General features: G+C 69.5%; 49 protein-coding genes and 2 pseudogenes (1 of these 51 cut by a window edge). 31 read left to right on the top strand and 20 right to left on the bottom strand.

All coding sequences use genetic code 11. The annotated features are described in order from the left end of the window. Together HMPREF0591_RS17205 and HMPREF0591_RS17200 are read right to left on the bottom strand one after the other, a co-directional pair. Positions 1-872, bottom strand: the 5' portion of a protein-coding gene (locus HMPREF0591_RS17205; protein ID WP_007169898.1) for an acyl-CoA dehydrogenase family protein. Its footprint begins 247 nt before the window's first position; 872 of the gene's 1,119 nt are visible here — the first part of the coding sequence; it begins with the start codon at positions 870-872; its stop codon lies beyond the left edge, outside the window. Between the two features lie 3 nt (positions 873-875). Continuing rightward, complete coding sequence (locus HMPREF0591_RS17200) at positions 876-2,054, bottom strand: acyl-CoA dehydrogenase family protein (RefSeq protein WP_007169897.1); 1,179 nt, start codon at positions 2,052-2,054, stop codon at positions 876-878. Between the two features lie 252 nt (positions 2,055-2,306). Here HMPREF0591_RS17200 and HMPREF0591_RS33140 point away from each other — a divergent pair, with 252 nt between their 5' ends. Further along, positions 2,307-2,471: a hypothetical protein gene (locus tag HMPREF0591_RS33140; RefSeq protein WP_007169895.1), complete on the top strand. Its 165-nt coding sequence runs from the start codon at positions 2,307-2,309 to the stop codon at positions 2,469-2,471. Positions 2,472-2,483: 12 nt separating this feature from the next. Here the strand turns inward: HMPREF0591_RS33140 and HMPREF0591_RS17195 are convergent, their stop codons facing one another. Both HMPREF0591_RS17195 and HMPREF0591_RS17190 read right to left on the bottom strand, forming a co-directional pair. Beyond that, a complete protein-coding gene (locus tag HMPREF0591_RS17195) occupies positions 2,484-5,168 on the bottom strand; it encodes an FHA domain-containing protein (protein ID WP_083212381.1) in 2,685 nt (894 codons plus the stop codon). A gap of 265 nt (positions 5,169-5,433) precedes the next feature. After that, positions 5,434-6,480 carry an alpha/beta hydrolase gene (locus HMPREF0591_RS17190; RefSeq protein WP_007169892.1) on the bottom strand — a complete coding sequence of 349 codons (1,047 nt, stop codon included), beginning with the start codon at positions 6,478-6,480 and terminating at the stop codon, positions 5,434-5,436. A 184-nt stretch (positions 6,481-6,664) separates the two neighbouring features. Between HMPREF0591_RS17190 and HMPREF0591_RS17185 the strand changes: the two genes are divergently transcribed. After that, positions 6,665-7,510 (top strand): SDR family NAD(P)-dependent oxidoreductase, encoded by an 846-nt coding sequence (locus tag HMPREF0591_RS17185; protein WP_007169891.1) that lies wholly within the window; start codon positions 6,665-6,667, stop codon positions 7,508-7,510. 16 nt (positions 7,511-7,526) lie between these two features. Here HMPREF0591_RS17185 and HMPREF0591_RS17180 read toward each other — a convergent pair whose 3' ends face one another. The 3 genes from HMPREF0591_RS17180 to HMPREF0591_RS17170 form a co-directional block, all read right to left on the bottom strand. Further along, positions 7,527-8,030, bottom strand: coding sequence for an isoprenylcysteine carboxyl methyltransferase family protein (locus tag HMPREF0591_RS17180; protein WP_040623007.1), 504 nt, complete (start codon positions 8,028-8,030; stop codon positions 7,527-7,529). 11 nt (positions 8,031-8,041) lie between these two features. After that, positions 8,042-9,148: a type III polyketide synthase gene (locus HMPREF0591_RS17175; protein WP_083212380.1), complete on the bottom strand. Its 1,107-nt coding sequence runs from the start codon at positions 9,146-9,148 to the stop codon at positions 8,042-8,044. 133 nt (positions 9,149-9,281) lie between these two features. Next, positions 9,282-11,516 (bottom strand): molybdopterin-dependent oxidoreductase, encoded by a 2,235-nt coding sequence (locus HMPREF0591_RS17170; protein WP_040623005.1) that lies wholly within the window; start codon positions 11,514-11,516, stop codon positions 9,282-9,284. Positions 11,517-11,717: 201 nt separating this feature from the next. Between HMPREF0591_RS17170 and HMPREF0591_RS32385 the strand changes: the two genes are divergently transcribed. From HMPREF0591_RS32385 to HMPREF0591_RS17155, 4 genes are all read left to right on the top strand, one after another. After that, complete coding sequence (locus HMPREF0591_RS32385) at positions 11,718-11,891, top strand: hypothetical protein (RefSeq protein ID WP_157137515.1); 174 nt, start codon at positions 11,718-11,720, stop codon at positions 11,889-11,891. Positions 11,892-11,936: 45 nt separating this feature from the next. Next, complete coding sequence (locus tag HMPREF0591_RS17165) at positions 11,937-12,380, top strand: nuclear transport factor 2 family protein (RefSeq protein ID WP_007169886.1); 444 nt, start codon at positions 11,937-11,939, stop codon at positions 12,378-12,380. Positions 12,381-12,579: 199 nt separating this feature from the next. Continuing rightward, on the top strand, positions 12,580-13,974 hold the full coding sequence (locus tag HMPREF0591_RS17160; RefSeq protein ID WP_040623004.1) for a WS/DGAT/MGAT family O-acyltransferase: 1,395 nt from the start codon (positions 12,580-12,582) through the stop codon (positions 13,972-13,974). Between the two features lie 29 nt (positions 13,975-14,003). Beyond that, entirely contained in the window at positions 14,004-14,876 is an 873-nt protein-coding gene (locus HMPREF0591_RS17155; protein ID WP_208857775.1) for an alpha/beta fold hydrolase, read from the top strand. A 90-nt stretch (positions 14,877-14,966) separates the two neighbouring features. Here HMPREF0591_RS17155 and HMPREF0591_RS17150 read toward each other — a convergent pair whose 3' ends face one another. Then, positions 14,967-15,452, bottom strand: a complete 486-nt coding sequence (locus HMPREF0591_RS17150) for a nuclear transport factor 2 family protein (RefSeq protein WP_007169883.1) — start codon at positions 15,450-15,452, stop codon at positions 14,967-14,969. Positions 15,453-15,723: 271 nt separating this feature from the next. Here HMPREF0591_RS17150 and HMPREF0591_RS17145 point away from each other — a divergent pair, with 271 nt between their 5' ends. Further along, positions 15,724-20,217, top strand: a complete 4,494-nt coding sequence (locus HMPREF0591_RS17145) for a cation-translocating P-type ATPase (protein ID WP_083802020.1) — start codon at positions 15,724-15,726, stop codon at positions 20,215-20,217. A 54-nt stretch (positions 20,218-20,271) separates the two neighbouring features. Here HMPREF0591_RS17145 and HMPREF0591_RS17140 read toward each other — a convergent pair whose 3' ends face one another. Beyond that, positions 20,272-21,072, bottom strand: coding sequence for a mycofactocin-coupled SDR family oxidoreductase (locus HMPREF0591_RS17140; RefSeq protein WP_007169881.1), 801 nt, complete (start codon positions 21,070-21,072; stop codon positions 20,272-20,274). Further along, positions 21,069-22,685, bottom strand: a complete 1,617-nt coding sequence (locus HMPREF0591_RS17135) for a flavin-containing monooxygenase (RefSeq protein WP_050790079.1) — start codon at positions 22,683-22,685, stop codon at positions 21,069-21,071. Before HMPREF0591_RS17135 ends, HMPREF0591_RS17140 begins: the two co-directional genes overlap by 4 nt. 254 nt (positions 22,686-22,939) lie before the next feature. Here HMPREF0591_RS17135 and HMPREF0591_RS17130 point away from each other — a divergent pair, with 254 nt between their 5' ends. The 6 genes from HMPREF0591_RS17130 to HMPREF0591_RS33960 all read left to right on the top strand — a co-directional run bounded on the left by HMPREF0591_RS17130 (position 22,940) and on the right by HMPREF0591_RS33960 (position 28,447). Beyond that, on the top strand, positions 22,940-24,124 hold the full coding sequence (locus HMPREF0591_RS17130) for an acyl-CoA dehydrogenase family protein (protein ID WP_007169878.1): 1,185 nt from the start codon (positions 22,940-22,942) through the stop codon (positions 24,122-24,124). 9 nt (positions 24,125-24,133) lie between these two features. Then, positions 24,134-25,042 (top strand): biphenyl-2,3-diol 1,2-dioxygenase, encoded by a 909-nt coding sequence (bphC, locus tag HMPREF0591_RS17125; RefSeq protein ID WP_007169877.1) that lies wholly within the window; start codon positions 24,134-24,136, stop codon positions 25,040-25,042. Continuing rightward, positions 25,039-26,505 carry an FAD-dependent oxidoreductase gene (locus HMPREF0591_RS17120; protein WP_007169876.1) on the top strand — a complete coding sequence of 489 codons (1,467 nt, stop codon included), beginning with the start codon at positions 25,039-25,041 and terminating at the stop codon, positions 26,503-26,505. The genes bphC and HMPREF0591_RS17120 overlap by 4 nt, the downstream gene beginning before the upstream one ends. A gap of 155 nt (positions 26,506-26,660) precedes the next feature. Then, the gene (locus HMPREF0591_RS17115) at positions 26,661-27,470 is read left to right on the top strand and encodes an IclR family transcriptional regulator (RefSeq protein WP_085981677.1); all 810 of its coding nucleotides are present in this window, start codon (positions 26,661-26,663) and stop codon (positions 27,468-27,470) included. A 10-nt stretch (positions 27,471-27,480) separates the two neighbouring features. After that, the gene (locus HMPREF0591_RS33965) at positions 27,481-27,828 is read left to right on the top strand and encodes a hypothetical protein (RefSeq protein ID WP_007169874.1); all 348 of its coding nucleotides are present in this window, start codon (positions 27,481-27,483) and stop codon (positions 27,826-27,828) included. Next, on the top strand, positions 27,821-28,447 hold the full coding sequence (locus HMPREF0591_RS33960) for a Dabb family protein (RefSeq protein ID WP_007169873.1): 627 nt from the start codon (positions 27,821-27,823) through the stop codon (positions 28,445-28,447). The genes HMPREF0591_RS33965 and HMPREF0591_RS33960 overlap by 8 nt, the downstream gene beginning before the upstream one ends. Positions 28,448-28,463: 16 nt before the next feature. On the opposite strand, the gene HMPREF0591_RS17100 is transcribed toward HMPREF0591_RS33960, so the two are convergent. Then, positions 28,464-29,351: an SDR family NAD(P)-dependent oxidoreductase gene (locus tag HMPREF0591_RS17100; RefSeq protein WP_007169872.1), complete on the bottom strand. Its 888-nt coding sequence runs from the start codon at positions 29,349-29,351 to the stop codon at positions 28,464-28,466. Further along, positions 29,348-31,279 carry a flavin-containing monooxygenase gene (locus HMPREF0591_RS17095; protein WP_007169871.1) on the bottom strand — a complete coding sequence of 644 codons (1,932 nt, stop codon included), beginning with the start codon at positions 31,277-31,279 and terminating at the stop codon, positions 29,348-29,350. Before HMPREF0591_RS17095 ends, HMPREF0591_RS17100 begins: the two co-directional genes overlap by 4 nt. A gap of 102 nt (positions 31,280-31,381) precedes the next feature. Between HMPREF0591_RS17095 and HMPREF0591_RS17090 the strand changes: the two genes are divergently transcribed. The 7 genes from HMPREF0591_RS17090 to HMPREF0591_RS17060 all read left to right on the top strand — a co-directional run bounded on the left by HMPREF0591_RS17090 (position 31,382) and on the right by HMPREF0591_RS17060 (position 38,679). After that, complete coding sequence (locus HMPREF0591_RS17090; RefSeq protein WP_007169870.1) at positions 31,382-32,968, top strand: acyl-CoA synthetase; 1,587 nt, start codon at positions 31,382-31,384, stop codon at positions 32,966-32,968. 26 nt (positions 32,969-32,994) lie between these two features. After that, positions 32,995-34,134: an acyl-CoA dehydrogenase family protein gene (locus HMPREF0591_RS17085; protein ID WP_040623280.1), complete on the top strand. Its 1,140-nt coding sequence runs from the start codon at positions 32,995-32,997 to the stop codon at positions 34,132-34,134. Next, positions 34,131-35,156 carry an acyl-CoA dehydrogenase family protein gene (locus tag HMPREF0591_RS17080; protein ID WP_007169868.1) on the top strand — a complete coding sequence of 342 codons (1,026 nt, stop codon included), beginning with the start codon at positions 34,131-34,133 and terminating at the stop codon, positions 35,154-35,156. The genes HMPREF0591_RS17085 and HMPREF0591_RS17080 overlap by 4 nt, the downstream gene beginning before the upstream one ends. 69 nt (positions 35,157-35,225) lie before the next feature. Next, the gene (locus HMPREF0591_RS17075; RefSeq protein WP_007169867.1) at positions 35,226-35,705 is read left to right on the top strand and encodes a nuclear transport factor 2 family protein; all 480 of its coding nucleotides are present in this window, start codon (positions 35,226-35,228) and stop codon (positions 35,703-35,705) included. After that, positions 35,702-36,571: an SDR family NAD(P)-dependent oxidoreductase gene (locus tag HMPREF0591_RS17070; protein ID WP_007169866.1), complete on the top strand. Its 870-nt coding sequence runs from the start codon at positions 35,702-35,704 to the stop codon at positions 36,569-36,571. Before HMPREF0591_RS17075 ends, HMPREF0591_RS17070 begins: the two co-directional genes overlap by 4 nt. Before the next feature lies 1 nt (position 36,572). Next, complete coding sequence (locus tag HMPREF0591_RS17065; RefSeq protein ID WP_040623276.1) at positions 36,573-37,529, top strand: alpha/beta hydrolase; 957 nt, start codon at positions 36,573-36,575, stop codon at positions 37,527-37,529. Positions 37,530-37,602: 73 nt separating this feature from the next. Continuing rightward, positions 37,603-38,679 carry a hypothetical protein gene (locus HMPREF0591_RS17060; RefSeq protein ID WP_007169864.1) on the top strand — a complete coding sequence of 359 codons (1,077 nt, stop codon included), beginning with the start codon at positions 37,603-37,605 and terminating at the stop codon, positions 38,677-38,679. A gap of 59 nt (positions 38,680-38,738) precedes the next feature. On the opposite strand, the gene HMPREF0591_RS17055 is transcribed toward HMPREF0591_RS17060, so the two are convergent. Continuing rightward, positions 38,739-39,029, bottom strand: coding sequence for a hypothetical protein (locus tag HMPREF0591_RS17055; RefSeq protein WP_007169863.1), 291 nt, complete (start codon positions 39,027-39,029; stop codon positions 38,739-38,741). Then, positions 39,029-40,165, bottom strand: coding sequence for a 3-ketosteroid-9-alpha-monooxygenase, oxygenase component (locus HMPREF0591_RS17050; RefSeq protein WP_040623000.1), 1,137 nt, complete (start codon positions 40,163-40,165; stop codon positions 39,029-39,031). Before HMPREF0591_RS17050 ends, HMPREF0591_RS17055 begins: the two co-directional genes overlap by 1 nt. Positions 40,166-40,267: 102 nt before the next feature. Here HMPREF0591_RS17050 and HMPREF0591_RS17045 point away from each other — a divergent pair, with 102 nt between their 5' ends. Beyond that, the gene (locus HMPREF0591_RS17045; protein WP_007169861.1) at positions 40,268-41,980 is read left to right on the top strand and encodes a 3-ketosteroid-delta-1-dehydrogenase; all 1,713 of its coding nucleotides are present in this window, start codon (positions 40,268-40,270) and stop codon (positions 41,978-41,980) included. Between the two features lie 76 nt (positions 41,981-42,056). Here the strand turns inward: HMPREF0591_RS17045 and HMPREF0591_RS17040 are convergent, their stop codons facing one another. Beyond that, a complete protein-coding gene (locus HMPREF0591_RS17040) occupies positions 42,057-42,746 on the bottom strand; it encodes a PadR family transcriptional regulator (RefSeq protein WP_007169860.1) in 690 nt (229 codons plus the stop codon). 108 nt (positions 42,747-42,854) lie between these two features. On the opposite strand from HMPREF0591_RS17040, the gene HMPREF0591_RS17035 reads away from it, so the two are divergent. Next, positions 42,855-43,775 (top strand): TIGR03619 family F420-dependent LLM class oxidoreductase, encoded by a 921-nt coding sequence (locus HMPREF0591_RS17035; protein WP_007169859.1) that lies wholly within the window; start codon positions 42,855-42,857, stop codon positions 43,773-43,775. 90 nt (positions 43,776-43,865) lie between these two features. Then, complete coding sequence (locus tag HMPREF0591_RS17030) at positions 43,866-44,990, top strand: FAD-dependent oxidoreductase (RefSeq protein WP_007169858.1); 1,125 nt, start codon at positions 43,866-43,868, stop codon at positions 44,988-44,990. A gap of 2 nt (positions 44,991-44,992) precedes the next feature. Here the strand turns inward: HMPREF0591_RS17030 and HMPREF0591_RS17025 are convergent, their stop codons facing one another. Continuing rightward, positions 44,993-46,438, bottom strand: a complete 1,446-nt coding sequence (locus HMPREF0591_RS17025) for a multicopper oxidase family protein (RefSeq protein ID WP_425270218.1) — start codon at positions 46,436-46,438, stop codon at positions 44,993-44,995. A gap of 148 nt (positions 46,439-46,586) precedes the next feature. Here HMPREF0591_RS17025 and HMPREF0591_RS17020 point away from each other — a divergent pair, with 148 nt between their 5' ends. The 5 genes and pseudogenes from HMPREF0591_RS17020 to HMPREF0591_RS16995 all read left to right on the top strand — a co-directional run bounded on the left by HMPREF0591_RS17020 (position 46,587) and on the right by HMPREF0591_RS16995 (position 50,073). Beyond that, positions 46,587-46,910 carry an ArsR/SmtB family transcription factor gene (locus HMPREF0591_RS17020; protein WP_007169856.1) on the top strand — a complete coding sequence of 108 codons (324 nt, stop codon included), beginning with the start codon at positions 46,587-46,589 and terminating at the stop codon, positions 46,908-46,910. Continuing rightward, a pseudogene (gene arsB / locus HMPREF0591_RS17015) lies at positions 46,907-48,398 on the top strand (ACR3 family arsenite efflux transporter). Before HMPREF0591_RS17020 ends, arsB begins: the two are co-directional and overlap by 4 nt. A gap of 26 nt (positions 48,399-48,424) precedes the next feature. Next, on the top strand, positions 48,425-48,841 hold the full coding sequence (locus HMPREF0591_RS17005; protein ID WP_007169853.1) for an ArsI/CadI family heavy metal resistance metalloenzyme: 417 nt from the start codon (positions 48,425-48,427) through the stop codon (positions 48,839-48,841). Between the two features lie 48 nt (positions 48,842-48,889). Then, positions 48,890-49,387, top strand: a complete 498-nt coding sequence (locus HMPREF0591_RS17000) for a flavin reductase family protein (RefSeq protein WP_007169852.1) — start codon at positions 48,890-48,892, stop codon at positions 49,385-49,387. Positions 49,388-49,389: 2 nt separating this feature from the next. Further along, entirely contained in the window at positions 49,390-50,073 is a 684-nt protein-coding gene (locus HMPREF0591_RS16995) for a pyrimidine reductase family protein (RefSeq protein WP_007169851.1), read from the top strand. Between the two features lie 18 nt (positions 50,074-50,091). Here the strand turns inward: HMPREF0591_RS16995 and HMPREF0591_RS16990 are convergent, their stop codons facing one another. From HMPREF0591_RS16990 to csoR, 4 genes are all read right to left on the bottom strand, one after another. After that, a complete protein-coding gene (locus HMPREF0591_RS16990) occupies positions 50,092-50,676 on the bottom strand; it encodes a hypothetical protein (protein WP_007169850.1) in 585 nt (194 codons plus the stop codon). A 61-nt stretch (positions 50,677-50,737) separates the two neighbouring features. Continuing rightward, the gene (locus tag HMPREF0591_RS16985) at positions 50,738-53,053 is read right to left on the bottom strand and encodes a copper-translocating P-type ATPase (RefSeq protein WP_085981675.1); all 2,316 of its coding nucleotides are present in this window, start codon (positions 53,051-53,053) and stop codon (positions 50,738-50,740) included. Between the two features lie 62 nt (positions 53,054-53,115). Beyond that, complete coding sequence (locus tag HMPREF0591_RS16980; protein ID WP_040622997.1) at positions 53,116-53,394, bottom strand: DUF1490 family protein; 279 nt, start codon at positions 53,392-53,394, stop codon at positions 53,116-53,118. A gap of 70 nt (positions 53,395-53,464) precedes the next feature. Continuing rightward, positions 53,465-53,827 (bottom strand): copper-sensing transcriptional repressor CsoR, encoded by a 363-nt coding sequence (gene csoR, locus HMPREF0591_RS16975; protein WP_007169847.1) that lies wholly within the window; start codon positions 53,825-53,827, stop codon positions 53,465-53,467. A 105-nt stretch (positions 53,828-53,932) separates the two neighbouring features. Between csoR and HMPREF0591_RS16970 the strand changes: the two genes are divergently transcribed. The 3 genes and pseudogenes from HMPREF0591_RS16970 to HMPREF0591_RS16960 all read left to right on the top strand — a co-directional run. After that, on the top strand, positions 53,933-54,682 hold the full coding sequence (locus HMPREF0591_RS16970) for a DUF2182 domain-containing protein (protein WP_007169846.1): 750 nt from the start codon (positions 53,933-53,935) through the stop codon (positions 54,680-54,682). Between the two features lie 178 nt (positions 54,683-54,860). Next, positions 54,861-55,202 carry a hypothetical protein gene (locus HMPREF0591_RS16965; protein WP_007169845.1) on the top strand — a complete coding sequence of 114 codons (342 nt, stop codon included), beginning with the start codon at positions 54,861-54,863 and terminating at the stop codon, positions 55,200-55,202. A gap of 101 nt (positions 55,203-55,303) precedes the next feature. Then, positions 55,304-56,256: pseudogene (locus tag HMPREF0591_RS16960) on the top strand (serine/threonine-protein kinase); the annotation flags it as partial.

Genomic DNA, 56,256 nt, shown 5'->3' with positions numbered 1-56,256 from the left:
GCCGCATGCGCGGCCAGCCGCGCCGCCGCCAGGGCGATGTGCATGTCGGCGACCAGGTGCTGGGCCGCCTGGAAGGACGCGATGGGCCGGCCGAATTGGTGGCGCAGCGTGGTGTAGTCGACGGTGCGGTCGATGACCGCCTGCCCGACCCCGACCAGGTCGAGGGACCCCAGGGCCGTCGCCGCGTTGGCCAGGCGGCGGAGCGCGGTCCCGGTGGCTTCGCCGAGCAGCGCCCGGTCGTCGACCACGACGTCGTCGAAGCGCACCGTGAACGCCCGCTGCCCGCCGGCCATGGCGAGCGGCTGCACGATCACGCCGCTGGCTTGGGTGTCGACGGCGAAGGCCAGCGTATGGCGTTGGGCCGCAGCAGAAACCACGATGATGTCGGCGACGTCGGCGTCGGCGACGTAGTCCGCGGTGCCGTTCAGCCGCCATCGCCCCGACGCGGTGTCGGCGCGCAGCGGGGCGGACACGGCGGCGGCGTCACGCGCGTTCCAGAGCGCGGTGGTGCCGCGGACCGCGCCGCAGGCCAGTGACGGCAGCCAGGCGGCCTTGGCGGCCGGGGAGCCGAGTTGGTCGACCGCGAGCCCCGCCTGGATGCTGCTGTGCACGGTCGTCGGGCACAGCGCGCGGCCCGCCTCGGTGTAGAAGACGGCGAGGTCGTCCAGCGAGCCGCCCGAGCCGCCGTGTTCCCCGGCGAGGGCCAGCCCGAACACGCCGGCGTCGGTCAGCGCCTTCCACAGCGCCGGTGTGCGGCGGTCCGCGTCGGGTTCGGTCAGCGTGCGCACCAACTCCACGGGGCTCTCGGCGGCCAGCAGGGCGCGCAGCGAGGAGGCGAACGCGCGCTGCTCGACGGTGGGTATCGCCCTCATGCGTCAGCGCCCGTAGCTGGGCATCTTGTGCCCGCGCTGGGCGATGATGTCGCGGAGCACCTCGTTGGTGCCGCCGCCGAAGCGCATCAGGGGCGCGGCGCGATAGAGCCGCTCGAACGTGCCGGCCAGCGGCGCCGCCGGGCTGCGGTGCGCCAACAGACCGTCCGGGCCGAGCAGGTCCAGCGCCAGCACGGCGATGCGTTGGCGCAGCTCGCTGGTGAACACCTTCTCGACGCTGACCTCCACCGACGGGATGACGCCGCTGTCGAGGATCGACGCGGCCTCGTAGCCCATGAGCGTGGCCACCGCGACGTCGGCCTCGGCCTGCGCGAGCCGGCGCCGCAGCGACGGGCTGTCGGCGGGCACCGTGCCGTCCCGGCGCGGGGTCAGCGCCAGCGCGCGCAGCTCCTCCACGGCGCGACGCAGGTCGCCCGCGTTGGTCAGCGCGCCGCGTTCGAGATCGAGCGCGCCGGTGATGTACGTCCAGCCGCGATTGACCTCGCCCACCAGGTTGGTGACCGGCACCCGCACGTCGCGGAAGTGCACCTCGTTGGTGCGATAACCCGACCACGCGTACATCGGGCGGATCTGTACACCCGGGCTGTCGATTGCGACGATGATGACCGAGATGCCCCGGTGCCGCACGGCGTCGGGATCGGTTCGCACGCAGAGCCATTCGTGGGTGGCGCGCTGCGCCCCGCTGTTCCAGATTTTCGTGCCGTTGATCACCCATTCGTCACCGTCGCGGACCGCGCTGGTGCGCAGGCTGGCCAGGTCGGTGCCGGCCTCGGGCTCGGAATACCCGACGGCGCAGATCATTTCGCCGCGGGCGATCAGCGGCAGCCAGTCGGATTTGTTCCGCTCCGTGCCGTGCCGCATGATCATCGGCGCGACGGAGGTGACCGTGAGGTCGGGCCCGGGAACGCCCCAGTACTCGAATTCGCTCATCAGCAGGTGCTGGTGGACGGCGCCGAGCCCCAGACCGCCGTACTCGCGCGGCCAGTTCAGGCCGAACCAGCCCTTCTCCCCGATCCTGCGACGGAACCTCGCCACCTCGCCGCCGGGCAACTCCAGGTCGTGCTCGGCGAGCTCGGCCCGCAGCTGCGGGGTGACGTTGTGGCGGAGGAAGTCGCGGACCTCGGCGAGCCAGGCACGCTGCCCGGCGTCGAGTTCGAAGTCCATTCCGGGCGCCTATGCCTTCCTGCGAGCCTTTCCACCGGGCAGCGTCAGCGTAACGCCGCGACGAGAATGCGCCCGGGATTTCGCCGTGCCGTCAGGCGGCGCGGCCGGGGCCCCGTCTGTAAATGCCCTGTCAAACTCCCGTTAATTCGCATCGCCGCTCTCGCAGTTATGTGGCCGTGCTGCGAAAATTTGTAGATCGGCTGGTCGACGTGGACCAGGACCTTTGCCCGGCCGCACCCCAAGGGGGATGTCATGCCCACAGTCGAGACGCGCCTCCGCGACGACTTGCGCAACTATGCCGTCGAATTGCGGCAGCTGGCCTACACCCTTCCGCTCGGCGTGGGCGAGCACAGCCTGCTTCAGCTGTCGGACCGCATGCGCGCCGCGGCCGACCAGGTGATCCGCAGAGGAGCCTGACCGCGAGCCGGCTCAGCCGCCCCTGAGCCGGATCTTCCAGCGCACGAAGCCCAGGTAGAAGAGGCTGATCAGCACCAGCATGGCGATGTCGAACCACCACGCGCCCGGGGTGTGACGCCAGTGCGAGTCCTTCGGGCTGAGCGGGCCGGGCACCAGCTTGGTTAAATCGGCGGTGGAGGCCGACGCCGCGAACCCCCAGCGCGCCGGGGTCGCCCAGGACATCTGGTCCAGCCCGATCCGCCCGGTCACCGGGATCATGCCGCCGGAGAACACCAGCTGTGACATCACCGCCACCACGAGCAACGGCATGATCTGTTCGTTCGACTTGGCGATGGCCGACAACGCCAGCCCGAGCATCGCCGAGGCCACACACGTCAACGCGACGTCGGCGAACAGTTCGAGGCCCGGCCGGCCGAGCGCCACCGCGCCCTGGGTGGGGCCGCCCTTGCCGACGAGCACGATCACAGTCACGATCGCCGACTGGATGACCGCGAACACCGTGTAGACGCACACCTTGGCCAGCAGGTAGGCGCTCGTGGACAGGCCGACCGCCTGCTCGCGGAGGAAGATCGGGCGCTCACCGATCAAGTCGCGGATGGTCAGCGCTGTGCCCATGAACACCGCGCCGACGTTGAGCAGCACCAGGATCTGCCCGGGCTCGTTCGGCGCCGCGCCGTAGGGGTTGGGGATGCCGAACCCGACGTTGCCGGGCACCGACATGGACAGCGAACCCATGATGAAGGGCAGCACCGCGAGGAAGACGAAGTAGCCGCGGTCGGAGAAGATCAACCGGACCTGCCGCCGCGCGATCGTCGAGAACTGCCGGAACAGGCTCGTGTGCGACGGGTCGCCGAGGTCGGCGGGCTGCTGCGCGGGCGGCGGTGGGGGCTGGGGGCCCGTACGGGCCAGGTAGCGGGCCTTGGCGCCGTCCGGGTCGCCCGCGACCGTGCTGAAGATGTCCGCCCAGTTCGTCGTGCCCATGGCCGGCCCGATCTGGCCGGGCGGCCCGCAGAAGGCGGTCTTGCCGCCCGGGGCCAGCAGCAGCACCTGGTCGCAGACGTCGAGGTAGGTCAGCGAGTGGGTGACGACGAGCACCACGCGACCCGCGTCGGCGAGCTGGCGCAGCATGGTCATCACCTGGCGGTCCAGCGCCGGGTCCAGGCCGGAGGTCGGCTCGTCCAGGATCAGCAGCGACGGGCCGGTGAGCAGCTCCAGGGCGACCGAGGCGCGCTTGCGCTGGCCACCGGAGAGCTTGTCGACCCGGGTATGCAGGTGCTGGGTCATCTCGAGTTCCTCGAGCACGCGGGCGACCACCTGTGCCCGGTCGTCCTTGGTGGTGTCCGGCGGCAGCCGCAGCTCGGCGGCGTACATCAACGCCTGCTGCACCGTCAGCTGCCCGTGCACGACGTCGTCCTGGGGCACCATGCCGATCCTGCTGCGCAGCGACGCGTACTCGGCGTGCACGTTATGGCCCTCGAACGCCACCGTTCCCCTGGTCGGGTGCGTGTACCCCGCGACCAGCCTGGCGAACGTCGACTTGCCCGCGCCCGAGGGTCCGATGACGGCCGTCAGCGTCCCGGGCTGGGCGCCCAACGAGATGTCGTCCAGCAGCGTCTTGTCGTTCTCGATCGTCCACGACACGCTGCGCACGTCCAGGCCACCGGTGGGGGTAGCGGTCGCGCTCTCGTCGCGGCGGGCCAGCGTACCGCCGGCGAAGACCAGGTCGATGTTGCCGATCGTGACGACGTCGCCGTCGTGCAGCACGGCGGAGTCGACCCGTTGGCCGTTGACGAAGGTGCCGTTGATGCTGCGGTTGTCGTGGATCTCGGTGCCCTGCGGCGTCGGGATCAGGGTGGCGTGGTGGCGCGAGGCCAGTACCTCGGGGATGACGATGTCGTTGTCGTTGGCCCGGCCGATCTTGATCGCGCCCGGCGCCGATTCCACCGCCCGGCCCGGCCGCAGGATCTTCATCATCGACGTCGCGATGTTCGACGCGTCACCGCCGACGCGCCCGGTCTCCGGCGCCGCCGGGCCCGCGGGCGGCGCCTGGATCGGCTGGGAGCGGTAGATCTGCGGCGCGTGTTGCGGCGCGCTGTGCGGCGCCGACGGCTGGCCCCCGGTCGGGTATCGCGGTGGGGGCCCCGAGGGGTGGCTCGGCATCGATCCGCTGGGCGGATGAATCGGCGTCGATCCGCTGGGCGGATACACGGACTGCGGCCCGCTGGGCTGGTGCGTGGACTGGCGGAACGAGGCCGACGCCGGCTGCTGCTGCGGGCCGGGCCAGTGCGCGCCCGGCGGCTGGGCATGGGGTCCGCGGGGGCTCGCCGCGGTGGCCGGGTTCACGATCGGTATCGACGTCGTCAGCGGCGGCCGCCCGGCCGTGCCCTGGTGGCGGCCGACCTCGAAGGTCAGCGCCGGGCCGTCCGGGTTGCCGATGTTGACGCGCGTGCCGTCCTGGATGTCGACCGTGGGCACGCGCTGGTGGTTGACGAACAGGCCGTTGAGGCTGCCGTTGTCGATGGCGATCCATCGGCCCTGGTCGAACCGGACGATCAGGTGCGTGCGCGAGATGAGGGGATGGGCCACGCGCACGTCGGCCCGCAGGTCACGCCCGATCGCTACGTCGTTGCCCGCGGCGAACGTGCGCTCGGATCCCTCGTACCGCACGGTCAACACGGGTGGGGCTGGTCGGCTCATCACGACCAACTGTATCGGCAGCCGCGCCAATCGGGACGGCGAATGTGGACCGGTCCCCCGCCGCACGCCGTCGAGCGGCTGCGTGCCACCGCCGGCCCCGCCCGGCGACGACCCGTGGCAGCGCGGTGCGGCTCGAGGCTTCCGCACCCGACTGGCGGGAGCAACGCGAGACGGCGCTGGTGCACGCCGAGCCACCGAACCGCGGGCGGTAGCCGCGGCGGCCGATGACTCGAGTCACCTGCCGCACAGCCAATTCGGGAGTTGGTCAGCCCGCCGCGGTCGCGGGGAGGCCACGGCGCCACGGCTCGCGGGCCGCGGTGACGTCTTTGATGAAGTTGCCGATGTAGCGGATGGCCCGCCTGCCTTCGGGCAAGATGTCGGCCGCCAGCGGGAAGTCGTGAATCTGTCCGTCCCACAGGTGCAGGTCGCACGGGATCCCACTGGATTCCAGGCGCTTTGCCATCAGTTCGGCATCGGGAAGGAGCAACTCGTCGGAGCTGGCATGGATGGTGACCGGCGGCAGGGAGGAGAGGTCGGCGTCCACGGGCGACGCCACGGTGGAATCGCCGCGCCCCTCCAAAAGTTCCGCCTGGCTGAGGTATTGGGCGAACATCGACAGCGCGCCGCGCGTGAACATCGAGCACTTGCGTGCGTTGCGGTGCTTCAGCTTGCGGACCGGGTCGGCATCGGTGAAGGGTGAGATGGTGGCGATCCCGGCGGGCCTCATCGTCTCGCTCTCGATGGCCAGCAGCGCGGTCATGAACGCGAGGTATCCACCGGCCGAGTCACCGGCTATGACCACCCGTTCGCCGTCGAAACCCCGGTCCTGCAACCAGCGAAGCCCGCTCATCCCGTCGTCGACCGCGTCGGTGATGCGATGCGAGGGCAGCTTGCGGTATCCGACGGTCAGCACGGCGGCGTCGGCCGCCTTCGAGAGACGCGTGACCACCGAGCGGTGCGTGTTGAGGCCACAGGTGAGGAAGGCGCCGCCGTGCAGGTACAGGATCGCCCGGTCGGTCGAGGCGCCGGGGGCGCAAATCCACTCGGCCGCACAATTTTCCAGCCGCACCGGTTCGATGTTCGCCGAGATGCCGATTCGCGGCATAAATCCCGCGAGACCGTCGACGTATTCGAACGGCCAGTGCAGGTTTGGAGTGAACGCCCACGCGCGCACCGTGTTCTTCACGATCAGCCGGCTGGCCAACGACACCGCGAACGATTGCGGGCTGTGGCGGTGGTGGACTCGCCGTTTCATTGCGCCGCTGGGCAATACACTCGGCAAGTCACGACGTGGAGCGATGGTGCTAACCATTGCAAATCCCTCCTAAGTGCGGACGGTATACCCGCCCGTGGCCACGAAAAACTGTCGGTGAAGGCCCCGCGAATGTTGGGTACATCACGGTTTACCGCGGGTGTGCGCTGGGTATAGGGACGGTTTCGGTCGCATCGCCCGCCCGGGGAGCGCCGCAGTTGGCCGGTGGCCCAAGATATGAGCGATGAACGACGAAACGGGCGTTGACGCGCTGTTGCGCGACCGGGTGGCCGTGGTGACCGGTGGCGGGGGCGGCATCGGAGCGGCCACCGCCCGGCTGTTCGCCCGGCACGGCGCGCACGTGGTCATCGTCGACATCGATGGCGGGCTCGCCGCGCGGACGGTCGACGACATCGCGGCCTCCGATGCCTCGGCCGTGGCGGTGGTCACCGACGTCCGGGACGCGGCCGCGGTCGACGAGCTGGCGCGGTCGGTGCTGGACCGTTATGGCCGGGTGGACGTGCTGGTCAACAACGTGGGCCACTGGCTGCGGCATCCCGGCAACTTCGTCGACACCGACCCGCGATTCTGGGACGAGCTGTACCGGATCAACCTGCAGCACGTCTTCCTGGTCACCCGCGCATTCCTGCCGGCGATGGTCGCCCGGCGGGCCGGCGCGGTGGTCAACGTGTCGTCGATCGAGGGCCTGCGCGGCTACCCGGAAGATCCGGTCTATGCCGCGTTCAAGGCCGCCGTCATCCAGTTCACCCGCAGCCTGGCGGTGCAGGTGGGCTCGCACGGGGTGCGGGTCAACGCCATCGCCCCCGACGTCACGGAATCCCTGCAGGTGCCCTACTCGCAGTGGCTGTCGGCCGACGAGCGGGCGCAGTGGCCCCACTGGGTACCGGTCGGCCGGATGGGCGTTCCCGAGGATCAAGCCCGCGTCATCTTGTTCCTGGCGTCGGAATTGTCTGGGTTCGTCACGGGCCACACCGTTCCGACCGACGGCGGTACCGGCGCGGCGGGCGGTTGGTTCCGCTCGTCACGCCGGCCCGACCGCGAATGGACGAATCGTCCCATCGCACCCTGACGTGCCCGGGCGGCGCTCAGGCCAGGCCCAGCGCGGCGTTCTCCGCCCGGATCCGGACGTTGAGCACCAGCGCGTTCGCCACGCTGAACACGATCGCCGTCAGCCAGGCCGAATGCACCAGTGGCAGCGCGGCCACCTCCGCCGCGACCGCGGCGTAATTGGGGTGGCGCACCCATCGGTACAGCCCGTCGCGCACCAACGGGGCACCCGGGATCACGATGAGCCTCGGGTTCCAGCGCTTGCCGAGCACGCTCACGCAGCGCCAGCGCACCGCCGTGCTGAGCGCCACCACCGCGAGCATCGGCCAGCCCAGCCACGGGACGAACGGCCGCGCGAAGGCCCGGGTTTCCACGACGCACGACACCAGCAACAGCGCGTGCATGCAGACCATCGCCGGGTAGTGATCGCGGCCGAACTCCTTGCCCCCCTGCGCCAGCGACCATTTGGTGTTCCGACGGGAGACGGCCAGCTCGACCAAGCGTTCGGCGGCGATCGCCAGAATGAACAGGTAGTAGTACATGGCCTCGCCCCTCACCACTGCAGCAACAGGAGTTCGAAGCTGAAGCCCGGGCCCATCGCCAGCATCACGCCGTAGGCGCCCCGGGGCGGCGGCTCCGCGACGGTGCGACGCAGCACGTCGAGCACCGACGCCGACGAGATGTTGCCGTTGTCGCGCATCGAGTTTCGGCTGTGCGCCAGCGCCTCGGGCGGCAAGTCCAGGGCGTCCTCGATCGAGTCGAGGACCTTCGGGCCGCCGGGATGGCACACCCACGCCGAGATGTCGGCCAGGGACAGGCCATGGTCGGCCAGGAAAGCGTCGACCTCGTCGCGCAGGTGGACTTCGGCCATCTTCGGCACGTCGCGCGACATCACTAGTTGGAATCCGCTGGATCCGACGTTCCACCCCATCACGTCGACGGTCTCGGGGATCACGCGGCTGCGGGTGGCGAGGACTCGCGGCGCATGATTGGTCTTCGGGTTCATGGGAGTTCGGTCGGCACCCGTGGCAACCACGGCGGCGGCGCCGTCGCCGAACAAGGACACCCCGATGAGCGCGGGGATCGACGTGTCGTCACGCTGCAGCGTGAGGGAACACAGCTCGACCGACAGGAGCACGGCGACATCCCCCGGGTAGCCGTGCAGGTAGTCGTGCACGCGCGCCATGCCGGCGGCCCCGGCCACGCAGCCGAGCCCGAACAGCGGGACGCGTTTGATGTTGGGCCGCAGCCCGATTCGGCTCATCAGGCGCGCGTCGATGGTGGGCACCGCGATGCCGGTGCTGGAGACCATCACGATCGTGTCCACCTCGTGCGGTGCGATGCCGGCCTCGTCCAGCGCCGAACGCATCGCCCGCTCGCCGAGGTCGACGGCGACCTGGAGGTAGGCGTCGTTCGCCTCCGTGAAGCCGCTCAACCGCGGGTAGCGGGACAACGGCAGGGCGAGGCTGCGGTGGTCGACCCCCGTCGTCTGGGCGAAGCGCAGGAAGCGCGGGTCGGTGAATTCGGTGAGCTCGCGGGCGACCTCGTCCTGGTTGTAGCGGTGCGGTGTGAATGCCACCGCCGCCCCGGCGATGTGCGGTGCGCCGCGTCCGCTACGGGCGGCCCGGCGCGTGGTGGTGAGATGCGTTGTTGCAGTCATGCCTATGCCGACGACGGGCTTGCCCCGAGGGTTCATCGGGATGGCGCCCGGGTGGGATGAACCACAGGCCGGCACGTGCCGTTAACGTTCGGGAGGGGCGCTAAGAAAAGGGCGGGAAAAGGGTTAGGCGGCTTCAAAGTTTCTGTGCGGGCCGGAACCGCGCTCGGTCGTCGATGATGGTGACCGGTATGCCGTTGAGCGCGCCGTTGCCCGACGGTTCGTCGATAAACGTCGGCGGGGAAAGGACATTCGTGTTGACCCCCGGCGAGCCGTTGGCGACCGCCATGCGGGTGCCCGGCTTGTCGTGGCCCCAGCCGTGCGGCATCGACACCACGCCCGGCCTGATCGCGTCCGTGACCTCGACCGGCACCCTGATCTCGCCCGCGGCCGATTTCACGGTGACGACGTCGCCGTCGGCGACTCCGCAGTGCGCGGCGTCGTCGGGGTGAATCAGCAACGTGCAGCAGTCTTTTCCCTTCATCAGCGCCGGCACGTTGTGCAACCAGGTGTTGTTCGATCGCAGGTGCCGGCGGCTCACCAGCACCAGCGGCTCGGCCGGGCGCTCCAGCCGCGCGGCCAGCCGGGGCAGATCGTCGAGCAGGTATTGCGGCGCGAGCCGGATCTTCTTGTCGGGCGTGCCCAAGATGTGGGGCAGCTGCGGCACCATCGGCCCGAAGTCGATGCCGTTCGGGTTGGCCTTGAGCAGGTCCAGCGTCAGCCCGCCGGGGTTCTTGCCGTACTGGTCCCCGAAGGGACCGGTCCGCAGTGTGAGGTCGAGCATGCGTTCGGGACCGCCCTGCGTGTAGAGCTTGCGGATCTCCGCCCCGTCGAGGCCCCGGGTGAACGACAGGTAATCGAAGAAGCCGTCGTCGATCGCGGCCACGTCGACGTCTTCGGCCGGTGTGCCGGTGCACAGGCCCGTCAGCCGGATGAGGATCTCCCACTCGTGCGGGCGGTCCCCCGGGTCGAACACCGGCGCGGAGTAATTCGCGATGCTCCGGATCGCGAAGAGCAGGATCAGGTCGTCGTGGTGCGGCTGCTCGAGCGGGGACAGCCCCGGCAGGATGACGTCGGCGTGCCGCGTCGTCTCGTTGATCCAAAGGTCAACGGAGATCATCGCTTCCAGCATCGGCAGCACCTCGTCGAGCTTGTCGCCGCCGGGGGTGGACAGAACGGGGTTGCCGGCGACGGTGATCAGCGCCTTGAGCTGCCCCTCGCCCGGGGTGGCGATCTCTTCGGCCATGCAGGACACCGGTGCCTGACCGAGCACCTCCTTCGCCCCGCGCACCCGGGTGTGCCAGCGGCCGAATTCCGGTAGGCCGCCTTCCAGCCCGGGCAAGGGCTGGGTGGTGATCGACCAGGCCGCCGGCCGGGGAAACATCGCTCCCCCGGGCACGTCGAAGTGACCGGTCAGGATGTTGACGACATCCACCAGCCAGCTGGCCAGGCTGCCAAATTCCTGGTTGCACAGGCCGATTCGCCCGTACACCACCGATCTCTCGGTCCCGGCGAGCTCGCGGGCCAGTAGCCGGATGCGGGCCTCGGGTATGCCGGTGACGGCGCCGACCCGTTTCGGTGGCCAGTCGGCGGCCACCCGGCGCATCGTCTCGACACCGTCGAGGTGCGGGCCGGGAGCGACCAGGTCTTCGTCGAACAGCGTGTGCGCGACGGCCAGCAGCAGTGCGGCGTCGGTGCCGGGCACGATGGGAAGCCATTCGTCGGCGCGCGCCGCCGTCGGCGTGCGCACCGGGTCGATCACGATCACCTTGCCACGCTTGCGGATACCGTCGATCAGCCCCATCACGTCGGGCGCGGCCAACAACGACCCCTGCGACGCGGCGGGGTTGGCGCCCATGATCACCATCAGGTCGGTGCGTTCGATGTCGGGCACGGGAAAGTTCCACCAGAGGCCGTACATCAGGTGCGACGACAGGTTCTTCGGCCATTGGTCGACCGTCCCCGGGGAATAGGTGACCGGCATCCCGGACATGCCCATCAGCACACCCGCGTACCGGGCGAGGGAGAACGAATGCGCCAGCGGGTTGCCGGTGTAGGCGGTGACCGCGCCGATGCCGTACTTCTCGATCACCGGGGTGAGCAGTTCGGTGCAGCGACGGAACGCCGCGTCCCAGCTGACCTCCCGCCACTGCCCGTCCACCTTGATCATCGGCCGGCGGATGCGGTCCGGGTCGTCGTGCAGGGCCGCAAGTGAGACACCCTTCGGGCAGATGTGTCCGCGGCTCCACACGTCGTCGCGGTTCCCCCGGATGCCGGTGACCCTGCCGCCGTCGACGTGAATCTCCAAGCCGCACATGGCTTCACACAGGGGACAGGTGCGCAGGTGCCTGCCATCTTCGCCCGTCGTCACCCACCCACTGTATTCCGCTACCGACCGTCGCGGAAGTGCCAAGCGCCGTGCGCGCGGTATTTCCTTGAGAGACATTTGAATCTGGCCGCCCAGCTGTACAAGGCCGCGTCGCCGAAATTAGCGTCGACCCCGGAGGACACGTTCACGGAAGGGAGCCGGCTCGTTGAGCATCCAAGCGGGCCCGCCGCATCGGGGTGCGCCGTGAGCGACCACCAGGGCATCGAATACCTGCGCGCCGAAGTCATCGACCGGCTGGACGCCCAGCCCTTCGAGGACTGGTCCCCCGCCCTGCTGCGGGCCCTGATCGCGGTCTTCGATCTCAACGGGGTGACACCGGCCGTCCCACGCGTGTTCCGGCCCCACATCGTGCGGTAGCCGCGGCGCATTCGGGTATTAGGCTGCGCCCGAGGAGTCACGACGGTGCAGACATGGGAATTGGTGGCGCGTGAGCGGATTCGCGACACCCTGGCGCGGTACAACTGGGCGGGCGACGCCGGCGACGTGGCCGGGCTCGCCGAGACGTTCTGCGTGGACGGCGTCCTGGAGATCCGCGGCCTCGAACCGCTGCGCGGGCGATCGGCGATCGCTTCGTTTCTCGGCGGTGTCGGCGTCGCCCGGCCCGCCGGCGTCAAGCCGATCGTCCGGCACAACCTGACCAATGTGCTGTTCACCGGGATGACGCGCGAGGCGGCCCACGTCTCGTCCTACTTCACCGTCGTCACCCACGTCGGGCTCGACCATTTCGGCCGCTACCGGGACACTTTGGTGCCCGCCGGCGACACCTGGCTGATCAACCACCGGAAGGTGTCGACCGACTGGGCGACCCCCGACTCGGCCATGGCTCGGCAGCGTGCGGGCGGGTGAGCGGCGCGCGGAGATGAACGCCGGTGGCGATTTCGTTAGATGTCTAGCGCGGATGTTTGCCTGAGACCGCCCAGCGGCTACAGATAGAAATCACACCTACAGATTGCGGTCGACCCCCGATTGCGGTCGCGGTGGGGCCGGGGGGTGACCATAGGTCATGTGACCAGCGGTCATGGCCGCGTTGATGAGACGAGCGAAAATGCAACGACTCAGTGGATTAGACGCGTTCTTTTTGTACATGGAATCGCCGACACAGCCCTTGAATGTTTGCTGTGTGCTGGAGCTGGACCCCGGTGAGATGCCGGGCGGCTACACCTTCCACGCATTCCGGACGGCGCTGTCGGCGCGGGTGGACGCGGTGCCGGAATTCCGCCTCAAGCTGGCCGACAACCAGCTGAACTTCGACCATCCCGTCTGGGTCGACGACGACCGTTTCGACCTGGCGCGTCACCTTCACCGGGTGGCGCTGCCGGCGCCCGGGGGATCCAGGGAGTTAGCGGAGATCTGCGGGCACGTCGCCGGGCTGGCACTGGATCGCGACCGCCCGCTGTGGGAGATGTGGGTGATCGAGGGTCTGCACGGCGGGGATGCGGTGTCCGTCGTCCTGAAGGCCCACCACGCGGTGGTCGACGGGGTGGGCGGCGCAAACCTGCTCGCCCAGCTGTGCAGCACCGCGCCGAACGCCCCGGCGCCCGAGCCGGCCACTCGCATCGGCGGGGCGAATCCCCTGCAGATCGCGGCGTCCGGGCTCCTCGGTGCCGGGTTACGGCCATGGCGGCTGGCCAAAGTGCTGCCGGCGACCGCCCTGACGCTGGCACAGACGATCCTGCGCGCCCGCGGCGGTGGAAACACCATGGCCGCCCCGTTCGCGGCGCCGCCGACGGCGTTCAACGGCCATTTCACCCGGCGCCGCAGTGTCGCCCTGACGACCCTTGACCTCGAGGACGTCAAGAAGGTCAAACGCCGGTTCGGGGTCACGATCAACGACGTGGTGACCGCCCTGTGCGCGGGCGCGCTGCGCCAGTACCTGTTGGACCGTGATGCGCTGCCGGACAGCCCGATGGTGGCCAGCGTGCCGGTATCGGTGCGGGGCAAAAGCGACCGGCCGGGCCGCAACCAGACGACGTGGATGCTGTGCCGGCTCGAAACCCATATCGACGATCCCGCCGAACGACTGGGCAGCATCGCGGAACGCAACGCGGCGGCCAAGGACCACGCTGCCGCGATGGGTCCCAGCTTGCTGCAGGACTGGACTCAAGTGGCGGGGCAGACGATGTTCGGCGCCGCGATGAAACTGCTGCCCCGGATTCCGCTGCCCGAAATTCTCCCGCACAACCTGGTGCTGTCCAACGTGCCCGGCCCCCAGGAACAGCTGTACTTCATGGGTTGCCGGGTCGACGCCATGTATCCGCTCGGCCCGCTGATCGCCGGCGCGGGGCTCAACATCACCGTCATGTCCCTCAACGGCCGGCTCGGCATCGGCCTGGTCTCCTGCCCCGACCTGGTGACCGACCCCTGGGACCTCGCCGACACGTTCCCCGCCGCGCTCAAAGAACTGCTGAATTGCAGCGAGCCCGGGCACGACCACACCTGACCCGGGCCGCGCCGCGGCGGCATGGCAAGGTGACACCCGTGGCAGACACCGTTACGCAGCAGGACCTGCGTGAAATCAGCACTCCGAAGGGCGCTTTGCGCTACTACGACTGCGGCCCGGACTCCGCCCCGGCGGTGGTGTTCCTGCACGGTTCCGGGCCCGGCGTCACCGGGTGGCGCAACTTCCGTGGCCTCCTGCCCGCCTTCGCCGAGCGATTCCGCTGCCTGGTCCTGGAATTCCCCGGGTTCGGCGTCAGCGACGACTTCGGCGGCCACCCGATGGTCACCGCGTTCGGCACCGTGTCCCCCTTCCTGGACGCGCTGGAGGTCCAGCGGGTGCACATCGTGGGGAACTCGATGGGCGGCGGCGTCGGCATCAACTTCGCCACCCACAACCCCGACCGCGTCGACCGGCTGGTGACCATCGGCGGCATCGGGACCAACATCTTCAGCCCGAGCCCCAGCGAGGGGATCCGGCTGCTGCAGGAGTTCGTGGAGGACCCCACCCGGCAGCGGCTGGTGGATTGGCTCAAGTCGATGGTCTACGACCAGGCGCTGATCACCGAGGAGCTGGTCGAGGAACGCTGGGAGCTGGCCACCGATCCGGACACGCTGGCCGCCGCGCGCCGCATGTACGGGAAGGCGGCCTTCGCCGCGATGAACTCCGCGATGGCCGCCTCCGACCGCCCGCTGCCGTGGGCGGCCATGCACAAACTGACCGCGCCCACCCTGCTGACGTGGGGACGCGACGACCGGGTCAGCCCGCCGGACATGGCGCTGATCCCGATGCGCACCATTCCCAACGCCGAGCTGCACATCTTCCCCAACTCGGGGCACTGGGCGATGATCGAGGCGAAGGACGCGTTCGAGAGCACCGTGCTGGGGTTCCTGTCGCGGGGTTAGCGGCGATCGACGTCGGCTCGCCGAGCGTGAAGCCACGGCGAAATCCGAGCGAAAATCTCGCCCTCACTTCACGTTCGGCGTGAGCGAACGTCAGGCCGATCCCGCCAAGCCGCTGAGCAGCAGGGCGTGCGCGTCGGGGTTGCCGTTCAGGACCCGGCTGGTGCGGGTGGCGATCCGCCAACCGGCGTCGGTGCGCCGCAGCACGAAATGGTGTGCGGTGGCCCGCCATACGCGATAGCCCTCGTTGTCGGAGCCGTCGCGGACCAGGACCAGGGATTCGCACACCGCGACTGCCGAGTCGCCGTCCACCGTGACGACGCACGGCCCCAGGAAGTGGGAGCAGCCCTTGGCGACCAACTTCTGGTGGGCGTCCGAGGCGATCATGGCGTGGACGTCGGCGCGGCTCTCCATGCGCCAGCCGTCAACGTCGTAGACGCCGTCGCTCGCCCACAGCCGCGCGGCGGCATCGGGGTCGCCCGCGTCGACCGCCGGGCCGTAGGACGCGATCAGCCGCGCGATGTCGCGTTCGTCTTCGAGGCGGCGCAGCCGCCTGAACAGGTCGTCGATCTCGGTCATGGTTCCTCATCATCGTCGGGATTGGTGGAGCGGACCACTACGGGGTCCGACCACCACCGCCCATTGGGTTTGCTCAACATATGGATCAGGCCACCCGAACAATGCGATCGAAGCCTTCCAACAGCAGCGATCACTTTTTACACGTTCTTTACCTGCGTCGGCCTCAAGTTGCTGGGTCGTTGACAGCGGGTTAGGTTGGTCGGGTTTGTGGATCGCGGCCAGCGTCGGCCGACGGCCTCCCTCGCGGATAACCGCGGAGCGGCCATTCGTCATGTGCGGGAAAGGGGTTGGGGTGCGACAACTTTCGCCGCTGCGGGTGATGTCGACGGGACTCGGAGCCGCCGCGGGACTCGGCGATGCGGCCGGCAAACTGGCCGCCGCCGGCCTCGATGTCGTCACCCTGCCCGCCCGGATGGGCGCAAAGGTGCTCTCGGGCGAGGTTTCCCGCTCGACGCTGACCCGCCGTTGCGGGCGACGGGACGGGCGCCTCTGGATCGAGGTCCGCGGCCTCGACGGCACCGGTGGGGCGGCACGCGGCCGCGCCCTCGTCGCTGCGCTGCGGGCGCAACCCGGCGTCACGAACGCCGTCCTGAACCGCCCACTGTCGCGGGTGGTTGTCGAGATCGACGACGACGCGACGTCGCTGAACGAACTGTGCTCGGTGCTCGATGACGCGGAAAAGGATTTCGCTGCAGTCGATTCCACCCGTGGCGACAGTTTGCCCGGCGACGGGCTGCTGTTGGCCGCCCGCGGCGCGATGGTGGCGGTCAACGCCGCCGGGTTCGCGGTCGCGGTCGCGGGCCGGGCGGTGCGGTTGCCGGCGGCCCCCATCGCCGTCGAGGCGGTGTCCGCGATCGCCAATCACCAACCGTGGCTGCGCCGTGCGCTCGGCGGAGGGATCGGCCCCGGCGCGACGGACACCGCGCTGTCGCTGTTCGGCACCGCCGCCCACGTTGTCACGCTGTCACCGGCGAAGCTGGCGGTCGACCTGTCGATGCAGGCCTTCAAGGCCGCCGAATGCCGGGCCGCCGCGCGGGCATGGGCCCGTTACGAACCGGAATTGGCCCGGCACGCCGACGAGTCGGAGGTGCACCGCGTACCGCGCCCCGTTCCCGCGCCGGCCGGCCCGGTCGAACGTCACGGGAAGCGCGTGGCGTTGGCGCAGCTCATCGGAGTCGGCTTGACGGGGGCCCTTACCCGCAACGTCACGATGGCCTCCAACGCGGCGCTGGCGACCGCACCGAAGGCGATGCGCACCTCGCACGAGGCGTTCGCGGCCACGCTCGGACGGGGCCTGGCGGATCGGCACGCGGTCCTGCCACTGCGACCGGAGGGCTTGCGCCGACTGGACACGGTCGATGCGCTGCTGATCGATCCGCGCGTGCTGTGCGGCGAGCGGATGCGGGTGGTGCGCGTGCGCGGCGCCCGGGACGGCGAGTTGCTCAGTGCCTGGACGAGCGCCCAGGAGCTGCTCGACGACGGCGCGGCCCCAGGCTGGCACCGGATTCACGCGGCGTCAATCGACGAGCCGGTCGAGGCGCTCATCGCCCCGGCCTCCCACCCGCTCGCGTCGGCTCTGATCACCCGGGCGCGCGACTCGGGTGCGCGCCTGGTGTCGGTCGACACCGACCTGCTCGGCGACTTGCGTCCCGCGTTCGACGACGTCCTTCCGGTCGGCAACGGCGGCATCGACCACGCACTCGTCGATGCGCTGTCGCGGCTGCAACACGACGGGCATACCGTCGCGGTGCTGTCCTCGTCTGGCGCGCAAGCGCTTTCGGGCGCCGACGTGGCATTGGGCATCAGGCCGAGCGTCGGGGCACCGCCGTGGAATGCGGACCTGATGCTCGACGACCTGGCCGGAGCCTGGCGGGTGTTGCATGCGTTGCCCGCGGCCCGGGCGGCGAGCCGGCAGGGCATCGCGATCTCGGTGGGCGCTTCGGCGCTGGGCGCGCTGTTCATGGTGCCGGGGGTGCGCCGGTTGCGCGGGCCCGGGCCGGTGACCGTCGGCGCCGTCGCGGGGATCCTCTCGGGATACCTGTTGGCCCGCGGCGCGATTCGCACTCCGACACCCCGGCCCGCGCCCGCCTACGAGTGGCACGCGATGTCGGCCGAGCAGGTCCGCGAGGTGCTGGCCACGCTGCGTGACCCCGACGAGCGTTCCGCCGCAACGGAACCCGCAGAAGGTGGCGCAGGGTTCCCCGCCGCGGCGTGGGAATTCGCCAGGGCCGCGGCCGCCGAGCTGACCGGTGACCCGTTGACCCCGATACTCGGGTTGTGTTCGGCGGCGACCGCGCTGCTGGGATCACCGGCCGACGCGGTCATGGTCGGCGCCGTGTTGACCGGGAACGCCTTGCTGTCGACCGCCCAACAGCTTCGGGCCGAGAGCCGCCTGAACCGCCTGCTCGCCCAGCAGGCCCCCCCGGCCCGCGTGGTCACCAAGGGGACCGACGCCGCGCGCGGCTACCGCCAGGTCGTCGTCGAGCAACTGCGGCCCGGTGACGTGATCGAGGTGCGCAGCGACGAGGTGGTGCCCGCCGACGCCCGGGTGATCGCGGCGCACGACCTCGAGGTCGACGAATCGTCGCTGACCGGTGAATCCCTGTCCGTCCAGAAGCACGTCGAGGCCACGCCCGGGGCCGAACTGGCCGACCGCCGCTGCATGATCTACGCCGGCACCACCGTGGTGGCCGGCACCGCGGTGGCGCTGGTGACCGCCGTCGGCGCCGACACCCAGAACCGCCGCGCGGCCGAACTGGCCTCCGGCGAACTGCCCACCGTCGGCCTGCACCATCAGCTCAGCCAGCTGATGAGCCGCGCGTTCCCGTTCAGCGCGGGCGGCGGCATCCTGGTCGGCGCGCTCGGCCTGTTCCGCGCCGGCGGTCTGCGCCAGGCGCTGGGCAGCGCGATCGCGGTCGCCGTGGCGGCCGTCCCGGAGGGCATGCCGCTGATGGCCACCCTCGCCCAATCGGCGTCGGCGCAGCGACTGGGTGAATGCGGCGCGCTGGTCCGGGTGCCGCGCGCGGCCGAGGCGCTCGGTCGCGTCGAGGTGGTCTGCTTCGACAAGACCGGGACGCTGAGCGAGAACCGCCTTCGCGTCGCCGAGGTGCTCCCCCTGGTGGGCCATTCCCGCGAGGAGGTTTTGCGGTGCGCCGCCCAGGCCGCACCGGCCGACGACGGCAACCCGCATGTGCACGCCACCGACGAGGCCATCATCAAGGCGGCGGACGCGGTGGCGGATTCCGGTTCGCGACCCGAACCCGACGCGCATCTGCCGTTCCGGTCGGGCCGGGCCTTCTCGGCCTCGGTGACAGGTACGCAGTTGACCGTCAAGGGCGCACCCGAAGTGGTCTTGGCGGCCTGCGGCGACGTCGGCACAGACGTGGACGACGCGGTCTCCGCGCTGACGACCGCGGGACTGCGAACGATCGCCGTGGCCCGGCGCCGCCTGACCGCGGCACAGGCGCGGTCGGTGCGGAAAGACCCCGACCGGATCACCGCACTGTGCGGCGCGGGGCTGACGCTCACCGGTTTCCTGGGCCTCTCGGACACGCCCCGCCCCCAGGCGCGACAGTTGCTGGCCGACCTGGCCGACCGGGGTGTGGCGATCCGGCTGATCACCGGCGACCATCCCGTCACCGCCACCGCGATCGCCCGCGAGCTGGGGGTCGCGGTGAGCGCTCACGAGGTGATCACCGGGTCCGAATGGAACGCGCTGTCACGCGATGATCAGCGGCGCGCGGTCTCCGAGCGGGTGATCTTCGCCCGGATGTCACCGGAGAACAAGGTGCAGGTCGTCCAGACGCTCGAGCGCGCCGGGAGGGTGTGCGCCATGGTCGGCGACGGCGCCAACGACGCCGCCGCGATCCGGGCGGCGAGCGTCGGCGTCGGTGTGGTCGCGCGCGGCAGCGACTCCGCGCACACGACTGCCGACCTGGTGCTGACCGACGGCCGCATCGAGACGCTGGTGGCCGCGATCGACGAGGGCCGCCGCCTGTGGCGCGGCGTCCAGGCGGCCGTGGCCGGCCTGCTCGGCGGCAACGCCGGCGAGGTGATCTTCTCGGTCATCGGCACGGCGATCTCCGGGACCTCGCCGCTGAACACGCGGCAATTGCTGCTGATAAACACGCTCACCGACGCGCTACCCGCGACCGCGGTCGCCGTCAGCACCCCGGCGGGGCCGGTTCAACGCGTCCGGAGCGGCATCGACGAACGCGCGCTCATGCGCACCGTGGTGGCGCGCGGAGCGCTCACCGCCACCGCCGCCACGACTGCCTGGGTGATGGCGTCGGTCACCGGGCTACCGCAGCGGGCCTCCACCGTCGCGCTGATCTCGCTGGTCGCCGTCGAGCTCGGCCAGACCGTGGTCGACTCGCACGCGCCCCTGGTGCTGCTCACCGCCGCGGGCTCGTTCGCCGCATTCACCGCGATGATCAGCACCCCCGGGATCAGCCAACTCCTGGGCTGCACACCGGTCGGCCCGCTGGGCTGGGCGCAGGGGCTGGGCACCGCGACGGCCGCGGTCCTCGCCGTCGCCGCCACGAATCGGTTGCGGTCGGGCCGCCGGGACGAGGAGTCGTCACGCACCGATGACCCGGAACCCGAGGAGGCCGCGGAGACTGCCCCGCCACGACCGCAACACAGCGGATCCCGGGCGCCGCATACCGCGGTGCTGCTGGCTCCCGCGAAGGCCGCGCGTGCGCTGAAATTGGTGGATCGACAACAGCATCGGATCTCGGCGGAGGCCGTGACCGATCGCCCGTGAGCCCTCAGTGACGGTCACCGCGCGGAGCGATGAACACGCCTTCCGGTCGCCCGCTCATGTCGCCTTCTGGGTAAGGCCGGCATCGACGACGAGCTGGGTGCCCGTGATGTAGCGGGCCTCCTCGGAGGCCAGGAACACCACCGCGTTGGCAACGTCGACGGGCTCCACCCAAGGCACCGGCAGCAGGTTGCGCGCCCGCAGCACTTCCGCGGCGTCCGCGGCGGTCGGGTTCTCGAGGTCCGGCCGTAGACGTCGAAACGTCCTCTCGTTGAGCACCATCGGGGTCGCGACCGCCCCGGGATGGACGGTGTTGACCCGGATGCCGGAAGGCCCGAGCTCGTTCGCGAGGGTGCGCGCCAGCCCCACGACCGCATGCTTGCTCGCGGTGTAATGCGCGGAATTGGGGGTCCCGCGAAGACCATTGGTCGAACTGATGATCACGATGGCGCCCCCCTCACCCAGGTGCGGTACCCCGGCCTTGACCGTGTGCCACACGCCGGTCAGGTTGATGTCGAGCGTGCGATGCCAGTCCCGGGGGTCGAGTTCCCATGTCCGTCCGCCCGCAATGTGGATTCCTGCGTTCGCGACGACGACGTCGAGGCGCCCCAGCGCAGTGACGCCGTCAGCCACGGCACCCGTCACCGCCTGCAAGTCACTCACGTCGGCAACGCCCGTCACGCAGCGTCGGCCGCGGCTTTCGACATCCCTTGCGGTGTCGGGCAACTCGTCACTCGCCGTTGCGGCATCGAGCGCGACCACGTCTGCGCCTTCGTCGGCGAAGCGCTGACAATGCACCCGGCCCGTGCCCCTGGCGGCGCCGGTGACCAGCACTACCCTGCCCAGCAATCTCTTCATCGCGGCATCCCGACCAGATCGAAGCCCGGGTAGCCGGCCCCGGCCACCTCGTCGCAGATGTCGTTGTACGTCGCGAAGCCGCCGACGAACAGCATGAATCCCCTTGGTTTTCCCGGCACGTTGGCGCCCATGTACCAGGACTCCGCCTTGGTGAACAACGTGGCCTCGGCACGTCGGGCGCATTCGGCTCCCCAGCCGTCGACGGCGTCGCGGGTCGCTTCGATCGCGGACAACCCGCGGTCATCGAGGTGAGCGATGGCCGCGGCGATCCAATTCACCTGCGCCTCGGCATGCAGCACCATGTTCGCCAGCACCGCGGGCGCCCCGGGACCGGAGATCAGGAACAGGTTGGGAAATCCGTCGACGCTCAGCCCTAGGTAGGTGCGCGGCCCCTGTGCCCAGTCGTCTTGCAACCGACGGGCGCCGCGCCCGATGACGTCGATCTTGGCCAACGCGCCGGTGAGGGCGTCGAAACCGGTTGCCAGCACGATCATGTCGACGTCGTAGTGCGCACCGGCGGTTCTGATCCCACCGCTGTCCACGGAGTCGATCGGTGTGTCGCGCACGCTGATCAGCGACACGTTCGACCGGTTGAAGGTGCTGAAGTAGTTGCTGTCGGTGCAGATCCGTTTCGTGCCGATCGGGTGATCCTTGGGAATGAGCAGGTCGGCCAGCGCGGGGTCGTCGATGACCGCACGCACCTTCTCCTCGTAGAACTTCCGGGCCTCGTCGTTGGCCGCCAAGTCGGTCATCTGGTCGGGGAACGTCTTCGAGAACAGCACACCGCCCAGCTGCCAACGCTTTTCGAACGCCGCCCGGCGTTCCTCCGGCGTGAACTCCATCGTCGGCTTCGGCGCCGTGATGTGGGGTGATCCTCCGCCGCTGCGCCACGAGAGCCGCCGCCGTTCGGCGTAGTCCGCCTTGATCTCGTCGAGTTCCCGTTCGCTCAACGGCTTGTTGCCGGCCGGGACGCTGTAGTTGGGCGTGCGCTGGAAGACGAAGAGATGCTTGGCGTGTTCGGCGATGATCGGAATCGATTGAATGCCAGACGAACCGGTGCCGATGACGGCGACCCGCTTGCCCGCGAAGTCGACGGGATGCGGCGGCCACGCGGCGGTGTGGTAGATCTCACCGGCGAACGAATCGAGGCCGCGAAAGTTCGGCCGCAAAGCCGCCGACAGCGGGCCCGTCGCCAGCAGGCAAAATCGGGCGGACAGCACGTCGCCCACGGCGGTGGTAACCACCCAGCGCAGCGTGGCTTCGTCCAGCGCCGCGGACACGACGCGGGTGCGGAAGGTGATGTCGCGGCGCAGGTCGAGTTTGTCGGCCACCCAGTTCAGGTAAGCCAGGATCTCCGCCTGGGTGGCGTACTTCTCGGTCCAGTTCCACTCTTGCTGCAGTTCCTCGGAGAATGAATAGCAATAATCGACGCTTTCGACGTCACAGCGCGCCCCCGGGTATCGGTTGTAGTACCAGGTGCCGCCCAGCTCCGGCGCCGCCTCCAGGACCCGCACGGACAGTCCCTGACTGCGCAGCTTGTGCAGGGCGTAGAGACCGGCGAACCCGGCGCCGACCACGGCAACGTCGACCAGCTCCGCGCTACTCACAGGCACGGACGGTATGTCCTGCCGCCACAACCGCCGGGGCCCGTTCCCGGTCACCGGACGGTGCGATGACGTTGTCCCGGCCACCGGGCACGCGAGCCACCCGGCCGAATGGCCCGATCCCGGCGGGCCGGGCCCGGCCCGCGATCCCGGCTTGGGCATTCGATTCTGACCGCTTTTGCTTCCGCTCATCGGGAACGGCTTCGGCTGAGGCACCAACTGCGGTAGACCATTACTAAGCCCCCAGACGTAAGGACACCAACATGAGCGAACGGGTACTCGACCGGGTCGTGGCGATGGCGGACCAGTTGCGCGACCAGGCCCCGGAGGCCGAGCGGATCGGCCGGCTCACCGACGACACCGTCAAGCTGATGAAGGGCGCCGGCCTGATCCGGCTCCTGCAGACCAAGCAATACCAGGGCTTCGAGGCCCACCCCCGCGAGTTCGCCGAGACGACGATGGCGACCGCGGCGCTGGACCCGGCGGCCGGCTGGATCGTCGGCGTGGTCGGCGTGCACCCCTACCAGTTGGCGTACGCGGACCCCAAGGTCGCCGCCGAGATCTGGGCCGACGACGTCGACACCTGGATGGCCTCGCCGTACGCACCGCAGGGGGTGGCGAAGCCGGTCGACGGTGGCTACGTCTTCAACGGCCGCTGGCAGTTCAGCTCGGGCACCGACCACTGCGACTGGATCATCCTGGGCGCGATGCTCGGCGACGACAAGGGCATTCCGATCATGCCGCCGCAGATGCTGCACATGATCCTGCCGCGCAAGGACTACGAGATCGTCGAGGACTCGTGGGATGTGGTGGGGCTGCGCGGGACCGGCTCCAAGGACGTCATCGTCAAGGATGCGTTCGTCCCGTCCTACCGGACGATGGACGCCACGAAGGTGATGGACGGCACCGCCCAGCGCGAGGCCGGCATGACCGAGCCGCTCTATTTGATGCCGTGGTCGACGATGTTTCCGCTGGGCATCTCGGCGGCCACGATCGGCATCGCCGAGGGGGCGCTGGCCGCGCACCTGGACTACCAGCGCGAGCGCGTCGGCGCCACCGGTACCGCGATCAAGGACGATCCCTACGTCATGTTCGCCGTCGGGGAGGCCGCCGCCGACATCAACGCCGCCCGCCAGGAACTGCTGGCCAACGCCGACCGCATCTACGACATGGTCGCCGCCGGCAAGGAGGTGTCGTTCGCCGACCGCGCGGCCGGCCGGCGCACCCAGATCCGCGCGGTGTGGCGCGCGGTGGCGGCGGTCGACGAGATCTTCGCCCGCTCGGGCGGCAACGCGGCCCGGATGGACAAGCCGCTGCAACGGTATTGGCGCGACGTGCATGTCGGCCAGCTGCACGCCATTCACATGCCGGGCACCACCTATCACGCGTCGGCGCTGAGTTCGCTCGGTATCGATCCGCCCGAGGGCCCGCTGCGGGCTTTGATCTAGGAGAGCACGTTGACCGACCTGAAAAGCCTGGGCTACATCACCATTTCGACGAACGACATCGACCGCTGGCGGCAATTCGCCTTCGGCGTCCTGGGTTTCGCCGAGGGTAAGGGTCCGGACCCGGGCGCGCTGTATCTGCGGATGGACGAGCGCGCGGCCCGGCTCATCGTGGTGCCCGGTGCGACCGACCGGGTGCTGACGGTCGGCTGGGAGGTGCGTGACCGCCCGGCGCTGCACCGGGTCAAGGCCGCCCTCGAGGGCGCCGGTACCCCGTTCAAGCAACTGTCCACCGAGGAGGCCGAGGCCCGCCGCGTGGAAGAGGTGATCACCTTCGAGGACCCGGCCGGCACCACGCTCGAGGTCTTCCATGGTGCGGTGCTCGACCACAGCCCCGTCGTCACCCCGTTCGGCGCGAAATTCGTCACCGGCGACCAGGGTATGGGCCACGTGGTGGTGCCGGCGATGGACCCTAACGGGCTGTTCGACTTCTACACCGAGGTGCTGGGGTTCCGCTCCCGCGGGGCGTTCCGGGTGCCCTTGCCCAAAGAGTTCGGGCCCGTGCGGGTCCGGTTCCTGGGCATCAACGAACGCCACCACAGCCTGGCGATCGTGCCGGCCGCACACCAGCGCGACCCGCGCCTGGTGCACATCATGGTGGAGGTCGACAGCCTCGACGTCGTCGGCCAGGCGCTGGACCGGGTGAACGCCGAGGGCTTCCAGCTGTCCTCCACGCTGGGCCGGCACACCAACGACAAGATGGTGTCGTTCTACGTCCGCGCGCCCGGGGACTGGGACATCGAGTTCGGCACCGACGGCATGCGGGTCGACGAAACGTATTACACCGCAGAGGAAATCACCGCCGACAGCTACTGGGGCCACCAGTGGATCGGCGAAATGCCCGCGGCCATGCGGCTATGACGCCGGATACCGAGGTCACGCCGGTCCCGGCCGCGTCGATCCCGTCGTGGGACGACGAGGCCGACGTGGTCATCGCCGGCTACGGGGTGGCAGGCGCCGCCGCGGCGGTGGAGGCGGCGCGCTCCGGCGCCGACGTGCTGGTGACCGAACGCACCGGGTCCTGGGGCGGGGCGGCGGCGATGGCCGGCGGGTTCATCTACCTCGGCGGCGGCACGCCCCTGCAAAAGGCTTGCGGCTTCAACGATTCCGTCGACAACATGGCGGCCTTCCTGAACGTCGCGATGGGGCCCGGCGCCGACGAGAACCGGATCGCCGACTACTGCGCCGGCAGCGTCGCCCACTTCGACTGGCTGGTCGGCTGCGGCGTGCCGTTCAAGGCGGAGTTCTTCTCCGAACCCGGCTGGGAGCCGATGGGTGACCAGGGCCTGATGTACAGCGGCGGGGAAAACGCCTATCCGTTCAACACGATCGCCTCCCCCGCCCCTCGCGGGCACGTCCCGCAGATGTCGAACAAGAAGCAGGGCGAAGCCAGCGCGGGCTACATGCTGATGAAGCCGCTCGTCGAGACCGCCACCGCCGCCGGTGCGCGCGCACTTTACGACGTGCGGGTGCAACGTCTCATCGTCGAAGCCGACGGCAGGGTGGTCGGGATCCGCGCGCGCCAGTACGGCAACGAGATCAACGTCCGCGCGCGGCGCGGGGTCGTGCTGGCCATGGGCAGCTTCGCCTACAACGAGGCGATGGTCACCCGCTACGCCCCGCGCATCGCGGGCCGCCCCGCCGCCTCCATCGAGCAGCACGACGGGCAGGCGATCCGCATGGCCCAGGCGCTGGGCGCCGATCTGGCCCACATGGACGCCACCGAGGTCGCCATCTTCATCGACCCCCAGCAGCTGGTGCGCGGCATCCTGGTCAACGGCCGCGGCCAGCGCTACGTCGCCGAGGACACCTACCCCGGCCGCGTCGGCCAGCTCACGCTCTACCAGCAGGACAACACCGCCTTCCTGATCATCGACGACGACGCCCAGCAAGAGGCGAAGGCGTCGTGGTCGCCGAAATTCATGCTGCGAGAGGCGACCTGGGTGGCCGACAGCGTCGCCGACCTGGAACGCGAGATGGGCCTGGCGCCGGGATGCCTGCAGGCGACCGTCGCCGCCTACAACGCGGGCGCCGCCCGCGGCGAGGACCCGCTGCTGCACAAGAAGCCGGAATGGTTGAAGCCCATCGGTTCCCCGGTCGGCGCCATCGACTTGCGGGAGAACACCGGCGGTTTCACCCTGGGCGGCCTGGCCACCACGCTCGACGCCGAGGTGCTCCACGTCAGCGGCGAACCCATCCCCGGCCTCTTCGCCGCCGGCCGCTGCACCGCCGGGCTCGCCGCCTGGGGCTACGCCAGCGGCATCTCGCTCGGCGACGGCAGCTTCTACGGACGGCGCGCCGGCCGGTCCGCGGCCAAGGGCTGAGCCCAGCCGCATCCTTCGCCGCCGCAACCACGCTGCCGCAAAGATCCCCGACTTCCCGGGTTCCCCATGCGTGACAACCGCCACACCGGTGTGCTAGGAATATATTCCTAATAGGAATATATCGGTCGGGTACACTTGGAGGATCGATGTCAGGTATCGCTGAACCCGCCACCCCCACGGCCGTCATCGACCGCATATCGCTGGTTCTCGACGCCTTCGAGGGTCCGGGGCGGCTTACCCTGGCGCAGATCGTCAGACGCACCGGCCTGCCCCGGTCGTCGGCGCATCGGATGCTCGAACGCCTGGTGCAGCTGCGCTGGCTGCGCCGCAGCGGCCGCGACTACGAGTTGGGCATGCGCCTCGTCGAACTCGGATCGCTCGCCGTGCATCAGGACCGGCTGGTGCGGGCGGCCGGCCCGCTGCTGGGTGAATTGCACCGCGCCACCGGCCTTGTCGTGCACCTGGCCGTGCTCGACGGCCCGGACGTGGTGTACCTGGACAAGATCGGCGACCAGAGAATCCCCACCCGCGTGGGCGCTCGCCAGCCCGCCCATTGCACCGCAGTCGGCAAGGCGATCCTCGCCTATCGCGATGCGGATGCCGAGCTCGATCTGGGTGTCCGGAAGACCAGGTACTCGATTTCCAGCGACACCCAGCTGGCCGTCGAGTTGGCCAAGGTGCGGGCCCATGGCGTCGCGTTCGAACGCGAGGAGTCACTGCTCGGATTCGGTTGCGTGGCAGCGCCGATCGGCGGGCCGGGTGAGGCGGTGGCCGCGGTGTCGGTGTGCGGTCCGATGAACCGCATGAGGTTCGACCAGCGCCTGACGGCCCCGGTGCGCATGACCGCGATGGGCATCTGGCGCAACGTCGAGGACGGCCCGCAGCGCGTCGCTCCGACCCTGCAGCCGCTGCGCCCGCTGCGGCCGGCGGGTCCGGCGACGCGGCCCGCCCTCCAGTACGCGTGAGCGCCCGCACATGGCGGGCGGCCACGTCTTCGTGATCGACCGGGTGGTGACCCGGCCCGGTTGCGCTCGGCGGTTCGTCGACGCCTACCTCGCCGAGTACGCCCCCGGCGCACGGCGGCGCGGGATGACGTTGCGCGATGTTCTGGTCAGCCCGCCGATCTGGTTCGATGACGAAACCAACACCGTGACCATCACCTGGACGCTGCCCGACGTGCGGGCGTGGTGGGAGATGACGTGGAAGGGCAGGCCGGACCCGGACGTCGGCGAATGGTGGTGCACCATAGCCGAACTCGTGCAGGAGCGGTCCCGATCGTTCGCCGCGGCCGCCGAGGATGTGGACCGGCTTTGCGATGTTTAGCGTCACCAGGTTGTTAGACGTCGTCGAGGACGAGCGCGACCGGATGCTCACCGCGTTACGGGCGGCCGCCCGCGACGCCCAAGCGTCGCGCTCGGTGGTGCAGCCGACGTTGCCGGGGGCGCGCAACGGCGGAGACATCTTGCTGCACCTGAGGTTCGATGCCGAGGCGCGGGCCCGTCTCGCCCTGAGGCGGTTCGCCCCGCTTCTCACCGACCGCTCCGTCACCCGGGTCAACGGCGCGAACTATCGGGGCAGGCCCGTTCGCCCCAGCCAAACCCCGGGCACGGTGTATCGGGCACTGTTACTTCGGGTGGCCTCCGGCACCCCGGCCGCGATCGTCGCCCGCTTCGAGCGCGAACTGTCGTCAATGCCGCGCTATGTGTCGTCCATCCGCGCATGGCAATTGAGCCGGGCGTCCGAGGGCGTCGGAACCTCCGCCTGGACCCACGTGTTCGAGCAAGAGTTCTCCGACGTCGACGGGCTGTTGGGGCCGTATTTGATGCATCCGATCCACTGGGCCGTCGTGGACCGCTGGTTCGACCCCGAGTGTCCCGACGTCATCGTCCACGACCGCGTCTGCCACAGCTTCTGCGACTCCCACGACCCGGTTCTCGCCTGACGGACGAGGCGGCGGGCTAGAGCCCCGCGGCCCGGATGTTCGGGTTGGCCGTCGACGGTGGCGGCAGCGACGGCAGCACCGCGGTTCCATCCAGGCTGTGCACGGGCAGTTGCTGCGACCACGGAAAGTGCAGGCTGAACGCGACCAGTCCGGTGCGCTCGGCGGCGGGCAGGTGGCACATCGCCAGGACTGTCTCGGCCAGGTATTCCACCGGCTCGGTCGGGAACCCATCCGGAATGAGCCGGGCCGCACCGGGCGTGCGAACGGCCGTCGAGGGGCCGACGCAGTTCACCGCGATGTTGGCATCGAGCAATTCGGCGGCGACGCCCTGGGTGAAGCGATGCAGCGCGGCCTTGCATGACGCGTAGATCACGTCGCCCGAGGTCTTGTTGTAGTCGCGATACGGTCGCACCGGGGCGACGCCGGTCACCGAGCCGATGTTGACGATCCAGCCTGCGCCCTGCTTGCGCATCTGCGGCACAGACGCTTTCGTTAAGACGAACGGCGTGCGCAGGTAGTGCTCCACCGTGCGGTCGAACGTTTCCAGACTCATGTCCTCCACCGGGGCATAGTCCGCGAAACCGGCGTTGTTGACCAGGATGTCGATGCGGCCGGCGCGGTCGAGCACCGCGTCGATCAGCCCGTCGCGCTGCGCGGCATCCTCGAGATCGGCCGCGACGGCGAATGCCTTCCCGCCGGCGGCCTCGATCAACTCGACCGTCTCGCCGACGGTGCCGGGAAGCGTCGTAGCCGCCCCACCGCGGACGGACCACGACGCGGCGTGCGAACGGGCCGTGACCGCCACGGTGGCGCCTGCCGCGGCCAGACGCTGGGCGATCGCCCGGCCGATCCCGCGGCTACTGCCGGTGACCAAAGCCGTTTTGCCGGAGAGCAACTCGCTCATCGCAACTCGAAATCGTCCTCAACCGGTGCACGGTGATCACGCCACACGTCGAGCAGCCGATATGGGAAGGCCGTCACGATCCGCCCGCCGCCCGAACGGTAGTACGTGTGCGCGGACGGGGTGTGGCACCACACCGTGCCCTGCATCGTCGCGTCGATGTCGGCGACGTAGTCGTCATAAGCGCGCTGCTTCACTTCGATCGTCGACGCCGCTCGCAGTGCCATGAGCTGGAGGCATTCCATGACGTAGTGCACCATCACCTCGACGCCGAAATTGTGGCCCGCGCCGTGTCCCGGGCTGTAATTGGGCGCCGACGAGATGAACAGGTTGGGGAACCCGGGGACGGTCCCACCGCGGTAAGCCCGCGGCCGGTCGCCCCACTCGTCGGCCAGCTTCTTGCCGCCTCGCCCCCGAATGTCCACGGTGGACAGGAAATCCAGATGGTAACCGGTCGCGTAGACGATGACGTCCAAGTCGATCTGCCGGCCGTCGGCCGTCACGATGCCCGCCTCGTTGACTTCGGCCGGCTCGCTGGCTTCGACGTCGACGTGCTCGCGGGCCAGCGCCGCATAGTATCCGCCGGGATCGCGGATAATCCGCTTGCCGTAGGGCGCGAAGTCCGGCGTGACCTTGTGCGCCAGTTCGCTGCCGGCGCCGAAGACGTCGTCGATGTACTTCAGGCACATCTGCAGCAGCGCGTCGTTGGCCCGCGGAATGGACAGATGGCCGGCCGCCCATTCGGGGTCATACACGATGACGGGATAGTTGTTGTCGGCGGTTCCCCAATAGGATTTGAGCCGAATCCAGTTGGCGTAGAAAGGCAGCCGGGTGCCCAGCCAGCGCTGATGGTCGGGCACGTCATCGGTGAGCCGCCGCCGCGGCGCCACCCAGTGCGGCTGGCGCTGGAACACCGTCAGGTGCGACACCTCATCGACGCACGCGTCGACGATCTGCACCGCGGTGCAGCCCGCACCGATGACGGCAACCCGCTTGCCGGTCAAATCCAGACCGGGATCCCACTGCGCGGAATGGACTTCGACTCCCGCGAAAGTCCCCCTTCCCTTCAGTCGCGGCCACCGTGGCCGATTGAGGTAGCCGGCGGCGGGGATCACCACATCGGCGTAGCCGACCTCACGGGCACCGTCGGGCCCCAGCGCGTGGATCTGCCACTGCTGACGCTCGTCGTCCCACCAAAGGGCTTCCACTTCGGTACCGAAGCGGGTGCGCCGCCGCAGTTCGTACTTGTCGGCCACCGACTCCAGATAGGACTGATACTCCGGCCCCAACGGGTAATAGCTGGACCAGTCGCCGTTGATGTCACGCGACAGCGAGTAGTACGCCGAGGGGGTGTCCACGCCGATGCCGGGATAGGTGGTCGTGTACCAGGTGCCGCCGACCTCGTCGTGCCGGTCGAAGATCTGGTATTCCACGCCGGCGTCGGCCAATTCCAACGCGGCGGTCAATCCCGCGATGCCGGCGCCGATGATCGCCACCCGGAAGTCGTCGGGGAGTTTCGCGGTGCGTGGCAGCACCGGCTGTGGCGGCTGGAATCCGCCCTGTTCCAACAGCAGCGGGATGTACTCACGATCGATCGTTCCGCCGAGGGCGACCGGCGCGATGCGCGCGAAGAGGTCGGGGTCGTCGGCACGGGCGGCGTGCGGAGACCGGGGCGCCCGCAGCGCGGTGGCCACCGCCTCGACGATCGCCGTCCTCGTCTCCGGGTCGGTGGCGCCCGCCTGCTCGGGCGGGTCGGGCACGTGGGTGATCTTCGGCGCGAAGCGGTCGACCACCCCGGCGTCACCGGTCAGCTGCGCCAGCACCGCGACGAGCACCCCGGGGTCGGCCCGAAGCAGATTGGCCCGCAGCTCGTCCGAATCGACATCCGCCCGCCCGGTGCGGTCGGCTTTCGCGGGTGCGCCAGTGCCCATGACGCCGAGTATCGCCGCCGACCCCCGCCATCGGGCGGCCCTTGTCTACTCAGCGGGACACCGGCGACGGGCCGTCGAGTGCCGGCGCCTACGGTGGCCCGCATGCAATTGGGCGACCTTGACGTCACCGCCGCGCGCGCACGCAGCCACGCGCTCGGCGATATCCCCCGCCGGTCGGCGCGCCGGCACCCGGACAAGACCGCGGTGGTCGACGGTGACGTCGTGCTGAGTTTCGCCGAGTTCGAGAACCTGGTGGACCGCGCGGCCGCGGCTTTGGGCGACAACGGTTTCAGCGCCGGCGATCGGCTGGCGCTCCTGTCGCACAACTGCTGGCAATACGCCGCACTGGTATTCGCCACCGCACGGGTGGGGGTGGTCCTCGTCCCGGTCAACTTCATGCTGACCGCCGAGGAGGTCGCCTACATCCTCGGCCACAGTGGCGCAAGGGGATTCATCGTCGAAGCGGGCTTGGCAGCCACCGCCGAGCAAGCCATGCGCCTTGGTGGATCGGTGACGACGACGGCGGCGCTGCTGCCGCCCGGGCAGCCCGCTCCGGCCGGGTGGTCCGACTTCGCCGAGTGGCTGAGCACCACATCGACCGCCCCACGCCCCCACCTCGACGACGACCAACTGCTGCGCCTGATGTACACCAGCGGCACCGAATCCCGGCCCAAGGGCGCCATGCACACCAGCCGCAGCCTGATGTGGAACTACGTCAGCACGATCCTGGCCGGCGACAAGTCGGCCGACGATGTCGAGATCCATTCCCTGCCGCTCTACCACTGCGCACAACTCGACAACTTCCTGGTCACCGACGTCTATCTCGGCGCCACCAGCATCATCCTGCCGCGGCCGGATCCCGAACTCGTCCTGCGCACGATCGAGCGCTACGCCGTCACCAACTATTTCGCCCCGCCGACGGTCTGGATCTCGCTGCTGCGATCACCCGTCTTCGACACCGTCGACCTGTCCAGCCTGCGCAAGGGGTACTACGGCGCCTCGGCGATGCCGGTCGAGATCCTCAGCGAGATTCGGGAGCGGCTGCCGCGGCTGAGGTTGTGGAACTTCTACGGCCAGACCGAAATGGCGCCGCTGGCCTCCGCGCTCGGACCCGACGAACAGGACGCGCACGCGGGTTCGGCGGGGCGCCCGGTTGCTAACGTGGAGACGGCGATCCTGGGCGAAGACGGCCAGCCGGTGGCCGCCGGCTCGATCGGTGAAATCGCCCATCGCAGCCCCCATTTGATGCTCGGCTACCTGGACGACCCACAGAAAACGGCCGAAGCCTTCCGGGGAGGCTGGTTCCACTCCGGCGACCTCGGCCACTACGACGACAACGGGCTCCTCCACGTCGTGGACCGCAAGAAGGACATGATCAAGACCGGCGGGGAGAACGTCGCCAGCCGGGAGGTCGAAGAGGTCATCTACCGGCACACCGGCGTCGAGGAAGTCGCGGTATTCGGCCTGGCCCACCCGGTTTGGGTCGAAGCCGTCGTGGCGGCGGTGGTGCTGCGCGAGGGCGTGAGCCTCGCCGAGGACGACATACTCGCCCACTGCCGCGCGCACCTGGCCGGCTTCAAGACACCCAAGCGGGTTTTCCTCGTCGATTCCCTGCCCAAGAACCCCAGCGGCAAGCTGCTCAAACGCACGCTGCGCGAGCGGTTCGGCCCGGGATCAGCTGAACGGTGAAAACGTCCAGGGTGGAAGATACCGTGATGGCGTTCTCCCGGTTGGTCCCCCCAACCTCGATCGACCCGTTGTCGACGCAGCGGCTGCGCGACGAGGTGCGCCAGTTCCTCGACGACCAACTGACCGCCGGGACGTTCACCCCGGCGGTGGACGCCTGGCTGACGGGATGGGACGAAGACTTCACCGCCGCGCTCGCGGCGCGCGGCTGGTTGGGGATGACGGTGCCCGTCGAATACGGCGGCCACGGGCGTTCGTTCCTGGAGCGGTTCGCCGTCACCGAGGAGCTGCTCGCCGCCGGCGCCCCGGTCGCCGCGCACTGGATCGCCGACCGGCAGATCGCGCCGTCACTGCTGAAATACGGCACGGAGTCGCAGAAGTCGGCTTTCCTGCCGCGGATCGTGCGCGGCGAGTGCTTTTTCGCCATCGGCATGAGCGAGCCGGACTCCGGCTCCGACCTGGCCAGTGTGCGCACCAGGGCGCTGCGCGTCGACGGGGGCTGGTCGCTGAGCGGCACCAAGGTTTGGACGTCGGGCGCGCACCTCGCGCACGCGTTCATCGTGCTCGCCCGCACGGCGCCGCTGGATCCGGAGCGCCGGCATGCCGGGCTGAGTCAGTTCATCGTCGACCTGCGCGGGCCCGGCGTCGACGTGCGCCCGATCGTCTCCATGAACGGCGCGCACCACTTCAATGAGGTGATCCTCGACGAGGCGTTCGTCCCCGACGACATGGTGTTCGGCGAAATCGGTGCCGGTTGGCGGCAGGTGACGTCGGAACTCGGTTTCGAACGCAGCGGGCCCGAGCGATTCCTGTCGACCTTCGTCCTGCTGGCCGCGTGCGCCGACCGGATGGCGGCGAACGCCATTCCCCGCAACGCGCAGTTGGGGCGGCTCGTTGCGCGGGTCACCGGTCTGCACCACATGTCCACCGCGGTGGCCGGCGCGCTGGAACGGCGTCAGGCGGCCGACATCCCCGCCGCACTGGTCAAGGTGCTCGGCACCACCACCGAAGGCGACATCGCAGAGTTCGCCAACCTGCAGGACTCCCCCGATCGGATCTTCTCGGAGTTGGTGCGTGCCGCCGTGGACCAGCGGCCGGGGTTCACCCTGCGCGGCGGCACCAACGAGGTGCTGCGCGGGGTCATCGCGCGCGGATTGGGGCTGCGGTGAGCACCTGGCCGTCCGTCGACCAAGCCCTGGCCGACATGATGGCCGCCGTCTTTGCCGGTCACCGCGAAAAGCTGGCGGGCGCAACGGTCGTCGAGCGGGGCTCTGACCTGTGGCACCAGCTCGCTGAGCTCGGTCTGCTGCGCCTCACCGGCGCGACCGGGCACGGCGGCAGCGGGGCCGGCTGGTACGAGGCGGCCGAACTCATGACGGCAGCGGTGCGCAGCGGTATACGAATCCCCCTGGCGGAGCACGACGTCCTGGCCTGCTGGCTCCTGGAGGCTGGCGGGCTGGCCGCCGACCGCGCGCCCCGGACGGTGTGCCTGGTCGACGGGCACGGCGTCGCGACGCACGTGCCATGGGCGAGCACGGCCGAACGCGTGGTCCTCGTATGGCGCGCCGGCGGGCAATATCGCGTCACCGACGTCGCCGCCGAGCTGCTCACCATCACCCCCGGCACCAACCTGATCGGGGAACCACGCGACACCGTGGCCGCCGAACTCTCCGGCTTGCGGGGAACGGCCATCGGCCCGGACCTGGTCAGCCAGCTGCGGCTGAAGTCGGGGTTGGTGCGGGCGATCCAGGTGTGTGCCGCCCTGGACGAAATACTGCGACTCTGCATCCAGCACGTGACCTCCCGAAACCAGTTCGGGCGTCCATTGTCGAAATTCCAGGGCGTTGCGCACCTGGTCTCCGACGTTGCCGCCGAGGCCGCGCTCGCCCGGGCCGCAACCGAGGCGGCGTTGACGGCCGGCGTCACGGGCAAGTGGTCGAGCCCGCACCTGGAATTCCTTGTGGCCGCGGCGCGTTCGTGTGCGGGCCACGCGGCATCGGTGGTGGTGCGAAACGCCCACCAAGTGCACGGCGCCATCGGCACCACCCGCGAGCACCGCCTGCATGAATTCACCAGGGCCGCCCTCGCGTGGAGATCGGAGTTCGGTTCGATGCACTACTGGGACGACGTCGTCGCCGACGCTGCCATGCACGCGAGCGCCGGGGGCCTGTGGAGCCTCGTCACCGAGTGACGCGGACGGTGTTCCACTCATCGGGCAGTCGCCGTGCCGCGGCGGCCGCAGTGGAGTTTCATTCGAGCCATGAACAACGACATCACGCTGTCGGAACTGCAGGAGTTCATCGGCGAGTTCTGGTACCACTACGACGAGGCCCACTACGCCGAGCTGGCGGCGAGATACACCCATGACGTGCGCTACGTGACTCGAAGCGACTCGGGCGCAAGTCCTTTCGAGGAGCTCATGTCGCCCGAGCTCAACGGCCGCGACGCGGTGATCCGGTGGTTGTCCCAGCATCGCGAGCAGAGCCCGTACCCCTTGCGTCACCACGCCACCAACATCCACCGCACCGGCGCCGCCGGTGACGTCACCCGCGCGCGGTTCTACATCCTCGTCAACCAGATCGCCAATTTCGTGCCGTTCGCGGTGTCCAGCGGGGTTGTCGACGTCGCCGTCCGGCGCGGCGACAATGGGCTGCAATTCACCGAGATGGACGTCGTGCTCGACGCGACCAACTCGGTGTTGCTGGCGGACCTGCATGCCGGCAGCGCCGCCCCGTCATGACCGCCCGCGACGTATTCTGCGGGGGCGTCGCCGTCATCACCGGGGCCGGATCCGGGATCGGTGCCGGTCTGGCACGGCACGCCCACCGGCTGGGCATGACCGTGGTGCTCGCCGACATCGACGCCGACGGCATCGCCGCGCTGCGCGACGAACTGTGCACGGCCGGCGGCACGGCCGTCGACATCCTCTGCGACGTCCGTGACCCCGATGCGGTGCAGGGGCTCGCGGACCGGGTCTACCGGGATCTCGGCGGGGCACGGCTGCTGGTGAACAACGCGGGCATCGAACAATTCGGCTATCTGTGGGACACGCCGGTGCCGAACTGGCGCCGCGTCGTCGACGTCAACATCAGCGGAGTCTTCCACGGCGTGCGGGCATTTCTGCCGAAAATGATGGCCGTCGACGAGCCGGCGTGGGTGTGGAACGTCGCGTCAGTCGGCGCCGTCGTGACGATGCCGTTGCAGACGCCCTACATCGTGAGCAAGCACGCCGTACTCGCCATGACCGAATGCCTCTGCGCCGAGGTCCAATTGGCGGGACACGACCACCACATACAGGTGCAGGCGGTGTTGCCGGGGCCGGTCGTGTCAAACATCTTCGAATCCGCCGGCGGTGTCGATGCCGCGGAGGGCGCTGACATCGGCGCCGCCGAGACGCACCGCGAGACCATGCTGGGCATCAAAGCGGACGCGATGGATCCCCTGGCGGCCGCCGAAACACTGTTCCAACAGGCCGCCGAGGGCCGTTTCTACCTGCTCACGCATCCCGAAGTCGGGGCGGCGATGGCCGAGCGCGCCGAAGTGCTTGCCACGCAACGACGGCCGGTACTGCGCGCGGAACGCCGGTTCCGTGCCGACCGGCGCTGACATGGGGATCCCCCGGCTGGACCCCGATGCCGCCGCCCGCATCGCTTCGTTCGGTGACCTCCCACCGATGCGCCAGCGCGGGCTCGCGGCCGTGCGCGCCGCACTCGAATCCGCGCCCCGGCCCGAGCCGATGGCCGCGATGGCCGGCGTCACGGAAGTGGCCATACCCGGTCCCGCGGGCGACATCCCGGCACGGGTCTACCGCCCCCACCCCGACAGTGGCGGACCCGTGCTGGTGTATCTGCACGGCGGCGGGCTCGTGATGGGGTCGAACCACTCGTTCGAACCCCTGGCGCGTGAGCTGGCCGCGGCGTCGGCGGCCACCGTCGTCGCGGTCGACTACCGCCTGGCCCCGGAGTGGCCGCCGCCCGCGCAGTTCGACGACGCGTACACCGCGACGGAATGGGTGTCACGCAGTGCCCCTCGGCTGGGCGTCGACCCGGAGCGGCTCGGCGTGATCGGCGACAGCGCGGGTGGCGCGCTGGCGGCCGGCGTCGCGCTCGCCGCGCGCGACCGCGGCGGTCCGCCGATCTGCGCGCAGGTGTTGCTGTATCCGGGTCTGGATCGCGACATGGCGGCGCCGTCCGTCACCGCCCTGGCGGACGCCCCGATGCTCACCCGCGATGACATCGACTACATGCACTCGCTGGTCGACGGCGATGCGGGCGCGCCCAGCAGCCCATACCTGGTTCCCGCCTACGCATCCGAGCTCGCCGGCCTCCCGCCGGCGATCGTCGCCACCGCGGAGTGCGACCCGATCCGGGATTGGGGTGAGCGGTACGCGGCACGGCTGCGGGACGCCGGCGTGCAGACCACCGCGACGCGTTATCCCGGGATGTGCCACGGATTTTTGATGCGGTCCGATGCCACGGCGCGGGGCCGGCTGGCCATCGCCGAGATCGGCGCGCTACTGCGCGCCAAGTTTGGCCACCCGGTCGGAGTTTTGACGTCCCGGTGACCGGGCCACGCCCCGCGCATCGCACCCGCGGTGCCCACAATCAAAGAACGAACTGGCGAAGAGGAGACAGCCGATGCTCAGCGACGACCGGCGGATGGAGCTTTCCGACGTGCTGCGGCCGGCCGCGCCGCCGCGCGAGGTCGACGACGTCTATACCGACGATCAGCGCGAACGACTGCTCGAGGTGGTACGCACCGAGGGGCCGTGGCGGCTGATCATCGCGCAGCACTTCGCGTCGGCCGATGAGCTGATCGCCACCATGAGCGGGCTTTTCCCAGAGGGATTCACCCCGTCGCTCGACCTGTTCCTGACACCGACCTTCCGCGGCTACCTCGCCAACTACGGCGCGGTGCTCTACCCGGAACTGCACGACTGCTTCTACAACGCGCGGTTCCTTCAGATGGCCAAGAGCTACTGGAACGCGCGGTACGCCAAACCACAGCTGATGCTGTTCAACATCAACGGGCCCTGCGCCAACCGCGACCCGGGACATCTGGACTCGCCGAGCTTTCGCGGCGTGCGGCACGAGAACGCACCGACCTGGCTCACCAGCGTGATGGGCAAATCCGGCCTGTTCGGCGACTACCTGATCAAGATGGCGCAGGTGATCACGTGGTTCTCCCTCGACCCCGGGAGCGGATTCACCTACTGGCCCGACGGGCCGCTCAAGGCCCCCAAACGCGTTCTGCCGCCGATCAACAACCGTGGAGTGGTGGTGCAGAACGAAATGATGGTGCATCGCGGCGAGGCGAACGGACCACTGCAGGAACAGATTCCGGCCGGCTTGTCCTTCGACACCGTCTTCACCGGTGATCCCGGTGACCGCGATCAGTGGCTGCTCAAGAATGGCGACGAGGTGATCGCCCGCCACCACACCGACCAACTGCGGTTCCTGGTGCACTGGTCCGCAGAGGTGTTCACCGACCATGACGAGCTGAAGAAGAACATGGAGGGCTCGCACGACCTGACTATCGAGAAGGCCATCGACATGATGGTCGACGACCTCAACGGCCGGGGCATCAAGCTCGACATTCCCGGCGAACCGCTACACGACCCGGGATTCATCAGCGCGCTCAACGCCGGCTACGACCTGGGCGGCCCCGCCGCCTACCCTGATGAGGCGCCCGTCAGCGCCTTTCAGCTCGCATGATGTGATCGCCGCACCGCCGCAGGTCGACTTGGTTGCGCGAACTTTCGGCGGAATGAGGGTCAAGGAGTTTCGTCGACGATGGCCAAACCGCCACGTCGCACGGCTTCGAGCATCGACTCCCGCAACGCCGAACAGGCCAGGAACACGGCGCGACCGCCGGGCGTGGAAATCCGCTGCGCTTCGGCACGCTCGACGCACCGGCCCGTCGCATCGGCGTTCCACTGCACGCTGGTCTGGTTCCAGCTGCTCTTGCGGACCAGCACCTGCGCTCCGCAGCTACCGCACGTGATGGGCATCATGGGCATGTCGTCGAGGCGATTGTCGTGCCGCACGGACGAATCCAGCGCCATCACGCCGACCCGGCACCCTGCGCGGCCATGTTGGCCTCGACTTCTTTCATCCACGCCTCGTAGGGTCGGGTGGTGTCGAGCTCGAACTCGAAGCGGTCCACCATGTCCGGTTGGATGTCGGCGGCGTCGACGTAGAACTGTTGATACCAGCGACGCAACTGGTAGACGGGACCGTCCTCCTCGACGAGGAGCGGGTTGTCGATGCGCGCCTTGTGCCGCCAGATCTGCACGTCCTGCTCGAAACCGATCTTGACGAAGTCGCCCAGACCGATCGCGGTCTTCAGCGCCTCGTCGCCGGGCAGGTTGTCCGACTTCTTGACGATGATGCCATATTGCAGCACAAAGGAATTCGCGTCGATCGGATAGTGGCAGTTGATCAGGATCGTCTTGGCGTCGCCGTCCGTGTAGTGGTAGGTCAGGTCGTCGATCATGAACGACGGTCCGTAGTAGGACGCCACCGACGTGGTGCCCAGCATCGTGGACCCCTCGGGGCTACCGATGTCGGGGCGGCTACCGCCGTTCATGTACTGCGTGGCCACCTGGCCCTCGAAGATGTTCTTGAAATACGTCGGCAACGAGCCGTGGATGTAGAAGAAGTGGGCCATGTCCACCACGTTGTCGATGATCTCGCGACAGTTGCTGTGCACGACGGTGGTGTACCAGTGCCAATCGGTCCACTCGTCGCTGGTGGCGCCCTCGATGCGCGGGATGGTGACCTCCGCGGGCGGCGGTTTGCGCTCCGGGTCGTTCCACACGAACAACATCCCGTCCTGCTGCAGCGTGGTCCACGCCGCAGTGCGCGCCAGCTTCGGCGTACGCCGGCTGTAGGGCACCTGCTTGCACCGCCCGTCGCCGCCCCAGCGCCAGTCGTGGAACGGGCAGGCGATTTCGTCACCCTTGACTTCGCCCTGCGAAAGATCACCGCCCATGTGCCGGCAGAATGCGTCAAGGACGCTGATGGCGCCGTTCGCGCTGCGGAAGACAACAAGCTTTTGCCCGAAGGCATTGATCGCGTGCGGCTTGCCGTCGCCGAAATCCCGAATAAGGCCCAGGCAGTGCCAGCCGCGGGCGAACCGCGTCGGCACGGCCTGCGCTTCGATCTGGCGAACTTCGTCGACCTCGGACTCCGTCGTCATGGGGAGGATTAAACTCTCGTCGCCCCGTTCGCGGTGCCGCTTGTTCCCACTGATCAGGACGGCTCTTCCGTTGCCGGGCGGCCTCGGCATACCGTTTTCGGCGTGAACCCCCAGAGCGCGACGATCCCCGCCGGGCTTCCCGTGGCCGATGTGACGGTCGACCTGCTGGTGGTCGGATCGGGAACCGGCATGGCCGCGGCACTGGCCGCCCACGAACTCGGGCTGTCGGTGCTGATCGTGGAGAAGTCGTCGGACGTGGGCGGGTCGACGGCCCGCTCGGGCGGCGCGCTCTGGTTGCCCGTCAGTCCCGTACTGCGCGAGGCCGGCGCCGAGGACTCCCCCGAGCGCGCCGCCGCGTATCTGGACTCCGTGGTGGCCGGTTCGGCCCCGCCGCAGCGATCGGCCGAATTCGTGGCCCATGTCCCGGCGACGGTCCACATGCTGCGCCGAACGACCCCGCTGCGGCTGTTCTGGGCCCGGGACTACTCCGACTATCACCCCGAGGAGCCGGGCGGCAGCGCGGCGGGCCGGACCTGCGAATGCCACCCGTTCGACACATCGGTCCTGGGCCGGTACCGCACCCGGTTGCGGCCCGGCGTGCTCGAGGCCGGCATCTCGATACCGACGACGGGCGCCGACTACCGGTGGATGAACCTCGTGGTCCGGGTGCCGGGCAAGGGCATTCCGACGTTCGGCAAGCGGGTGGCGCAGGGGTTGGGCGGGAGGCTGATCGGTCGGCGCTACGCCGCTGGCGGTCAGGGCCTGATGGCCGGGCTGTTTGCCGGTGTGCTGCGCGCCGGCATCCCGGTGTGGACCGGCAGCCCGCTCGTGCGCCTCGAGGGCGACGCGCAGCGGGTGACCGGCGCGATCGTCGGCCATGAGGGGCACGAGGTAAGGATCACCGCCCGGCGCGGAGTTGTGCTGGCAACCGGCGGTTTTGACCACAGCATGGACATGAGGTGGAAGTTTCAGTCCGAGTCGCTGGGCGCCAATCTGAGCCTGGGTGCGCAGTCCAATACGGGCGACGGCATACGTGCCGGGCAGGAATTCGGCGCCGATATTGCTCTGATGGATCAAGCCTGGTGGTTTCCCGCCATCGCGCCCCTTCCGGGCAAGGCGCCGGCGGTAATGCTGGCCGAGCGTTCACTGCCCGGGAGTCTCATCGTCGACCACAACGGCCACCGATTCGCGAACGAGTCCGCGGATTACATGTCGTTCGGCCAGCGAATGCTCGAGCTGGAGCGGTCGGGCAGCCCCGTGGACGCGATGTGGATCGTGTTCGACCAGCAGTACCGCAACAGCTATGTCTTTGGCGCCGAACTGTTTCCGCGCATGCGCATCCCGCAAGCCTGGTACGACGCGGGCATCGCGGTGCGGGCGGACAACCTGGGCGAGCTGGGTGCTCGGATGAACGTTCCGGTGCCGCAATTTTGCGAGACGATGACGCACTTCAACCAAAACGCCGCCGTCGGTGAGGATCCCGACTTCGGCCGGGGGCGCAGCGCCTACGACCGCTACTACGGTGACCCCACGATCAAGCCCAACCCTAACCTGCGCCCGTTGGTCAAGGGCCCGTTCTACGCCGTGAAGATGGTGCTCAGCGACCTCGGCACGTGCGGCGGGCTGAAGGCCGACGAACGCGCACGGGTGCTCCGCGAGGATGGCAGCGTGATCGCCGGCCTGTATGCAATCGGCAACACCGCCGCCAACGCGTTCGGCACGACGTATCCGGGCGCGGGCGCGACGATCGCGCAGGGATTGGTCTACGGGTACATCGCGGCCCGCGACGCCGCGGCGCGGGCCGGGGCGGGCTAGCGGCGATCGCGAGGGCGGCGAGGCCGGGCGATGGGGGTACCTCCCGCTTGCGGGGGACGGGTCGCCGCCATCAGGATCAGTCCGCCTTGCGTTTGGCCTCGACCTGCTTCTCGACCTCCCGCCAATAGCCGGGCATCGGGCGCGGCTGTCCGAAGCCGCCCTTGGCCGCCTTCTTCAGAACGGCGTCGGCTTCGTCGATGTCCTTCATCAGTTCGAGCGCGAACTCGCGCTCCGCGGCGTAGTACTTGGCCGCCCAGCGCAGCGCGATCACCGAATACGCCCAGGCGGGTTGGGCCTCGGCGCCGTCGGCGTCCTCGACCGCTTTGCGATGCCTGGCTTCGGCGTACGCGACGTGCTCTTGGAGCAACTCCTTGAGCCGGGCCGGGTTACTGAGGTGACCGAACGTGACCCTCAGCAGGACGCTGTGCTTGAGCACCGGGGGGTCCACCGGGGCGTTGTTGGTCCAGTCGGTGACGGCGGCCATCCCGGCCGGCGTGATCTTGTAGAGCCGGCGACTGCGCGTACCCTCGTCGCGCTCAACGCGTGAGGTCACCAGGCCCAGCCCCTCGAGCTTCTTCAGCTCGGTGTAGATCTGGCTGTACGACGGACTCCAGTAGTAGAGATCGACGCTCCAATCGATCCACTTTTTCAGGTCGTAGCCGGACACTTCCTCCTCATAGGACATCATGCCCAGCAGCGCCCAACTCGTGGCGGCAAGCGCCGCCTTCGACTTGTTTTCGCCGGTAGGGTCCGGTTCGGAGGCCACGGCGCAAGGTTAACAACCCGTGGCGAGGATCGGTTTGACATGGACCGCTAGCCGGGATGCGGCGTTGTGGATGATCGTTGCAGCGGGACAGCGGGTAGGAGACCCAGAATGAAATTCGCATTCCCCCTTCCCCATATGGTGCGGCTGCCGGCGATGACGCAGCCCTGGGAAGCCGCGGTCACGGGCCCCGACCAGACCCGCATGGTCAAATGCGCCGACCGATGGGGCTACGACATGATCGCCGTTCCGGAGCATCTCGTCATCCCGGCCGAACACGTCGAGCTGTCCGGTCCGCACTACCTGCACTCGACGGCCGCCCAGGCCTACATCGCCGGCGCGACCGAACGGGTCGTGGTCAACTCCTGCGTCACCATCTTGCCGTTGCATCAGCCGATCGACCTGGCCAAGGCGCTGGCCACCGCGGACTGGATGAGCGGGGGCCGGCTGATGGTCACCTTCGGGGTCGGCTGGCTGGCAAAGGAATTCGAGCTCCTCGGCGTGCCGTTCGCCGAACGCGGTCGCATCGCCGACGAGTACCTGGCCGCCATCATCGAATTGTGGACCAGTGACACACCGCGATTCGAGGGACGCTACGTGTCGTTCGACGGCGTCGCGTTCGAACCCAAACCCGTTCAGCGGCCCCACCTTCCGATCTGGATCGGCGGCGACGCCGACGCCGCTCTGCGCCGGGCGGCCAGGTACGGGTCGGGCTGGTGGCCGTTCCTGACGCCGCCGGAGCGCATCGCCGAACGGCTCGACTACCTCAAGTCGCAGCCCTCCTATGACGGCCGGCCCTTCGAGGTGATGCACGGGCTGAGCACCAACCGGGTCGGCGAGGGGCACGTCGCCCGCGACGATCCGAGCGGACGGCCCGGCATGAGCGCCGGCGAGATCGTCGACCGGTTGGGCCGGCTCGCCGAGCAGGGTGTGACGATGAGCGCCGTGCCCATCCCGGCCGTCGGCGGCGTCGACGAATACCTCGACTACGCGCAATGGGTGATCGAGGAGATCAAGCCCAAAGTGCCGTGACCGATCAACTGATCGTCAACCCGCGGCGCGCTCCTGACACTCGGCCGATCAGCGGGCGGGCCCGAAATTCATGCCAGGCAGGATAACGGCATGAACCGCAAGCGTGTCGTCATCGCCGGGCTCGGAGACGCGGGTGTCCTGGCCGCGATCCGGCTGTCGGGGTACGCCGACGTCGTCGGCATCTCCGTCAAGCCCGCGCTGGTCAGCGGTCAGGAACTGGGCGTCCGGCTCGCCCGCCCGGACGATTGGGCGCGCGACTACTGGATTCCGTTCGACAGGTTCCGCCGCCTCGACCGGGTGCGCACGGTGCACGCGCGGCTGACCGGTCTCGACCTGGCCGCGCGAACCGTCCTGGGCGAACGCGCCGACGGGGCGGCCGTCGCCGAGGAATACGACGCGTTGATCATCTCGACCGGGGTCAGCAACGGCTTCTGGCGACGCCCGACGCTGCAATCGGCCGGGGAGGTCGGCGCCGAGCTGCGCGCCGCGCATGACCGGCTCGCCGCCGCCGGCTCGGTCATCGTCGTGGGCGGCGGCGCGGCGGCGGTGAGCAGCGCGCTCAACATGGCCACCACCTGGCCGCGCAAGCGAATCGACCTGTACTTCCCCGGGCGGTCCGCGCTGCAGGGACACCACCCCCGGATCTGGCGGCGGCTGCATGGCCGGCTCACCGGCCTGGGCGTGGGCGTCCACCCGGGCCACCGCGCCGTGCTGCCCGACGGGTTCGCCGGCGAGGAGATCACCGGCGACCCGGTGCGCTGGAGCACCGGACAACCGCCCGCGCGCGCCGACGCCGTGCTGTGGGCGATCGGGCGGGTGCGACCCAACACCGAGTGGCTGCCGCCGGAGCTGCTCGACGAGCGCGGCTTCGTGCGGGTGACGCCGCAGCTGCGGGTGCCCGGCCATCCCGGTGTCTTCGCGGTCGGCGACGTCGCGGCAACCGACCCCCTGCGCAGCTCGGCCCGCAACCGGGGGGACGCGCTGGTGGCCCGCAACGTCCGCGCCGAGCTCGGCGGCGGGCGGCTGGGCGCCTACCGCGCGCCGACGCGGAGGTGGGGTTCGCTGGTGGGCGCGCAACCCGACGGGCTGGAAGTCTTTCTGCCCAGCGGGCATTCGTTCCGGTTTCCGTCGTGGTCGGTGGAGCGAGTCGTGATGCCGTGGATCGTGCGGTGGGGCATGTATCGCGGGGTGCGGGAGAACGATCCGCTCGGTTGAGGTCAGCCGCTGTTGAGCAGCAGCATGAGGCCGTAGTCCATGTGGATCTGCTGGTGGCAGTGCAGCAGCGACAAGCCGGGCTGGTCGGCGACGAAGTCGACGTCCATGCTCTGGTAGCCGCCGAGCATCGCGACGTCCTTGCGGACGCCGGCCGTCGGCGTGCCGGCGAATCGGGTGATTTCGAACGTGTGCCGGTGCAGATGCATCGGGTGCAGGTCGTCGCTGGCGTTGCGGAAGCGCAGCCGGTAGCGCGCGCCGCGCCGCACGTCGAGCACGGGCCGGTCGGCGCCCATGTCGAAGGCCGTGCCGTTGATCGTCCAGGCGTTGAACCCGTCGTCGGCGGCGTTGCGCTTCTCGATCAGCATCTCGATCGTCTGCTCCGGCGGCGGGACGGGCGCGGGGTGCGCGAACAGCCGGTAATCCCAGGCGAACGGCGGGGGCGCCGCCCATTGCGGATCCCCACCGCGCCCGGCATATTCGACCACCACTCCCATGCCGCGCCCGCGGTCGTCGTCGGAGAGGTCGCCCAGCACCCACACCCCCGGGTTGGTCATGGTCACCAGCGCCGAGACGCGTTCGCCCGCGCCGAGCCACAGCACCGGCACCGCCGCCGGGCGGGGCACCGGATTGCCGTCCAGCGCAATGACGTTGAAGGTGTGGCCGGGCAGCGCCAGGCTGCGGTTTTCGGTGGCGCTGCCGTTCAGGACGTGCAGCAGCACCCGCTGGCCGGTGCGCACCCGGATGGGATCGCCGTGGCCGAGCATGCGGCCATTGACGGCGAACGCGCCGTAGCCGACCTCGTAGCCGCGGGGTTCGCCGCGGGCCAGCGAGGCCGCCATCGCGGATTCGCCCCTCGCCCGCAGATCAGGGTCCTGTTCACCGGGCAGGAAGTCACCGGCCATGTCGCCGCCGCGGCTGAACGTGGGCTCGAATTCCTTGAGCGTCAGGAAGATCTCCTGGTCGTAGGCGCCGGCATCCTGTCGGGGCTCGATGTAGACGGGGCCGACCAGTCCGGTGTATTGGCCGCGGGACAGATCCGAGCGCGGCACCACGTGCGTGTGATAGAACCGGAAACCCGCCGGGCCGGGGACGAAGGAGATCCGCCGCATGCCGTTCGCGGGGATGTAGGGCGTGCCCTCCTCGGCGGAACCGTCGACGTCGACGCCCACGTGCTGACCGTGCCAGTGCAGCTGCTCGGGGAAACCGGTGTCGTTGAAGACGTCGATCGTGGTCCGTTGGCCCTCCGTGAACCGCAGCAGCGGCCCGGGGAACTGGCCGTTGTAAGTCAGGGTCGTCACGACATGCCCCGGGGCCAATTCGACCGCGGCGGTACCGATCCGGAGCGTGTAGTCGGCCTTGCCGCCGGGCGGCCCGCTCCGCGCGCACGCCGCCGCGGCGCTTCCGGTTGCGGCCAGCGCGGCCCACTTCAACAATTCACGTCGGTCAATCGGCACGATCACACTCCCGAGCCGTCACAGCGCCTCCCGGTTCACCCTAGGCCGGGCGCGCACACCGCGCGATGCCGTTGCCGCCCGCATCCATCACGCCGGCCCGGCCCGGGTGGCGCGTTGATTCGATATGTGTTTATATAGACAGATGTCGAATCAGAGCGCTTGCTGCCCGACGTTGGGCGCGGCCGCCATGGCCGAGCCCCAGGCGATCGAGTTGGCGACGATGTTCAAGGCGCTCGGCGACCCCGTGCGCCTGCGGATGCTGAGCCTGATCGCCAGCCACCCCGGCGGCGAGGCCTGCGTCTGCGAGATATCGGCCACCTTCGACCTCTCCCAGCCCACGATCTCCCATCACCTCAAGCTGCTGCGCTCGGCCGGGCTGCTGGGCTGCGAACGGCGCGGCACCTGGGTCTATTACTGGGTGATTCCTTCCGCGCTGCAACAACTTTCGGAGGTGCTCAGGCCATGACCCACAACACCGAGACGTCGGCGCCCAGCCCGGCCGCACCGACGACCCGGCTCCCCGTGTTGGACCGGCTTCTGCCGGTATGGATCGGCGCGGCGATGGCCGCCGGCTTATTGCTGGGCCGGGTCTTTCCACACCTCGGCTCGGCCCTCGGTGCCGTTGCCATCCAGGGTATTTCGCTCCCGATCGCCATTGGGCTGCTGGTCATGATGTATCCGGTGCTGGCCAAGGTCCGCTACGACCGCCTCGACGAAGTCACGGCCGACCGCAAGCTGATGGTGTCCTCCGTTGTGCTGAATTGGGTGGTCGGTCCCGCCGTGATGTTCACGCTGGCCTGGTCGCTGCTGGGCGACCTGCCCGAGTACCGCACCGGCCTCATCATCGTCGGGCTGGCGCGGTGCATCGCCATGGTCATCATCTGGAACGATCTGGCCTGCGGGGATCGCGAGGCGGCCGCCGTGCTGGTCGCGTTGAATTCGCTGTTTCAAGTCGTGATGTTCGCCGCGCTGGGCTGGTTCTACCTGTCGGTGCTGCCCGGGTGGTTGGGCCTGCCCCAAACCGGGATCCACGTCTCCCCCTGGCAGATCGCCAAGGCGGTACTCGTCTTCCTCGGCATTCCGCTGCTGGCCGGCTACCTCTCCCGCCGGCTGGGCGAACGCGCGCGGGGCCGGCAGTGGTACGAGACGCGTTTCCTCCCCCGCGTCGGGCCGTGGGCGCTGTACGGGTTGTTGTTCACCATCGTGATCCTCTTCGCCCTGCAGGGCCACGCGATCACCTCCCGGCCGTGGGACGTGGCCCGCATCGCGCTCCCGCTGCTGGCCTACTTCGCGATCATGTGGGCCGGCGGGTACGCGCTGGGCCTGCTGCTGCGCCTCGGCTACGCGCGCACCGCCACCCTCGCGTTCACCGCCGCCGGCAACAACTTCGAGCTGGCCATCGCCGTGGCCATCGCGACCTATGGCGTCACGTCCGGGCAAGCGCTGGCCGGGGTCGTCGGCCCGCTGATCGAGGTGCCCGTGCTGGTCGGACTGGTCTACGTCTCGCTTGCCCTGCGCGCCCGGCTGTTTCGGGGACGCGATGACCGCTAAGCCCAGCGTGCTGTTCGTCTGCGTGCACAACGCCGGACGCTCCCAGATGGCCGCCGCCCTGCTGAGCCGGATGGCCGGGGGTCGCATCGACGTCCGTTCGGCCGGCACGCAACCCGCCGATCGGGTCAACCCCGTCGCGGTCACCGCCATGGCCGAGCTCGGCATCGACCTCACCGCGGCCACCCCGGCGGTCCTCACCGGTGACGGCGTGCGGATCAGCGACGTCGTGATCACCATGGGCTGCGGCGACACCTGCCCCTACTTCCCGGGAGTGTCCTACCGCGACTGGAAGGTGCCCGACCCCGCCGGCCAACCGTTGCCCGCGGTACGCGCCATCCGCGACGACATCGCCCGTCGCGTCGAGGCATTGGTCGCCGAACTCCTGCCCACCACAACCACATAGCCCACACCCGAAGGAAGGACATCACCATGTCTCGTGTGCAACTCGCCCTCAACGTCGACGACCTCGCCGAGGCCGTCGCGTTCTACTCCAAGCTGTTCGACACCGAGCCCGCCAAACTCAAGCCCGGCTACGCGAACTTCGCCGTCGCGCAGCCCCCACTCAAACTCGTGCTGCTGGAGAACCCCGGCCACGGCGGCAGCCTCAACCACCTCGGCGTGGAGGTCACGTCCAGCGACGCCGTGCACGCCGAGATCGCCCGCCTCACAGAACGCGAGCTGGTCGCCGAGGAGGAGCTGAACACCACCTGCTGCTTCGCCAGCCAGGACAAGGTGTGGGTCACCGGGCCCGGCGGGGAGCGCTGGGAGGTCTACACCGTCATCGCGGACTCCGACACCTTCGGGGCGACCGCCGACGAGCCCGAAGCGGCCTGCTGCCGGCCCTAGCGGCGCGCCGCGCGGTTCCCCCGCGCGCCGAACGGGAAGACTGAGCGGATGGCCGCCCAGGGAGAAGACGCGTTCGAGAAGCTGGTGGCGGTGCTCAACTACCCGATGTACGTCGTCACCACGCGGGCCGGCGGCATCGCGGCGGGCTGCCTGGTCGGCTTCGCCAGCCAGACCAGCATCCACCCGCCCCGCTTCCTGGTCGGGCTGTCCAGGAAGAACCACACGTTCCGGGTCGCCGCCGAGGCGACTCATTTGGCGGTGCACGTGTTCGACCACGAGCACCTCGCCACCGTGGAGCTGTTCGGCAGCCAAACCGGCGACGAGGTCGACAAGTTCGGCCGCTGCGCGTGGCACAGCGGCCCGGCCGAGATGCCCATCCTCGACGACGCGGCCGCATGGTTCGTCGGCGAGATCCTCGAGCGTTTCTCGCTCGGCGACCACGTCGGGCACCTGCTGGCGCCGATCGACGGCGACCCGCCGCGGGAACTGGAGAGCTGGGTGTCCTTCGGCGACGTCCGCCATCTGGAACCCGGCCACGAGGCCTAGCCGTGATCCCCCGGGTGGGCACCGTCGCCGACGTCACCGAACTCGCGTCGTTCTACGCCGATCCCCCGCGGGGGGTGCGGGCGAACATGATCTTCAGCGCCGACGGCGCCGCCGCGTTCGGCGGCCGGGCCGGCCCGCTGTCGTGCCCGACCGATCAGCAGCTGCTGAAAATCCTGCGCGGCTTCGCCGACGTCGTGCTGGTGGGCGCCGGGACCGCGCGCGCCGAAAACTACGGCCCGGTCCGGCTGCCCGACGCGGGGCCGACCCCGCCGCCGATCGCGGTGATCAGCCGCAGCGGCCGGCTGCCGTCGAGGCTGCTCAGCGAGCCCGGCCGACCCCCGATCGTGGTGACCTGCGCGGGGGCTGCGGCGGCGCGTGACCAGCCCGGCGACCGGCGGCAGGTGCTGGTGGCCGGCGAAGACTCCGTGGACGTTTCACGCGCCGTCGCGCTGCTGCGCGCCCGGGGCATGCACCGCATCCTGTGCGAGGGCGGCCCGACGGTGCTCGACGAGTTGGTGGAGGCCGACGCCGTCGACGAGATCTGCGTGACCCTGGCCCCCAACCTCGCGGCAAGCCAGCCGGTGGGCCACCGCCTCACCCCGTCGTCGCTGCCCGCGCCGGTGACGATGCGCCTCGAGCACGCGCTGGTCTGCGACGACTACGTGTTCCTGAAATACCGGAGGTGACGCGGTGATGACCCGCTGTCAGCGCGGTCCCATCATCCCGCCGGGCCCCATCATGCCCCCGCGACCTCCCATGCACCCTGGGTCCATCATTCCCCGCATCATCGCCGGCATGCCGTCCTGTACGAATCCGGTCACCTCACGGGCGTGGGCACGGATCACCTCGACGAGCGCGGGGTCATCCGAGGTCTCCTCGGCGATCACCCCCGTGGGCGTGAGCGTCAGCTGCCTCCGGTAACCACCGGCATTGCGGAACAGGGCCGGCAGGCTCTGGCTCATACACATCACCTCGTTGCCCTGATCGAGATGCGCGTACATGCTCGAGACATGAGCATGCAGTTGCGCTGCGAGGTCGGGAGCCGCCGACTGGGTCGTGGTGCGAACGCCGCCGGGGATTTCCTCGACCGTGCGGGTGATCTCCGTGTGCCGATTGAACATGTCCATGTAGAGCCGCATGTCGGCGTGACCGGCGCCCATCATGCCGCCACAGTCGGCCAGGCGGATCCGGAAGGCTGGCCCGGCGGCAACGCGCAACACGTATCCGACGCCCGCCGCAGCGCTCGCACCGAGCGCGGCGAGCGCCGCCCGCCTTGTCAATCCCGACATCACGACCTCTCTTCACTCCCACGGCTTTTCGGCCCGGATCGCCCGCGGCACCGGCTACCTGCTACGCGACCTCACGGCCAAAACGACGCAGCCGCAACGAATTCGTCACGACGCTGACCGAAGAGAAGCCCATTGCCGCACCGGCCACTACGGGGTTCAACGACCCCAGGGCGGCAAGCGGAATCGCGGCGGTGTTGTAGCCGAAGGCCCACCCCAGGTTCTGGTAGATGGTGCGCAGGGTTTGCCTGGACAGCTGGATCGAGCGCACCACACCGTCGAGCCGGTCGGACATCAGCGTGATGTCCGAGGCCTCGATGGCCACGTCGGTGCCCGTGCCGATCGCTATGCCGAGGTCGGCTTGCACCAGGGCGGGGGCGTCGTTGACCCCGTCGCCCACCATCGCGACCACCCGCCCCTCGTCCTGCAGCCGGCGCACCTCGGCGACTTTGTCCTGCGGCAACACCTCGGCCAGCACGCGGTCGATCCCAAGCTGTGCGGCGATCGCGTTCGCCGTGCGGGCGTTGTCGCCGGTGATCATGGCGACCTGCAGCCCCATGCCGTGCAGCTGTGCGACCACGTCGGCGGCGTCGTCTTTCACCGTGTCGGCCACCGCAAGCACACCGATCACGTCACCGTCCCGGCCGACGAAAACCGCGGTGCGCCCCTGCCCTTCCAGGTCGGCGGCCGCCGCGGCGAGATCGTCGGGCAGCCGCAGATCCTGCTCGTCGACCAGCTTGCGCCGCCCCACGACCACGGACCTGCCATCCACCTGGGCACGCACGCCGTGCCCGGCGATGCTGGTAAACGCCGTGGCGGCCGGAACTTTCAGCTCCCGCTCGCGCGCCGCGGCGACGATGGCCGCGCCGATGGGATGCTCGGAGCCCGACTCGACCGCGGCGGCGATCCGCAGCACCGGATCGGGCTGGCGGTGCTTTCCGACGACGACGTCGGTCACTCGCATGTGGGCGCGGGTGAGGGTGCCGGTCTTGTCGAACACGACCGTGTCGACCTTCTTCGACGCTTCCAGCACCTCGCCGCCCTTGACCAGGATCCCGAGGTCGGCGCCGCGCCCGGTGCCGACCATGATTGCCGTGGGGGTGGCCAGCCCCAGCGCACAGGGGCAGGCGATGATCAGCACGGCGACCGCGGCGGTCATGCCGGCGAGCGGGTTGCCGGCGATCAACGTCCAGCCCGCAAACGTCGCGACGGCCACACCGATGACGGCCGGGACGAACACCGCCGACACGCGGTCGGCCAACCGCTGCACCGGAGCCTTGCCGCCCTGGGCCTGCTCCACCAGGCGGACGATCTGCGCCAGCGCCGTATCCGCGCCGACGGCGGTGGCGCGCACGGTCAGGATGCCGTCGGTGTTGACCGTGGCCCCGGCAACGTGGTCACCGACCGATTTCTCGACGGGGACCGACTCCCCGGTCAGCATCGACTCGTCGACCGCGGCGCGCCCGTCGACGACCTCGCCGTCGACGGGAATCTTCTCGCCCGGGCGCACCCGCACCAGGTCGCCGACCCGGACCTCATCGATCGGTACGAGGAGCTCCGCGCCGTCGACCAGCAGCGTGGCCTCCTTGGCCCCCATCTCCAGCAGCTTGCCGATCGCCTCCCGCGCCTTGCCGTGGGCCCTGGCCTCGAAATAGCGGCCCAACACCACGAACGCGATGATCAGCGCCGACGTGTCGAAGAACAGCGGACCGCCGACCAACAACTGGTAGGTGGAGTAGACGAACGCGGTCAGCGTCCCCAGTGCGACCAGCGTGTCCATGCTGGAGGTCCCCGCCCGAGCCTGCTGCGCCGCGGCCTTGAGGAAGGGCCACCCGGCGACGAACTGCACCGGCACCGTGGCGGCGAAAGCCAACCATCCCGCCCACGGATATGCGCCGAAGAACATTGTCGACGCCATCGCCACCAGCCCCAAGGGGAAGGCCAACAACACCCGGCGCAGCCAGGTGCGCCGCTCGCGTCTGCTCTGCTCGTCCGCCGACAGCGTCCCCGAGGTGACCGCAGGTGGGGAACCGCAGCCGCCGCAGCTCGCGGGGTCGGTTGCGGCCTCCGACGCGCGGTGCCGCAGGCCGAAGAGCGCCAACCCGATGCCGCTCGCAATCCTGCGCACCACTCCCGCCTGGGGAATATCGGCCGAGTGCGGAGCGCGTGCGGGCACACACTCCGCGGGAACGTGTTCGGCTTCCGCGATCGCCGACAGCACCGCAGCGGTGTCGCACTGCTGGGGCGAGTACCAGATCACCACCGATGCCGTTCGCGGATAGGCTTGCACCGCTTGCACGCCGGCCACCTTGGCGACGGTCTCTTCGATCGCGACCGCCCGCACCGCGTCCACACCGAACCCGTTAACCTGCACCCGCATTCGCCCGGACGCGTCGGATACCACCTTCAGGGCGACGTCGACGTCGCCCAGGACGCCGGCGGTCATTCGTCCTCGCCCGAGCCCGCCACCGTCAGCGGCGCAGCTTCGGATCCGGCGCGCTCCCTCGCCTCGGCCATGACGTCGGCAACCGTCAGCCGAGCCTGCTCGGCGCTCCGCCCCGCCTTGCGCTCCGCCTCGCGGGCGACCCGGATGCCCCATGCGGTGGCCACCACGGTCGCCTTCCGCCACGGCGCCTTCGCCAGGGCCTCATACGCGGCGACGCCCACCACGCCGGTCATCACCGTCGGCATCGCCTTTGCCACAAATCCATGCACTGCCATCGTTTTCACCGATCCCTTTGTCTCGTTGCCCGGTCAAAGCGTGCCGTCGCCGGCACCGTCGACACTGTCGTCATCCCCGGCTTCCGGCCGTCGCCGGCTCGCCGTCGGTGGCGGCCTCACCGACCGCCGCACCGGTCAGTTGCGCGTGCGGGCCGGTCAACGCCGGCGTGAACTTCACCGCGTCGATCAACTCCTCGATGGCGGCCTGACCGCGGCCATCGATCACCGCGGCGGAAAAGCAGGTCTCCAAATGGTTGTGCAGCATCACCCGGTTCGCGCGTTCGAGCGAGGATTGCACCGCGGAGATTTGCTTCATCACGTCGACGCAGTAGGCGTCGGACTCCACCATCCGGATGATCCCGTCGAGGTGGCCCCGAACCGTCTTGAGCCGGTTCAGCGCCGCGCGCTTCTTGTCCGTCAGGTCCTCGCCCATGCCGCTCTCCCATCTGGTCGACCGTCTACACGGTACCCTACCCCACCCGGGGTGGGGTAGGGTGGCGGTCGAACTCGCTGGGATGCGGACTTAAGGGGTGGCCTCGTGGGCGACAGCCAACAATCCAAGTGGTCGTGGAGCGACGTCTGGTTGCCGGCAATCCTGCTGGCGGTCGCGGGTCTGGGCTGGTGGTGGTCGGTGGCCATGGCCACTATGCAAGGCGACTCGATGCAGATGAACGCCCAGTCGGCGATGTCGCTGGTCGCCTACCTCGTCGCGTGGGTGGCGATGATGGCCGCGATGATGCTGCCGGGCGTCCTGCCCGTCGTGCGACGCTATGCGCACGCCGCCACCGGCAAGGTTGCCCCGGCGATCATGTTCGTCACCGGATATCTGGCCTTGTGGGGCGCCGTGGGCCTGCCGGCCTACCTCGCGTCCGTCCGTCTGGATCCGGTGATTCACTCGTGCTCGTGGGTCGGCCGCGCCGCCGGCGCGGTGGCGGTGCTCGCGGGTGTGCATCAGCTGACGCCCTTCAAGGCGACCTGCCTGCGGCACTGCCACCGGCCCGTCTCCGCGCCCGGCGCATCCGGTCGCCTCAGCGGAGCGGGCAGCGCGTTTCTCGCCGGCGGCCGGTACGGCGTTTATTGCGTCGGTTCCTGCTGGATGCTGATGTTGTTGCTGATCGCCTTCGGCACAATGGAATTGGCATGGATGCTGGCGCTCTCGATCGTGATCTGGCTGGAAAAGTCGACCCCGTTCGGCGACCAACTGAGACGCCTGACGGCCGCGGCCCTGGTACTTCTCGGCGTCGCGCTGTTGGTCCACCCCGAATTCGTCAGCCACCTGATCTCCTGATGTCGCCTCTCGGCCCCGGGCGGAGGTGTCCGACGCGCGCTCAAAATGCAGTGAATGCGCTCGCTTCCTATGATGGAAATGCCCGGTTTCACACTCGTATCGAATCCCCTGCGCGGCATGGTTTTCAGTTCCTCGCCGTCCACGTTCTCGAGCCATACAGAGGAGGACCACCGGCCAGGTGAGCAATTCACACGACGACCATGACTACCGCAACCTGGCGGTGAACCGGCTGCGGCCCAGCGAACTTCAATGGGCGCTGAACCACGACGCCGTGCACGGGATCGCGTACGCCTTCAAGCACCCGGTCGCCGTCGCCGAATCCATCGACGATCCCGACGACGACCGGATGACCTACCTGATCCGCGTCAAGCGCGACGACCTGGCGAACGCGTTCGGCAAGATCAACGACTGGATCACCGAAAACCCCGGGCCCGCCGGGATGCAGGCGTTCGGGTTCGTGCGGGCCCTGTCCCGCGAGGGGCTGACCGAGCGCGCCAGCGGTGACGACGAACCCCGCTGACCGCGCTCACCGGATTAGCTGGCTTTCGCTATTCGCCGTGCCCAGCGGGCCGTGAAACCTTAGCCTTATGCCTGCGCACGGTCGGTGGCTGAGGAGTCGGGATGGGTGACACGACCGCGGATTCGCGGGAGGGTTCGCAGTTCGGTCCGTATCGGTTGCGGCGCCTGGTCGGCCGCGGCGGCATGGGTGACGTCTATGAGGCCGAGGACACGGTGCGCGAGCGCATCGTCGCCCTGAAACTGATGTCGCAGACCCTGTCCAACGACCCGGTGTTCCGCTCCCGCATGCAGCGCGAGGCCCGGACCGCGGGGCGGCTGCAAGAACCGCACGTCGTCCCGATCCACGACTTCGGCGAGATCGACGGGCAGCTCTACGTGGACATGCGCCTGATCGACGGCAAAGACCTGGCCGGCATGCTGAGCCGGTACGGGGCGCTGTCGCCGCCGCGGGCGGTGGCCATCGTGCGCCAGATCGGCTCGGCGCTCGACGCCGCGCACGCCGCCGGGGTCCTGCATCGCGACGTGAAGCCGGAAAACATCCTGGTGAGCAGCGACGACTTCGCCTACCTCGTCGACTTCGGGATCGCCAGCGCCAGCGCCGACGAGAAGCTGACGCAGATCGGCACCACCGTGGGCACCGTCAAGTACATGGCGCCCGAGCGGTTCAGCGACTCCGAGGTGACCCACCGGGCCGACATCTACGCGTTGGGCTGCGTGCTGTACGAGTGCCTGACCGGCTCCCCGCCCTACACCGGCGATCAGATCGGCGTGATCGGCGCCCACCTGCACCAGGCGATCCCGCAGCCCAGTGCCGCGCGGCCCGGCATCCCCGCCGCGTTCGACGCGGTGATCGCCCGCGGCATGGCCAAGAACCCCGCGGACCGCTACGCCACCTGCGGTGACCTGTCGGCGGCCGCCTACGCCGCGCTTGCCGAACCCGACCGGGACCGGGCCACCGACATCTTGCAGCGCAGCCAGGTGGCGCGGCCGCCGGCCGCACTCGCCGGCAAGCAACCCGGCGCGATCGCCCAGGCCGCCCCCGCGCACGCCCCCCC

It is taken from the genome of Mycobacterium parascrofulaceum ATCC BAA-614 (assembly GCF_000164135.1).
GTDB classification, from domain to species: Bacteria; Actinomycetota; Actinomycetes; order Mycobacteriales; family Mycobacteriaceae; genus Mycobacterium; species Mycobacterium parascrofulaceum.
This window is presented reverse-complemented; position numbering and strand designations above follow the sequence as displayed.

What these genes read in the sequence shown, in the direction of transcription:
- HMPREF0591_RS17200 (WP_007169897.1), bottom strand. Translation starts at nt 2,054, where the DNA reads ATGGACTTCGAACTCGACGCCGGGCAGCGTGCCTGGCTCGCCGAGGTC.
- HMPREF0591_RS33140 (WP_007169895.1), top strand. Translation starts at nt 2,307, where the DNA reads ATGCCCACAGTCGAGACGCGCCTCCGCGACGACTTGCGCAACTATGCC.
- HMPREF0591_RS17195 (WP_083212381.1), bottom strand. Translation starts at nt 5,168, where the DNA reads ATGAGCCGACCAGCCCCACCCGTGTTGACCGTGCGGTACGAGGGATCC.
- HMPREF0591_RS17190 (WP_007169892.1), bottom strand. Translation starts at nt 6,480, where the DNA reads ATGGTTAGCACCATCGCTCCACGTCGTGACTTGCCGAGTGTATTGCCC.
- HMPREF0591_RS17185 (WP_007169891.1), top strand. Translation starts at nt 6,665, where the DNA reads ATGAACGACGAAACGGGCGTTGACGCGCTGTTGCGCGACCGGGTGGCC.
- HMPREF0591_RS17180 (WP_040623007.1), bottom strand. Translation starts at nt 8,030, where the DNA reads ATGTACTACTACCTGTTCATTCTGGCGATCGCCGCCGAACGCTTGGTC.
- HMPREF0591_RS17175 (WP_083212380.1), bottom strand. Translation starts at nt 9,148, where the DNA reads ATGACTGCAACAACGCATCTCACCACCACGCGCCGGGCCGCCCGTAGC.
- HMPREF0591_RS17160 (WP_040623004.1), top strand. Translation starts at nt 12,580, where the DNA reads ATGCAACGACTCAGTGGATTAGACGCGTTCTTTTTGTACATGGAATCG.
- HMPREF0591_RS17150 (WP_007169883.1), bottom strand. Translation starts at nt 15,452, where the DNA reads ATGACCGAGATCGACGACCTGTTCAGGCGGCTGCGCCGCCTCGAAGAC.
- HMPREF0591_RS17145 (WP_083802020.1), top strand. Translation starts at nt 15,724, where the DNA reads ATGTGCGGGAAAGGGGTTGGGGTGCGACAACTTTCGCCGCTGCGGGTG.
- HMPREF0591_RS17140 (WP_007169881.1), bottom strand. Translation starts at nt 21,072, where the DNA reads ATGAAGAGATTGCTGGGCAGGGTAGTGCTGGTCACCGGCGCCGCCAGG.
- HMPREF0591_RS17130 (WP_007169878.1), top strand. Translation starts at nt 22,940, where the DNA reads ATGAGCGAACGGGTACTCGACCGGGTCGTGGCGATGGCGGACCAGTTG.
- HMPREF0591_RS17120 (WP_007169876.1), top strand. Translation starts at nt 25,039, where the DNA reads ATGACGCCGGATACCGAGGTCACGCCGGTCCCGGCCGCGTCGATCCCG.
- HMPREF0591_RS33965 (WP_007169874.1), top strand. Translation starts at nt 27,481, where the DNA reads ATGGCGGGCGGCCACGTCTTCGTGATCGACCGGGTGGTGACCCGGCCC.
- HMPREF0591_RS33960 (WP_007169873.1), top strand. Translation starts at nt 27,821, where the DNA reads ATGTTTAGCGTCACCAGGTTGTTAGACGTCGTCGAGGACGAGCGCGAC.
- HMPREF0591_RS17100 (WP_007169872.1), bottom strand. Translation starts at nt 29,351, where the DNA reads ATGAGCGAGTTGCTCTCCGGCAAAACGGCTTTGGTCACCGGCAGTAGC.
- HMPREF0591_RS17095 (WP_007169871.1), bottom strand. Translation starts at nt 31,279, where the DNA reads ATGGGCACTGGCGCACCCGCGAAAGCCGACCGCACCGGGCGGGCGGAT.
- HMPREF0591_RS17090 (WP_007169870.1), top strand. Translation starts at nt 31,382, where the DNA reads ATGCAATTGGGCGACCTTGACGTCACCGCCGCGCGCGCACGCAGCCAC.
- HMPREF0591_RS17085 (WP_040623280.1), top strand. Translation starts at nt 32,995, where the DNA reads ATGGCGTTCTCCCGGTTGGTCCCCCCAACCTCGATCGACCCGTTGTCG.
- HMPREF0591_RS17075 (WP_007169867.1), top strand. Translation starts at nt 35,226, where the DNA reads ATGAACAACGACATCACGCTGTCGGAACTGCAGGAGTTCATCGGCGAG.
- HMPREF0591_RS17070 (WP_007169866.1), top strand. Translation starts at nt 35,702, where the DNA reads ATGACCGCCCGCGACGTATTCTGCGGGGGCGTCGCCGTCATCACCGGG.
- HMPREF0591_RS17065 (WP_040623276.1), top strand. Translation starts at nt 36,573, where the DNA reads ATGGGGATCCCCCGGCTGGACCCCGATGCCGCCGCCCGCATCGCTTCG.
- HMPREF0591_RS17060 (WP_007169864.1), top strand. Translation starts at nt 37,603, where the DNA reads ATGCTCAGCGACGACCGGCGGATGGAGCTTTCCGACGTGCTGCGGCCG.
- HMPREF0591_RS17055 (WP_007169863.1), bottom strand. Translation starts at nt 39,029, where the DNA reads ATGGCGCTGGATTCGTCCGTGCGGCACGACAATCGCCTCGACGACATG.
- HMPREF0591_RS17050 (WP_040623000.1), bottom strand. Translation starts at nt 40,165, where the DNA reads ATGACGACGGAGTCCGAGGTCGACGAAGTTCGCCAGATCGAAGCGCAG.
- HMPREF0591_RS17035 (WP_007169859.1), top strand. Translation starts at nt 42,855, where the DNA reads ATGAAATTCGCATTCCCCCTTCCCCATATGGTGCGGCTGCCGGCGATG.
- HMPREF0591_RS17030 (WP_007169858.1), top strand. Translation starts at nt 43,866, where the DNA reads ATGAACCGCAAGCGTGTCGTCATCGCCGGGCTCGGAGACGCGGGTGTC.
- HMPREF0591_RS17020 (WP_007169856.1), top strand. Translation starts at nt 46,587, where the DNA reads ATGTCGAATCAGAGCGCTTGCTGCCCGACGTTGGGCGCGGCCGCCATG.
- HMPREF0591_RS17005 (WP_007169853.1), top strand. Translation starts at nt 48,425, where the DNA reads ATGTCTCGTGTGCAACTCGCCCTCAACGTCGACGACCTCGCCGAGGCC.
- HMPREF0591_RS17000 (WP_007169852.1), top strand. Translation starts at nt 48,890, where the DNA reads ATGGCCGCCCAGGGAGAAGACGCGTTCGAGAAGCTGGTGGCGGTGCTC.
- HMPREF0591_RS16990 (WP_007169850.1), bottom strand. Translation starts at nt 50,676, where the DNA reads ATGTCGGGATTGACAAGGCGGGCGGCGCTCGCCGCGCTCGGTGCGAGC.
- HMPREF0591_RS16985 (WP_085981675.1), bottom strand. Translation starts at nt 53,053, where the DNA reads ATGCGGGTGCAGGTTAACGGGTTCGGTGTGGACGCGGTGCGGGCGGTC.
- HMPREF0591_RS16980 (WP_040622997.1), bottom strand. Translation starts at nt 53,394, where the DNA reads ATGGCAGTGCATGGATTTGTGGCAAAGGCGATGCCGACGGTGATGACC.
- csoR (WP_007169847.1), bottom strand. Translation starts at nt 53,827, where the DNA reads ATGGGCGAGGACCTGACGGACAAGAAGCGCGCGGCGCTGAACCGGCTC.